Source organism: Myxococcus sp. CA051A, assembly GCF_013336705.1.
GTDB classification, from domain to species: Bacteria; Myxococcota; Myxococcia; order Myxococcales; family Myxococcaceae; genus Myxococcus; species Myxococcus llanfairpwllgwyngyllgogerychwyrndrobwllllantysiliogogogochensis.
Genome location: NZ_JABUMS010000021.1, coordinates 115,344 through 158,817 on the forward strand (window position 1 = coordinate 115,344; position 43,474 = coordinate 158,817).

The 43,474-nt window shown below is 69.0% G+C and carries 44 protein-coding genes (1 of these 44 running past the window's edge); 26 read left to right on the top strand and 18 right to left on the bottom strand.

What is annotated here, in order from left to right:
- Both HUA74_RS39160 and exoP read left to right on the top strand, forming a co-directional pair.
- A protein-coding gene (locus HUA74_RS39160; RefSeq protein ID WP_174458656.1) for a glycosyltransferase family 4 protein crosses the window boundary here: on the top strand, positions 1 to 402 show its 3' portion. The gene continues 660 nt to the left of window position 1, outside the view; only the last 402 of its 1,062 coding nucleotides appear in the window; its start codon lies off the left edge, out of view; it ends in the stop codon at positions 400 to 402.
- 63 nt (positions 403 to 465) lie between these two features.
- Positions 466 to 1,668 (top strand): spore coat polysaccharide biosynthesis glycosyltransferase ExoP, encoded by a 1,203-nt coding sequence (gene exoP, locus HUA74_RS39165; RefSeq protein ID WP_174458657.1) that lies wholly within the window; start codon positions 466 to 468, stop codon positions 1,666 to 1,668.
- Between the two features lie 72 nt (positions 1,669 to 1,740).
- Here the strand turns inward: exoP and HUA74_RS39170 are convergent, their stop codons facing one another.
- The 6 genes from HUA74_RS39170 to thiS all read right to left on the bottom strand — a co-directional run bounded on the left by HUA74_RS39170 (position 1,741) and on the right by thiS (position 6,589).
- On the bottom strand, positions 1,741 to 2,925 hold the full coding sequence (locus HUA74_RS39170; protein ID WP_174458658.1) for a DUF4350 domain-containing protein: 1,185 nt from the start codon (positions 2,923 to 2,925) through the stop codon (positions 1,741 to 1,743).
- 61 nt (positions 2,926 to 2,986) lie between these two features.
- The gene (locus HUA74_RS39175) at positions 2,987 to 3,883 is read right to left on the bottom strand and encodes a DUF4129 domain-containing protein (RefSeq protein WP_174458659.1); all 897 of its coding nucleotides are present in this window, start codon (positions 3,881 to 3,883) and stop codon (positions 2,987 to 2,989) included.
- A 24-nt stretch (positions 3,884 to 3,907) separates the two neighbouring features.
- Complete coding sequence (locus HUA74_RS39180) at positions 3,908 to 4,936, bottom strand: hypothetical protein (protein WP_141643290.1); 1,029 nt, start codon at positions 4,934 to 4,936, stop codon at positions 3,908 to 3,910.
- The gene (locus HUA74_RS39185) at positions 4,933 to 5,580 is read right to left on the bottom strand and encodes a thiamine phosphate synthase (RefSeq protein WP_174458660.1); all 648 of its coding nucleotides are present in this window, start codon (positions 5,578 to 5,580) and stop codon (positions 4,933 to 4,935) included. Before HUA74_RS39185 ends, HUA74_RS39180 begins: the two co-directional genes overlap by 4 nt.
- Positions 5,581 to 5,592: 12 nt before the next feature.
- Positions 5,593 to 6,381 (bottom strand): thiazole synthase, encoded by a 789-nt coding sequence (locus HUA74_RS39190; RefSeq protein WP_371745779.1) that lies wholly within the window; start codon positions 6,379 to 6,381, stop codon positions 5,593 to 5,595.
- Between the two features lie 7 nt (positions 6,382 to 6,388).
- Positions 6,389 to 6,589, bottom strand: coding sequence for a sulfur carrier protein ThiS (thiS, locus tag HUA74_RS46165; protein ID WP_141643287.1), 201 nt, complete (start codon positions 6,587 to 6,589; stop codon positions 6,389 to 6,391).
- Positions 6,590 to 6,709: 120 nt separating this feature from the next.
- On the opposite strand from thiS, the gene HUA74_RS39200 reads away from it, so the two are divergent.
- From HUA74_RS39200 to HUA74_RS39240, 9 genes are all read left to right on the top strand, one after another.
- A complete protein-coding gene (locus tag HUA74_RS39200) occupies positions 6,710 to 7,099 on the top strand; it encodes a hypothetical protein (RefSeq protein ID WP_254625455.1) in 390 nt (129 codons plus the stop codon).
- An 11-nt stretch (positions 7,100 to 7,110) separates the two neighbouring features.
- On the top strand, positions 7,111 to 7,644 hold the full coding sequence (locus tag HUA74_RS39205; protein WP_174458663.1) for a hypothetical protein: 534 nt from the start codon (positions 7,111 to 7,113) through the stop codon (positions 7,642 to 7,644).
- A gap of 69 nt (positions 7,645 to 7,713) precedes the next feature.
- The gene (locus HUA74_RS39210) at positions 7,714 to 8,304 is read left to right on the top strand and encodes a hypothetical protein (RefSeq protein WP_174458664.1); all 591 of its coding nucleotides are present in this window, start codon (positions 7,714 to 7,716) and stop codon (positions 8,302 to 8,304) included.
- A gap of 261 nt (positions 8,305 to 8,565) precedes the next feature.
- A complete protein-coding gene (locus tag HUA74_RS39215; RefSeq protein ID WP_141643283.1) occupies positions 8,566 to 9,159 on the top strand; it encodes a hypothetical protein in 594 nt (197 codons plus the stop codon).
- 205 nt (positions 9,160 to 9,364) lie between these two features.
- Entirely contained in the window at positions 9,365 to 10,498 is a 1,134-nt protein-coding gene (locus HUA74_RS39220) for a serine/threonine-protein kinase (RefSeq protein ID WP_174458665.1), read from the top strand.
- 84 nt (positions 10,499 to 10,582) lie between these two features.
- On the top strand, positions 10,583 to 11,587 hold the full coding sequence (locus HUA74_RS39225) for a dipeptidase (protein ID WP_141643281.1): 1,005 nt from the start codon (positions 10,583 to 10,585) through the stop codon (positions 11,585 to 11,587).
- A gap of 37 nt (positions 11,588 to 11,624) precedes the next feature.
- Positions 11,625 to 12,008 (top strand): hypothetical protein, encoded by a 384-nt coding sequence (locus HUA74_RS39230; RefSeq protein ID WP_174458666.1) that lies wholly within the window; start codon positions 11,625 to 11,627, stop codon positions 12,006 to 12,008.
- 173 nt (positions 12,009 to 12,181) lie between these two features.
- Entirely contained in the window at positions 12,182 to 13,684 is a 1,503-nt protein-coding gene (locus HUA74_RS39235) for a hypothetical protein (protein ID WP_254625456.1), read from the top strand.
- Entirely contained in the window at positions 13,681 to 14,856 is a 1,176-nt protein-coding gene (locus HUA74_RS39240) for a hypothetical protein (RefSeq protein ID WP_174458667.1), read from the top strand. Before HUA74_RS39235 ends, HUA74_RS39240 begins: the two co-directional genes overlap by 4 nt.
- Positions 14,857 to 14,863: 7 nt before the next feature.
- On the opposite strand, the gene HUA74_RS39245 is transcribed toward HUA74_RS39240, so the two are convergent.
- Both HUA74_RS39245 and corA read right to left on the bottom strand, forming a co-directional pair.
- Positions 14,864 to 15,646 carry an alpha/beta fold hydrolase gene (locus HUA74_RS39245; RefSeq protein ID WP_174458668.1) on the bottom strand — a complete coding sequence of 261 codons (783 nt, stop codon included), beginning with the start codon at positions 15,644 to 15,646 and terminating at the stop codon, positions 14,864 to 14,866.
- A gap of 18 nt (positions 15,647 to 15,664) precedes the next feature.
- Entirely contained in the window at positions 15,665 to 16,606 is a 942-nt protein-coding gene (corA, locus tag HUA74_RS39250; RefSeq protein WP_174458669.1) for a magnesium/cobalt transporter CorA, read from the bottom strand.
- Between the two features lie 80 nt (positions 16,607 to 16,686).
- Here corA and HUA74_RS39255 point away from each other — a divergent pair, with 80 nt between their 5' ends.
- Genes HUA74_RS39255 through HUA74_RS39265 form a run of 3 tightly spaced genes read left to right on the top strand, consistent with a single transcriptional unit; the run spans position 16,687 to position 19,878 of the window.
- Positions 16,687 to 17,856 carry a hypothetical protein gene (locus HUA74_RS39255; RefSeq protein ID WP_141643276.1) on the top strand — a complete coding sequence of 390 codons (1,170 nt, stop codon included), beginning with the start codon at positions 16,687 to 16,689 and terminating at the stop codon, positions 17,854 to 17,856.
- Complete coding sequence (locus HUA74_RS39260) at positions 17,856 to 18,677, top strand: HAD-IIB family hydrolase (protein ID WP_174458670.1); 822 nt, start codon at positions 17,856 to 17,858, stop codon at positions 18,675 to 18,677. The genes HUA74_RS39255 and HUA74_RS39260 overlap by 1 nt, the downstream gene beginning before the upstream one ends.
- 4 nt (positions 18,678 to 18,681) lie before the next feature.
- Positions 18,682 to 19,878 (top strand): class I SAM-dependent rRNA methyltransferase, encoded by a 1,197-nt coding sequence (locus HUA74_RS39265; protein ID WP_141643274.1) that lies wholly within the window; start codon positions 18,682 to 18,684, stop codon positions 19,876 to 19,878.
- Between the two features lie 58 nt (positions 19,879 to 19,936).
- Here the strand turns inward: HUA74_RS39265 and HUA74_RS39270 are convergent, their stop codons facing one another.
- From HUA74_RS39270 to HUA74_RS39280, 3 genes are all read right to left on the bottom strand, one after another.
- Entirely contained in the window at positions 19,937 to 20,359 is a 423-nt protein-coding gene (locus tag HUA74_RS39270) for a hypothetical protein (protein ID WP_174458684.1), read from the bottom strand.
- 85 nt (positions 20,360 to 20,444) lie between these two features.
- Positions 20,445 to 20,876, bottom strand: a complete 432-nt coding sequence (locus HUA74_RS39275) for a hypothetical protein (RefSeq protein ID WP_174458671.1) — start codon at positions 20,874 to 20,876, stop codon at positions 20,445 to 20,447.
- A 33-nt stretch (positions 20,877 to 20,909) separates the two neighbouring features.
- Positions 20,910 to 21,851: a hypothetical protein gene (locus HUA74_RS39280; protein ID WP_141643272.1), complete on the bottom strand. Its 942-nt coding sequence runs from the start codon at positions 21,849 to 21,851 to the stop codon at positions 20,910 to 20,912.
- 283 nt (positions 21,852 to 22,134) lie between these two features.
- On the opposite strand from HUA74_RS39280, the gene HUA74_RS46510 reads away from it, so the two are divergent.
- From HUA74_RS46510 to HUA74_RS39295, 3 genes are all read left to right on the top strand, one after another.
- Positions 22,135 to 22,767, top strand: a complete 633-nt coding sequence (locus tag HUA74_RS46510) for a serine aminopeptidase domain-containing protein (RefSeq protein WP_174458672.1) — start codon at positions 22,135 to 22,137, stop codon at positions 22,765 to 22,767.
- 161 nt (positions 22,768 to 22,928) lie between these two features.
- Positions 22,929 to 24,734, top strand: a complete 1,806-nt coding sequence (locus tag HUA74_RS39290) for a S8 family serine peptidase (RefSeq protein WP_174458673.1) — start codon at positions 22,929 to 22,931, stop codon at positions 24,732 to 24,734.
- Positions 24,731 to 24,946 carry a DUF5818 domain-containing protein gene (locus HUA74_RS39295; protein ID WP_141643979.1) on the top strand — a complete coding sequence of 72 codons (216 nt, stop codon included), beginning with the start codon at positions 24,731 to 24,733 and terminating at the stop codon, positions 24,944 to 24,946. Before HUA74_RS39290 ends, HUA74_RS39295 begins: the two co-directional genes overlap by 4 nt.
- A gap of 33 nt (positions 24,947 to 24,979) precedes the next feature.
- Here the strand turns inward: HUA74_RS39295 and HUA74_RS39300 are convergent, their stop codons facing one another.
- Positions 24,980 to 26,176 (bottom strand): type II CAAX endopeptidase family protein, encoded by a 1,197-nt coding sequence (locus HUA74_RS39300; RefSeq protein WP_254614551.1) that lies wholly within the window; start codon positions 26,174 to 26,176, stop codon positions 24,980 to 24,982.
- A 192-nt stretch (positions 26,177 to 26,368) separates the two neighbouring features.
- Here HUA74_RS39300 and HUA74_RS39305 point away from each other — a divergent pair, with 192 nt between their 5' ends.
- Genes HUA74_RS39305 through HUA74_RS39315 form a run of 3 tightly spaced genes read left to right on the top strand, consistent with a single transcriptional unit; the run spans position 26,369 to position 29,340 of the window.
- Positions 26,369 to 27,688 (top strand): hypothetical protein, encoded by a 1,320-nt coding sequence (locus tag HUA74_RS39305; RefSeq protein WP_371817380.1) that lies wholly within the window; start codon positions 26,369 to 26,371, stop codon positions 27,686 to 27,688.
- Complete coding sequence (locus tag HUA74_RS39310) at positions 27,689 to 28,876, top strand: cytochrome c3 family protein (RefSeq protein ID WP_174458674.1); 1,188 nt, start codon at positions 27,689 to 27,691, stop codon at positions 28,874 to 28,876.
- Positions 28,876 to 29,340, top strand: a complete 465-nt coding sequence (locus HUA74_RS39315) for an Ig-like domain-containing protein (protein WP_141644021.1) — start codon at positions 28,876 to 28,878, stop codon at positions 29,338 to 29,340. The genes HUA74_RS39310 and HUA74_RS39315 overlap by 1 nt, the downstream gene beginning before the upstream one ends.
- Before the next feature lie 15 nt (positions 29,341 to 29,355).
- On the opposite strand, the gene HUA74_RS39320 is transcribed toward HUA74_RS39315, so the two are convergent.
- The 6 genes from HUA74_RS39320 to HUA74_RS39345 form a co-directional block, all read right to left on the bottom strand.
- On the bottom strand, positions 29,356 to 29,853 hold the full coding sequence (locus tag HUA74_RS39320) for a DUF6265 family protein (RefSeq protein WP_174458675.1): 498 nt from the start codon (positions 29,851 to 29,853) through the stop codon (positions 29,356 to 29,358).
- Between the two features lie 72 nt (positions 29,854 to 29,925).
- A complete protein-coding gene (locus HUA74_RS39325) occupies positions 29,926 to 32,478 on the bottom strand; it encodes a 1-acyl-sn-glycerol-3-phosphate acyltransferase (RefSeq protein WP_174458676.1) in 2,553 nt (850 codons plus the stop codon).
- Between the two features lie 14 nt (positions 32,479 to 32,492).
- Complete coding sequence (gene argS / locus HUA74_RS39330) at positions 32,493 to 34,214, bottom strand: arginine--tRNA ligase (protein WP_174458677.1); 1,722 nt, start codon at positions 34,212 to 34,214, stop codon at positions 32,493 to 32,495.
- 76 nt (positions 34,215 to 34,290) lie between these two features.
- On the bottom strand, positions 34,291 to 35,982 hold the full coding sequence (locus HUA74_RS39335) for a hybrid sensor histidine kinase/response regulator (protein ID WP_174458678.1): 1,692 nt from the start codon (positions 35,980 to 35,982) through the stop codon (positions 34,291 to 34,293).
- Between the two features lie 99 nt (positions 35,983 to 36,081).
- Positions 36,082 to 36,813, bottom strand: a complete 732-nt coding sequence (locus HUA74_RS39340; protein WP_141643985.1) for a HEAT repeat domain-containing protein — start codon at positions 36,811 to 36,813, stop codon at positions 36,082 to 36,084.
- A 98-nt stretch (positions 36,814 to 36,911) separates the two neighbouring features.
- Entirely contained in the window at positions 36,912 to 37,925 is a 1,014-nt protein-coding gene (locus tag HUA74_RS39345; RefSeq protein WP_141643986.1) for a DnaJ C-terminal domain-containing protein, read from the bottom strand.
- 112 nt (positions 37,926 to 38,037) lie between these two features.
- On the opposite strand from HUA74_RS39345, the gene HUA74_RS39350 reads away from it, so the two are divergent.
- From HUA74_RS39350 to HUA74_RS39375, 6 genes are all read left to right on the top strand, one after another.
- Positions 38,038 to 38,739: a hypothetical protein gene (locus tag HUA74_RS39350; RefSeq protein ID WP_174458679.1), complete on the top strand. Its 702-nt coding sequence runs from the start codon at positions 38,038 to 38,040 to the stop codon at positions 38,737 to 38,739.
- Complete coding sequence (gene rimI / locus HUA74_RS39355; RefSeq protein ID WP_141643988.1) at positions 38,736 to 39,221, top strand: ribosomal protein S18-alanine N-acetyltransferase; 486 nt, start codon at positions 38,736 to 38,738, stop codon at positions 39,219 to 39,221. The genes HUA74_RS39350 and rimI overlap by 4 nt, the downstream gene beginning before the upstream one ends.
- A 212-nt stretch (positions 39,222 to 39,433) precedes the next feature.
- Positions 39,434 to 39,805 carry a 30S ribosomal protein S12 gene (gene rpsL, locus HUA74_RS39360; RefSeq protein ID WP_043408969.1) on the top strand — a complete coding sequence of 124 codons (372 nt, stop codon included), beginning with the start codon at positions 39,434 to 39,436 and terminating at the stop codon, positions 39,803 to 39,805.
- A 147-nt stretch (positions 39,806 to 39,952) separates the two neighbouring features.
- A complete protein-coding gene (gene rpsG / locus HUA74_RS39365) occupies positions 39,953 to 40,423 on the top strand; it encodes a 30S ribosomal protein S7 (protein WP_011553340.1) in 471 nt (156 codons plus the stop codon).
- A 147-nt stretch (positions 40,424 to 40,570) separates the two neighbouring features.
- Positions 40,571 to 42,649 carry an elongation factor G gene (gene fusA / locus HUA74_RS39370; RefSeq protein ID WP_141643989.1) on the top strand — a complete coding sequence of 693 codons (2,079 nt, stop codon included), beginning with the start codon at positions 40,571 to 40,573 and terminating at the stop codon, positions 42,647 to 42,649.
- A gap of 143 nt (positions 42,650 to 42,792) precedes the next feature.
- Positions 42,793 to 43,474, top strand: a 682-nt coding sequence (locus HUA74_RS39375; protein WP_174458680.1) for a GTP-binding protein, incomplete at its 3' end; no start/stop codon positions are given.

The window sequence follows — 43,474 nt, forward strand, 5'->3', positions numbered from 1 at the left end:
CCTGGCACCGACTCCGAGGACTTCCTCCGCGACGCGCGCGAGCTGGGCGTGGCGGGGCCGCTGGAGCCGTTGGGGGAGCTGGAGCATCCGGCGGCGCTGGGGCTCATCGCCCGGAGCGACGTCTTCCTGCGACCCACCACGCATGACGGTGACTCCATCTCCGTGCGAGAGGCGCTGGCGCTGGGCGTGCCCTGCGTGGCCAGCGACGTGTGTGAGCGGCCCGAAGGGACGCGGCTGTTCCGCGCGGGGGACGCGACGTCGCTCGCCGCGACTGTCCGCGAGGCGGTGGCGGCGGGCCCCCTGCGCGTGGCCTCTCCCGACGTGGGGCCGGTGTTGCTCGACATGTATGAGGCGTTGTCACCCCGGCCCGCGCCGGTCAGACCGGTGCCCGTGACGTGGTGAGCGTCATTCCATTTTCCACTCGCGGGGAGACCGCGAGGATGTTCGACACAGGAGAGAAGAGAGATGCGGCGCAGTGATGACTTGGATATGTCGCGCCGGGCCCTCCGGGGGCGCGATCTGGTGGTGTTCTCCAACGACTGGGATGGGGACCCGCTGTCGAAGGTCCACATCATGCGGATCCTTTCTCGGGACAACCGCATCCTCTGGGTGAACAGCATTGGCAACCGCGCGCCGAGGGCGAACGCGCACGACGTGAAGCGCATCTTCGGCAAGCTGGAGCGCTTCACGCAGGGCCTGCGTGAGGTGGAGCCCAACCTCCACGTCCTGTCGCCGCTGGCGATTCCGTTCTACGGCAATGAGCTGGTGCGGGGTGCCAATCGCGAGCTGCTGCGGCTGCAGGTGCGCCGGGCGATGAAGCAGCTGGGCTTCCAGCGGCCCATCTCCTGGAGCTTCCTGCCCGCGTCCGCGCCCGTGTCGGGCACGCTGGGCGAGGAGTTCGTCGTCTACCACTGTGTGGACGAGTTCTCCGCCTTCAGCGACACCAACGGCCGTCACATCGCGGAGCTCGAGGACCGGCTGCTGCGCCGCGCGGATATCTGCATCACCTCCGCGGAGCGGCTCCGGGACAACAAGTCCCGCGTCAACCCGCGCACGGTGCTGGTGCGGCACGGCACGGACTTCCGTCACTTCGTGAAGGCGTGCGACGCCACCACGCGCATCCCCGAGGACATCGCGCGCCTGCCCAAGCCCATCATCGGCTTCTTCGGGCTGGTGGCGGACTGGGTGGACCAGGAAGCCATCATCGCGACGGCGCGGGCGCACCCGAAGGGCTCGGTGGTCATCATCGGCAAGACGACGCCGGACTGCGACGACTCGAAGCTGCGGGCCGAGCCCAACATCCACATGCTCGGCCGCAAGTCGTACGCGGACCTGCCGGGCTACAGCCGGGCCTTCGACGTGGCGCTGATGCCGTTCAAGATCAGCGAGCTCACGCTGAACGCCAACCCGCTCAAGGTGCGCGAGTACCTGGCCTCCGGCCTGCCGGTGGTGTCCACGGACCTGCCGGAGGTCCGCAAGGTGGGGTTGTGCAAGATCGCCACCTCGACGGAGGACTTCGTGAAGAAGGTGGGCGAGTGCCTCGCGGAAGGCCCCGGGCCCAATCGCGAGCGCGCCGAGAAGATCTTCAACGAGAGCTGGGATGCGCGCGTGGAGGAGATTCGCCACCACGTGGGCTCCGCGATGGTGGCGGCCGGCAAGACACTCTGAATCGCGGCACCACGTCCATGCGGCGGTGAGGGGCTCTTCGGGTCCGTCACCGCCGCGCGTGTGTGAGGTGGCTCACGCGCGGATGAGGGACTGTCGTCCCGTCACGGTGCGCTCCAGGTGCGCATAGAGACGGGCCACGCGCGCGTAGTCCGAGGGCCGGATGGTGGGCTCCGAGAGCAGACGGGTGAGCTCCGCCTTCGCCTCCAGGTAGTGCGAGGCGGGGATGCCACCATTCTCCTCGAGCAGTCGCGCGGCTTCCGCGTCCTCCAGGGCAGGGGAGATGCCCAGGCGTTCCTGCAACCGCTGGCGGAGCGCCTTGTCGAGTTCTGGAAGCAGGTCCTTCTCCACCTTCGAGCGGCGCATGAGCCAGCCCATGCTGCGCACGTACTCCAGGGCGGAGCGGTGTTTCTCCACGAGCACGGGCCTGGGGGCGCCAAAGCGCGTGCCACGGGAAAGAACGTACACACCTCCCACGGCCAGCACCTGCGCGACGAAGACCCAGATGCCACGCGACAGGGGCGGAGGGGGCGCGAGCTGGTGGTGGTACTCGTCGATGACGAGCGGACCGCGCGCGGCGAGCGCATTCCACAGGCGCGCGTTGTCCAGCAGCTCCAGGCGACGATTCTCCAGCACGTCCGCGCCAGCGAGGACGTAGACCTCACCCTTGCCGAGCGCGCGTCGCCACACGGCCACCGCGCCACCGAGTCCGGCGAGGGGCACCGCGTCCGGGTGGTCCATGCGCAGCCCCCGGTCCTGTGACATGCGAAGGGCCGTCAGCCCCCGGAACGGGCCCGCGCCCAGCCACACGTCCACCGTGGTGCCGCCCGCATCCGCGAGGTCCGTGGACAGGCCGCGCTCACTCGCGGGCAGGAGCGGCCCCTCGTCGAGCCGCAGCCACGTCTCCAGCGCGGCCTGGTGCATGCCGAGCTCGCGCGTCGACAGGTACACCAGCGTGCCGCCTTCCTGGACGAAGCGCTCCACGGCGCGCACTTCCTCCTCGGACACGGGGCGGCCCGTGGGCGCCGCCAGCACCAGGGTGCGAGTCCCGGCGGCGAGCGACTCCAGCGAGGTGAGCTGGGTGCTCACGGCGCGTCCCTCCTCGCGCAGGAACAGGTAGAGCGCGCGTGCGCCTTGAGGGCCCGGGTTCTCCACGGAAGCAATGGGTGAGTCGGGGGCCTCCCGGCTCGTGGAGAGGCCCATCGCCAGCGCGAGCGCGATGAGCAGGCCGAAGACCGCCACGGTCCGCGCGTTCTTCATGAGGCACGCTCCCGTGTCCCGGTAGGTCGGTCCTTTTTACCGGGAGGACTCGCGAGGAGGCTCATGCCGCGACCTCCGTGCCCAGCGTCCCGTGCAATCGCTCCACCGACTCGACGAACCGCGTGGCCTCTGCTTCTGGCACGGGTGTCAGCGAGTAGAAGGCCGCGTCGTACCAGGTCACCAGTCGTTCGACCTCCCGGGTGATGGAGGCGGGGGCTCCTCGAGCGGGAAGCTCCGCCGCCAGTTCGCGATTGGTCTTCACCCGGTCCGGACGGGCCAGCCGTCGCTCTTCCAACGAGGACAGCATGGCGAGCAAGGCCTCGCGAATCGCCTCGCGCGAGTCCTCGGCCAACGCCGAGCGGGCCCGCTTCAGGTGCTCCGGTGGCGCGTCCAGCACCAGCGGCGCGCCGGGCTCGGCGGCTCCCGGGCGCACGACGTTCCGGCGCAGGCGCAGCGAGCGCAACTTCAGTGCGCCCCACAACACCATCGCTATCGCGAAGCCCAGCATCACCGCGCGCGTCGCCACCGCGAAGCCCTGGGCCTCGCGTGATTCGAACAGGCCCTCCAGCCACGCCTCCAGCTTGCGCAGCAGTTGCTTCACGACGTCGCCGTGGCGCTGTCGGGCCCGGGAGAACTCGGGTCGGTCGAGCACGGCCTTGAGTCGCTCGCGCTCCTCTCCAGAGAGGTCCGTGAGGGCCTCCTCCGACGTGGCTGCGTGCTTCTCCAGCGCACAGGCCTGCTCCAGGAAGTCCGCCACCTGTCGGGCCCGCTCGGGCGCGGTGGCGTCCTCGTCCGCGGGGGGCAGGGGCATGCCACCCATGCGCCGTCCCAGCTCCTCCACGGCCGAGGAGACCTCCGCGGGGCGGGACCTGGCGGTCTCTTCGAGGGCGCGCGCGGTGGCCTCGCGGTCGTCACACGGCAGCGAGGCCAGCAGCAGCAGGAGGGGCAGGCTTGGCACGAAGGAACTCGCGGGCGGGTGGCGTCAGGCGGCGAGGGGCGGTGACGGCTCGGTGCCCAGTCGCTGCTCCAGGTCCAGGGCTTCCCGGCGCACGCGCAGGTCCAGGTAGAAGAACGAGCAGACGACGAAGTTGACGGGGGAGAAGAAGGACTGCGCCGCCACCTGGAGGATCTCCACCGGCACCAGGAGGAGCTGCGGCGTGCGCGCCATGGTCTCCGCCGAGAAGGGGTTCCCATAGGGCAGCATCACCAGCCACGCGGGGATGCCGAAGAGCAGGTGCACCGAGAAGAGGATGAGGCTCACCACGGTGAAGAGAATCATCCCGCGCACCATCACCCGTCCCAGGAAGCCCGGCTCCACGCGTCCGGACAGCATCGCTCCCGAGCGCGTGAAGGCGCCCCAGGCCCCCAGGTCTTCCATGGCGAGCACGGGAGGCAGCAGCAGGAAGCGCAGGAAGTACCAGAGGATTGCGCCGAGCATGCCCAGGGCCAGCAGCAGTCCGCCCGCCACCAGCAGCACGATGCCCAGCACCTGGGAGTCCATCGCCGTGGCGATACCACCGGCCACCATCAGCACGGTTCCGGGGATGCTCGCGACCAGCGTCACCAGGGTCGACCACCCCACCGACAACAGGAAGGCGCCCGTCACCGCGCCCACCTTGGACAGGCCCCGGCGAAGGCCGTCCGCGGGGCTCACGGGCGTGCCCAACTGCGCGGACAGCACGTAGCGGGCGGTCGCCACCGTGGTCAGCCAGTAGCTCCAGATGAGGAACATGAACAGGCCAGACCAGAGCACCAGCGACAGACTCGCCTGCCCCAGCATCTCGAAGGGCGCCTCCTTGGTGACGGCGTCCTTGTCCGTCACATAGAGCATGGGCGTCAGCCAGCGCGTCAGCTGGAGCGTGGCCTTGGTCGCGATGAAGCCGACCAGCGAGTAGCCGAGGTTCAACACGAAGAGGGGCTTGAGGTGGCCGCGCCAGAAGGTCACGGCACGGTCAATCAACTCCCCCAGGGCCAGGGGGCGCAGCTCGGAGACGGAGGAAGGCGAAGTCACGGGACGCGCAGCATAGCCCGGGGCGCGCACGCGGCCAGCAGTGCTCGCGCCGCCTGGGCCGGGTCCTCGGCTTCCAGCACGGAGGAGATGACGGCGAAGCCCGCCGCGCCGGTGAGCCTGCTCGCCCTCTCCGCGGTGATTCCTCCGAGCGCCAACGCGGGACAGGGAAGGCCCGCCGTGAGCGCGAGGAAGCCCTCGGGGCCGAGCGTCGTCCGGGTGTCCCCGGGCTTGGAGCCGGGGGAGAACACGGGGCTCACCAGGGCCAGGTCCGCGCCGCGCGCCGCGCGAGCCTCGCGCTCGTCATGGACGGCCAGGCTGATGAGCCGGCCTGGGGGCAGGTGAGGGCGGACGTCCCCGGGTGTGGGGCCGTCCGAGGGCAGATGCAGGTGCGCGCCCACGAGCAGGGCCACGTCCAGCCGGCCATTGACGAACAGGGGATTGCCTCGTGTCCGGCAGAGCGCGGCGAGGACCCGGGCGTCCTCGAGGAAGCGGCGACCGGAGGACTCGGGATGGCGGTGCTGGACCGCGACGTCAGGGCCCGCCTCGAGCGCGCGGCTCAGCGCGCCCAGGAGCCGCTCACGCGGCAGACGCCAGTCGGTGATGACGACGAGCCGGGGGAGGGAGGGCGCCACCGGGAGCGTCATGGGTGGGCGCGCCTACTGGACGATTCCGTCGAGCGGGCTGGACGCGGAGCCGTAGGCCTTCCGGGGGATGCGGCCGGCGAGGTACGCGTCCCGACCCGCTTCCACGGCCTTCTTCATGGCGACGGCCATGCGCACCGGGTCCTGGGCGCCGGCGATGGCGGTGTTCATCAGCACGGCGTCCACGCCCAGCTCCATGGCGATGGCCGCGTCGGACGCGGTGCCGACGCCAGCGTCGACGATGACGGGCACCTTCACCGTCTCCAGGATGAGGCGCAGGTTGTGCGGGTTGCGGATGCCCAGTCCGCTGCCGATGGGGGCGCCCAGCGGCATCACCGCCGCGCAGCCCGCGTCCTCCAGCTTGCGCGCGGTGATGGGGTCGTCGCTGGTGTAGGGCAGCACGGTGAAGCCCTCCTTCACCAGGATGCGGGCCGCCTTCACCGTCTCCTCGACGTCCGGGTAGAGCGTCTTCTCGTCGCCGAGGACCTCCAGCTTGACCCACTTGCTCATGCCCAGCTCCTCGGCGAGCCGGCAGGTTCGCACCGCGTCCTCGGCCGTGTAGCAGAGGGCCGTGTTGGGCAGGAGGCGCAGCCGCTCGCGGTCGATCCACCGCATGAGCGAGGCCTCGCCCGTGGCCTTCAGGTCCAGCCGGCGCACGGCGACGGTGACCATCTCCGTGCCGGAGGACTCGTGGCAACGCTTCATCACGTCGTGGCTGGGGTACTTCCCCGTTCCGAGGATGAGGCGGGAGGCGAACGTCACTCCCGCGATGGTGAAGGGCTTGTCCTGGATGCTCATGGCCATCTCCTCGCTACCCGCCGCCGACAAAGGTGACGATCTCCACGCGGTCCCCGGGCTGGAGGTGGTGCTCGGGGTGGCGGGCGCGGCGCACCACCTCGGCGTTCACCTCCACGGCCACACCCGGACCGCCGACTCGCAGCGATTCCAGCAGCGCCGAGAGGGTGGTGGCCTCCGGCACCTCGCGTGTTTCTCCGTTGACCCAGACCTGCACGGCGTCACGGCTCCTTGCGATGGGGACCCGGGGACGCACTACAGGGGGGCATACCGTGCTGTCAACGCACACTCCGGCAGTACGTTCGCCACCGTCACCGGTATACTCGACGTCATGCTCATGGCTCCCAGCAGGCTTCTCTCCATCGCGCTCGTCGTCGCGCTCGGGCTGCCCCTCACCGCGCTCGCGGACGAGCCCGTTGCCACGCTGGACGCCCCGGTGCGCGCGCCCACGCCGGTGCTCCACGGCCACCGGTATGCCTTCGTCGCCGGAGGCGTGCTCGCGCTGGGGGGATTGGGGCTGGGCTTCTTCGCGCAGGGCGAGGCGAAGCGCGCGCAGGGGCTCACGTCGGCCCGGGATGCACGGGAGACGATGGACCGGGCCCGCTCGGCCTCCACCGCGGCGAACGTGATGTACGCCGCCGCGGGCGCCGCGGTGCTGTACGGTCTGGTGCTGGAGCTGCTGCCCGACGAGGCCGCCGACACGGCGAGCCTCACCTACCACTTCTGAACGAGCCCCCCGTGGCCCTCCGCTCTCCTGTCCCCCTCCTGGCCTGCGGCGCCGTGCTCGCCGTCGTGGCCTGCTCTCTCAACGTCGACGACCTCGCCGGCAAGGCCTGCACGGACAACTCCGAGTGCCCCACGGCCTATGCCTGTACGGCCCTGGGCGCCGACGGCCAGCGCACGTGCGAGGTCATCTACCCGCCGCATTACACGGAGGCCGACGGTGGCGCGGACGCGGGGCCGGTGCCCACGTACTGCGAGGACGTCGAGCCCATCCTCGCCGCCACCTGCGTCAGCACCTGCCATGGCGCGGACACCAGCGGAAGCAGTCAGACGTCGTTCCGGCTGGACTACTACGAGCCGACTGGCAACGGCGTGCCCGGTGCGAGGGCCAAGGCGCTGCGCATCCGGGTGCGCGCGTCGGACCTGAAGGACATGCCTCCCACGGGCAGCCCGCAACCCACCACGGAAGAGCGCGCGCTGATTGCGCGCTGGGTCGCGGGGGGCGCGCCTCTCTGCGACAGCACGGGCACCAACGACGCCGGGCCCTGAAGTCCCCGCCGTACCTCCTCGCTTTCAGGTTCCAGGTTTCAGGTTTCAGGTTCCATGACGAGCCCCATCATGAAGAAACTCCTCGCGAGCGTGGCCGTCATGGTCGCGTTCACCGTGGCCTGCACCATCGACGTGGCGGACTTCACCGGCAAGACGTGCGAGACGGCCAGCGACTGTCCCGACACGCACGTCTGCGTCGCGGTGCGACAGGGACAGGGCCGCACGTGTGAAGTGCTCGGCCTGCCTGGTATTCCCGACGCGGGGGAGATCGACGCGGGGCCGGTGCCCACGTACTGCGACGACGTGCAGCCCATCCTCGCCGCCAGCTGCGTGAGCACGTGCCACGGCGCGGACACCAGCGGAAGCAACCAGACCTCGTTCCGGCTGGACTACTACGAGCCTCCGGATGGCGGTGGCGCGGACGGCGGAGGACTTCCGGGGGCTTTCGCGAAGGCCGCGCGAATTCGCGCCCGCACGTCCGTGTTCCAGGACATGCCGCCTTCGCCCACCACCGTCACGCTGCCCACCGCCGAGCAGCGGGCCATCGTCGCCCGGTGGGTGGAGGGTGGAGCGCCCTTCTGCGACGCGGGCACGGGTGAGCCGGATGGCGGAGCCGCCGACGGTGGCCGCGCGGATGGCGGAGTCGACGCGGGGCCGTGAGCGGTGTGAGCCCGCGCATTCTCGCGTGTGAGGGAATGAAGTGTGCCTGCCTGGGCACCTTCGTTCCTCGCGCGCGGTCGTGACAGGGATTGTTCCCACGGAGAGCGGCCGGGCGACCGGGGCCTCCGTGCGCGGATCGACGCCCCTGTGTCTTCCAAACGCGACGCGCAACCCCTGTGCAAGTGCGAGAGGAGCGCTCACTTTCTGCCCAACACCGGGAGACATGCTCTCCCGACAGCCTACCGAAAGGGGCAGGACGATATGCGCAAGCTCATGATGGCGGTCGGTGCGATTGCGGCTCTGGCGATGGTTTCCGGTTGCAGCAAGCGGGACAACGTCGCTGAACAGCGCCAGGACGTCGCGGAGGCGCAGACGGAGGCTCGCCAGGAGACGGCGGAGATCCGTCAGGACGAACAGAAGGACATCGCGGACACGCAGCGCAACGCGCAGGAAGACATCGCGGAGACGCAGCGCGAGGCGAACCAGGACATCGCCAGCGCGCAGAACGACGTCCGCGACGAGCAGGGTGACCTGGCCGAGGCGCAGCGGGACTTGAATGAGGACGTGGCCACGGGCGGCTCCGGCGCCGCGGGGGCCACCATGGCCGCGACCAGCGTCCAGGGCCGCGTGCTCTCCACGAGCGGTGACTCGCTCACCGTGGTGGACACCACCAACAACCGGCAGCTCAAGCTGAAGACGAACGACCAGAGCCGCATCCTCCAGAACAACCGCGCCGTGAAGGTGAAGGACATCAAGGAGGGTGACCAGGTCCGCGCCTCGTACGTGCTGGATGGCAAGGACATGGTGGTCCGCGAGCTGAGCGTCACCCAGGCCGTGACGCCGACGAACCAGTAACGCAGCACAAGCGGGCGGTCCGCCTCCTCGCGGATGGCCCCGGGACGGCTCCCACTCCGGTGGGGGCCGTTCCCTTTTTTCCCTGAATCCATTCCGAGGGGTTGGAAGGGTGTGTCGGACCTGGGTGGTAGGAGGGACGCGTGGGGTTTCCTCACGCCTTCCCAACCCTGGGGAGGACCTTCATACCCGGGAGCAGTCATTCGAAATGGGCACCCACCACCCTGCACAACCCCCTGCCAGACCCTTCATCCTCTTCACCGCCGGGGCCACGGCCTACGAACTCATCCGGTACCTGGGCGCGCGCGGCTCGGGAGAGCTGCTCATCGCGCGCAGGCACTACCTGGACACGCCGGGAGACCTGGTGCTCATCAAACGCTTGCAGGACGCGGGAGACGAGCTGGGGCGCGCGCGGCTTCGCGAGGAGGTCAAACTGCTGATGCGCTTGTCCCATCCGGCCATCGCCCAGGTGTTCCTGGTGCGGGTGCATGACGGGCTGCCCCACCTCGTCATGGAGTACGTGGAGGGGCACAGCCTGGAGACACTGGTCAGCTTCGCGGCGCTGCGGCGCCGGCCGCTCTCGGAAGCCTTCGCCGCCTACGTGGGCGCGGAGATCGCGGACGCGCTCCACCACGCGCACACGCTGGAGGATGATCGCGGCCGGCCGCTGGGGCTCGTCCACCGCGACGTCAGTCCCCGGACGCTGCGCCTGGACGTGCGGGGCCACGTGAAGCTGGCGGACTTCGCCCTGGCGTGGGCCCGGCTGCCGGGGCGCGTGGCCACCGAGGCCCACCTCGTCCGGGGAGACCTGGCCTATGCGTCGCCGGAGGCACTGCTGCGCCGGCCGCTGGACGGGCGCTCCGACCTGTTCTCCCTGGGCGTGGTGCTGCTGGAACTGCTCACCGGGTTGCACCTGCTGGACCTGGAGGCCGTGGAGCGCGCGGCGCTTGCGTCCGGCCCGCTTCCGGACGCGGAGCTGCTCCAGGCGGAGAACCCCAGCTGGCTTTCCGCGCCCATGATGGCGGCCCGCATGGCGTGCTTCGCGCCGGAGCACGTCGAACACGCCACGCGCACCCTGTCCTCGCCGCTGCGAGCCATCCTCGCGCGGCTCTTGCGCCGCGAGCCGGAGGAGCGCTTCCAGACGGCACTGGAGCTGCGGGACTCGCTGCGCGCGGTGCTGGGCGGACGGGGCTACGCGTATGGGCCCTCGGAGGCCGCGCGCGAGGCGACCCAGGTCCGTCAGGATGCCCGTTCCCGGAGGCGCACGGCGGATGTGTTGTCCTCGGATGAGGCGCTGCCCACGGCGTCGGGGCGCGGCGGCGCCTCCATGGCCGGGACGTGAGCGGGGCGGGCGCGGTGTTCAGGGGATGCACGCGGTGGGATGGGTGCTTGTCTGGCGCGCGCGGACAGGCAGACTGATGCGCCTATGGGCGACGTGAACGAACTCCACCAGCGCTGGTGCATCGCGGACGGACACGCGGACTCCCTCATGTGGAACCGGGACTTGTGCACGCGCTCGGACGAGGGGCACGTGGACTTTCCCCGGCTGCGGGAGGCGGGGGTGAAGCTCCAGTGCTTCACCATCGTCACCCGGGGCTTTCCCTTCATCGGGGGCTTCCCGGTGTTCGCCGCGTGGCGCGGCTGGCCCCGGGAAGCACGCGCGAGCGAGTGGACGCGGGCCTTGTGGCAGATAGAGCGCATGGAGGAGTTCTGCCGTCGCTCCGAGGACGCGGCGCGAATCACCACCACGCCCGCGATTCTGGAGGACAACCTCGCCCGGGGGCGGCTGTCCGCGGTGCTGGGGGTGGAGGGTGGGCATGCGATTGAAGGCAAGGTGGAGCGGCTGGCGGAGCTGCACCGCCGGGGCGTGCGCTTCATGGGGCTCACCCACCTGTCCAACAATGACCTGGGGGGCTCTTCCTTCCCGATGATGGGCAACCGGGGGCTCACCTCCCTGGGGCAGGAGGTGATGGAGGAGATGGCGCGGCTGGGGCTGAGCGTGGACGTGGCTCACGCCTCGGAGCGCACGCTGGAGAACCTCTTCACCCACCCTTCGGTCCGGTTCTTCTGCTCACACACGGGCGTGCGGGCGGCGGGGGGAGGGTGGCGCAACCTGAGTGACGCCTCCTTGCGCTTCATCGCGGACCGGGGGGGCGTGGTGGGAATCATCTTCGCCCCCGTCTATCTGGGAGGCGACGCGGTGGATGACGTGGTCCGCCATATCGAACACGCGGTGGACGTCATGGGCGAGGAAGGCGTGGGCCTGGGTTCGGATTACGACGGAATGGTGCCGCTTCCACGGGGGATGAAGGACGTCACCGACTTGCACCTGCTCACCACGGCACTGCTGCGCCGACATCCGGAGTCCTGGGTGGAACGAGTGATGGGAGGAAATTTCCGGCGTTTCTTCCAGACGACACTGGGTGGTTGACCGGCGGCGGTACGCTCGAAATATTGGTCGCAAGCTCATGAACCGCTCTCTCTTCGTCCTAGTGTCCGTCGTTGGTTCCCTCCTCCTTGCCGGCTGCGGTGGCGCCAGCGCGGGAGATGATTGTGACGAGGCGGGCAGCTTCGTCTGTCAGGAGAACGTCCTGGCGCTGGAATGCCGCACCGGGACGTGGCGGGAAGTTCCCTGCCGGGGTCCGCTCGGCTGCCGCGAGTCCGACGAGGCCGTGCGGTGCGACACCTCTGGCAACGTCGCGGGGGACGCGTGCTCCTCCAGCTCCGAGGGCCGGGGGCTGTGCCGACGGGATGGCAAGGCCGTGCTGGAGTGCCGCCAGGGAGTGTTGGTGGAGACGGCGACGTGCGCCACCTGTGAGGTGGACAACTCCGAGGTGACTTGCCAGCCGTGAGCCGTTGAAGGCGAGCGTCAGGAGTCTTCACTGAGGGACGTGTGGTAGCTTCGGAGCGCCGCTCGCGGGACTCCGATGCGACTTCCGATTCAAGCCTTTGGAGCCTGACACGCTGGTCGTTTCACTTCTCCCCGAGCGGCGCTCCTCTCTCCCATCTGGAGGCAGTGCGCGCGATGGCCCTGGCCGCCGAAGTCCGCATCGAACAGGTCGCTCGCGAGGACCTGGTGATGTTCGTCAACGCGTGTTTCTCCTGCACGGGCCAGCGGGAGTTCTACGGTGACGCGCGCGGGCATTCGGTCTCCATCGAGTTCCTGCACCAGTACATCCTCGGCAACTACCGGCGCCTCTATCGGCGCACGCTCGCCGCGGGCATCAACCACTTCAATCAGGCGCAGATCATCCTCAACCTGCTCGCCGTCGGCAGTCCGGCGGACGCGGCGGAGCGGCGGGAGGAGGGCGCGCTCATCGCCGCCGCCCTGCGGAGCCTGCCGTCGCAGCGGGCCTACCGGGTGCTGGAGTCCCTGCGCTCGCGGCACATCAACAACCGCAGGACGCGCGCCATCGTCCGTGAGTACCTGTCGGGGCGCTCCAGCCTGCCGTTCGACGCGGTGAAGTACCGCGCCAAGCTGCGCGCGGCGGTGGTGCATGGCCACCTGAAGTTGGACGGCGAGCTGGGGCCGTTCCTCTTCCATGGATGGAAGAAGCGCGTCTACACCCAGCCGTTGCTGGAGACGTTCCGCAAGGCCCACTTCGCCCAGGAGGCGCTCTATGAGCTGCCCTACACGGTGGCGGAGGGCCTGGCCCAGAAGCACGGTGTCCCCCGCGACGTGTTCCTCCAGCGAATCGAGCCCCGGCTCACCCAGGCGGAGCGGCTGCGCCTCCAGGAGTCCGCCGCGCGCGAAGGGGGCGGGGAGCCGCCGGTGGACCTGTCTCGCGCGCCGCTGACGAAGCTTGCGCTCTATGCCCTGTCGATGACGGACGCGGTCCGCGAGGCGCGCCGGGACGAGCTGCACACGGCGCTGGAGCGCGCCTCCGCGCGGGTGCTGGCGCGGGCACCGGCCTCCCTGGGCCGGGTGGCGGCGGTGCTGGACAACAGCTACTCCTCGTCGGGTTCCTTGCAGAAGCGTCGGCGTCCGCTGGGGGTGGCCCTGGCGGCGCACTACCTGCTGTCCGCCTCCGCGCGCGAGTACCGGGCCTTCTGGACCTGTCCCGTGGAGGAGCCGTTGCGCGTCACCGCACGCGGGCAGACGGACCTCGCCACGCCGCTGTTGGATGCACTGGCCTGGGGCGCGGAGCTGGTGGTCATCGTCTCCGACGGCTACGACAATGACCCGCCCAAGGCCGTGGCCGAGCTGACGCGGGTGTTCCGGGAGCGGTTGGACCCGGGGCGGCGCACGGCCCTGGTCCACGTCAATCCCGTCTTCGACGCGGAGGAGTATTCGCCGCGCTCGTTCGGTGGAGCCGTCGCCACGGTGGGCGTGCGGGACGCGGAGGACGTGCCCACGGTGCTGGGCTTCGCGCGCTTCGCGGAGGGCACCGCGTCGCTGGCGGAGCTGGAGCGTTATCTCTCCGCGCGGGTGGCGTCCTGGCTGGAGCGGGATGCTCGCCGGAACGCGAGCGTGGAGGTGGGCGTGGCACCGGGCGCGCCCGTGAGCGTGGAGGAGGGCGAGGCATGAGCGACGCGCGACTCATTCAGCGGCTGGAGCCCAAGGGCCTGAGGCTGGCGCCGTCGCAAGTCTTCGGACGCATCCGGCTGGTGCCGGTGCTGCGGGACGAGGTGAGGGGAGACCTGCGCTTCGCGCGCAGGGACTACTCGGACGCGGTCTCCGTGGTGTCGCTGGAGGGCCCGCTGACGGGGCGCGGGCTCAAGTACGTTTCCTACATTCCCCACGGCATGGTGGTGAGCTGGACGCACCGGCAGACGGACGCCGTCTTCGGCACGCGCCTGCAGTCGCCCGAGGGCAAGCGCGTGAAGGTGGGTCCGGTCCCCGTGCGGCTGCTGCATCGGATGGTGCACCGGGAAGACCGCAACCAGTTGCGCATGCTGCCCCTGCACCTGGCGATGGAGGGCTTCCTGGCCCTGCACTTCGGCGGGCCGGATATCGCCTGGGCGGAGTACTCGCGAGCGGCCCTGTCCCACGGGTTGAGTCCGCGAGTAGAGGGCGTAGTGCCCGGGTGGGCGAGCACCGCGCTGGATGGCGCGCTGCGCACGTTCGAGGTCCACGAGAATCAGGTGGGCATGCTGCTGTTCAACGCGGATGAGCTGCTCTCCGCGTTCATCGTCGCGCACCCGGATGACTACCGCCTCCTGCACCGGACGTTGCTCGAGGACTTCTACGGGGACCTGCTGCTGCAGTACGGCTATCTCATGGAAGCTCCGGAGCTGGGGCTGTCCCTGGACGCGAAGCGGGTGTCCAGCGTGGAGGACCTGCGCGCGGAGGTGGCGCGCATGCGCGCGGACTGGGCGGCCTTCCATGGCTTCATGGCCGGCGGGCTGTTCGGCGTGGAGGTGACGTCCCGGAAGGTCTACGAGGCCGGGCCGTTCCTGCTCCAGCACTTCCACACGAGCCTGCTTCCCTCGGAGGAGAACCACCTGGGCGAGGCGATTGTGAGCCCCGACGGAACGCTGGAGTACCTCAAGACCTACCGGCTCTCGGCGGCGCAGACGCGGCGGGCGTACCTGCTGCAACGGCTCGCCACCTCGGGATGGAATCTGGACGACGCCGCGGAGGAGTTCGGCTCCACCCGACAGGACCTGGTCCTCCGGCTCCACAACGCGGGCTTCGGTTATCTGCTCAAGGACCACGTCCTGGAGGAAGCCCGGCGCTCGAAGGCGCGGGGCTCCTGAGGCTCGCTCAGAGCGCCCCGAGAAACGCGTCGAGCGCCGCGTTGACCTTCTCCGGCTGCTCCTGGTTGGACAGGTGCGCGGCGCCGGGGATGACCTCCAGCTTCGCCCCGGAGATGAGGTCCACCATCTGCTTCGCCTTCTCCAGCGGGGTGATGGCGTCATGCTCGCCCACCACCACCAGCGCGGGCCCGGCGTAGCGCGCCAGGATGTCCTTGGAGTCCGGACGCAGCGCCATGCCCCGCTGGGCGGCGGCGATGCCCTCGCGCGAGGCGGTGCGAATCTGCGCCTCCACCACGCGCCCCACCGGCGAATCCGGGGGCGAGGAGATGAGCTTGGGCATCAGGGCCTGGATGACGGGGTCGGCGCCCTTCTCCAGGGCCTCCTTCGCGGAGGCCTCCCGGCGGGCCTTGCCCGCGTCGTCGTCGGCGGTGCACTGCGTGTCCATCAGCACGAGCCCGGCCACCCGGCCCGCGTCCTCGCGCAAGAGGGCCATGGTCGCGTAGCCGCCCATGGACACTCCGCCCACCACGGCCCGGTCGATGTTCAGCGCGTCCAGCAATCCCAGCGCGTCACTGGCGATGCGTGACATCTCGGTGGGGCCTTCACCCGGCATGCTCTGCCCGAAGCCTCGGATGTCCGGGATGATGAAGCGGTAGCGCCCGGACAGGGCCTTCACCTGTGCGTCGAAGGCGTCCCCGTTGAGGGGAAAGGCGTGCAGCAGCAGGACGGGGAGGCCCTGGCCCACGTCGCGGTAGTGCAGGGAGAGTCCATCCACGGTGACGGTCAGCATGCGTCCTCCGAACAGGGCTCAGAGCCACTGCTTGTGCTTGAACCAGAAGAAGAGGCCCACGGGCAGTCCGATGATCATCACCCACATGCTGATGTAGAAGCCCCGCCCTGACAGCACGTCGAAGTTCTGTCCGAAGAATCCGACGATGAACGACAGCGGCAGGAAGATGGTGGCGAAGATGGTGAGCTGCTTGGTGATGTCGTTCGTCTTGTTGGCCACCATGGACAGGTAGCCGTCCATGACGTTGCCCAGGATGTCGCGCCCGGCATCAATCTGCTCGTACAGGCGCACCAGATGGTCATACACGTCGCGGAAGTAGAGCGTGGAGCGCTCGTCGACGTGGGGGATGCCCCGCCGCGCCATCAGCCCCACCACGTCCCGCTGCGGGGACAGCACCCGGCGCAGCTGCACCAGCATCCGCTTCATCTCGAAGATGCGCTGCAGCTGGGACTTCTCCGCCCGCTCGAAGATGGACACCTCCAGGTCCTCCAACTCGTCACCGAAGGTGTCGAGGATGGGGAACTGCGCATCCACCAGCCCATCCGCCAGCAGGTAGAGGATGAAGTCCGTGCCCCGTCCCAGCGTCGCGTTCGGATCCGAGCGGACGCGCTGCTGGATGTTGTCCAGCCCCGAGAAGGGCAGCTCGTGCACGCTGATGATCCACTCCTTGGCGAGGAAGAAGTGGTGCTCATGCAGCGTCAGCTCGCACACGTCCTTCCCGGTGGTGAACCCCTGGAGGACGATGAAGACGTGGTTCGGGTACTCCTCCAGCTTGGGCCGCTGGTCCAGGTGGAGGCAGTCCTCGACGGCCAGTCTGTGGAGTCCGAAGCGCTCGGCCAGCCGGGCCATCACCGCTTCGTCGGGGTGGAGGACGTCAATCCACTTCCGTCCCTCCTCGGCGAGCAGTTCCTCACCCCCGGTGAAGAGGGTTCCGTCCTTCATCAGACAGACCTGAATCATCCCGTAGCGCTCCCGGGCCTTGCGGCGCGGCCCCGATCCGAGTGCTAGAACTCCCCCGCGCGGAAGTCGAGCGCTAGAGTGTGCCCCCCGTGTCCGCTGACGCTGAAAACCCGCAGGCCTCCCTGACCCCGAGGCTCGAAGAAATCCTCCAGTCCCACCCCGACCGCGCCTTCGCGGGCCGGCTGCGCAAGGTGTACGCCGCCGCCGCCCAGGCCATTGGCCGGCTGAGTGACATGGACCTGGTGAAGTACGAGACGCCGGTGGTGGACTCCAGCCCGGACCTGTCGCTCTGGGAGGAGATGGCGCCCGTCATCCGAGACACGGTGATGGACGTCAACGCCCTCTTGAACGTCATCCGCGAGCAGTTCCCCGCACAGCCTTCCGCGGGCCTCGCGGACATCCTGCGCGAGGTGGGCGGGGCCCGCTTCCAGGACCCGGCCACGTTGCTCCAGGACGCCATGACGCAGCTCGCGCAGGGGATTACCCAACTGGGCGAGGCGATGCGCAATCCGTCCGTGGTGAGCGACCGGTGGACGCTGCTGGCTGAAATCCAGAGCTTCCGGGCGCGCTTCCGCGAGCAGGTCAGCAACCTCGTCTTCGAGACGGCGAGCACCTTTGGCGAGGTGACGCGGGCGCAGGTGGTGCCCGGGCACGAGGCGGAGGTGAAGGCGGCGGTGACGGTGCGCGCCATCACCGCGGACCTGGGGCGCATCCTCACGGCGCGGCACAACAAGGTGCGCGAGGCGGAGCCCGAGGACGTGCAGTGGAACGCGCAGCAGCTCCAGACGGAGATGGACGCCTTTGGCCGCACGGCCGCGTACCGGAACCTGCGCGCGCAGGACAAGCGGCACATCGTGGAGATGCGCGCGGAGGTGGGGCGCCTGGCGATTCTCCCCAACCCCTCCCGCCAGGACCTGCTCAAGGTGGTGAGCGAGCTGGACGCGTTCGTCCGGGGCCTGTCCGCGGTGAACCAGCGCCAGGTGCTCATCATCCATGACCGCGAGGTGTGGGCCTCTTGCGGCGTGAAGCTGGAGCGGGCCCTGATGCTGTCGGACTCGGACGCGCCGGCCTCGGCCCGACTCCTGGCCGAGGCGGCTGTCAGCGCCCAGTCCCTCTACGGGCGGGCCTCCGACATGGACGCGTTCCTGCGCAAGGCGCGAAAGCAGCCCCTGGCCCAGCTCGTGGGACCGGAGCTGCGCGCCACCATCGAAGTGTTCCAGGGACTGTTGGCCCAACTGGACGTGATGTGATGGCGGCTGCCAGCAAGGCGGTACCGCGCCCGTTGCGCGAGGCGGACCTGTCCCGTGTCGAGGGTGTCTTCACGGACGTGGATGGCACGCTGACCACCGGCCACCGGCTGCGCGCGGACACCGTGCGGGCGCTGGAGCGGCTGTCCGCTTCGGGCCTGCGCGTGGTGTTGGTGAGTGGCAGGCCGGCGGGGTGGGGTGAGGCGTGGGCGCGGCAGCTCCCGGTGGACGGCGTCATCGTGGAGAACGGCGGCCTGTTCTTCCTGCGAGGCAAGCGGGGGCTCCGCAAGGTGTACCTGGAGGCACCGGCCGAGCGCGTGGCGAACCGGCGTCGGCTCGAGAAGGAGGTCGGGCGCGTGCTGAAGCAGGTGCCCGGGGCGCGGCTGTCGGTGGACAGCGCGTACACGGAAGTGGACCTGGCCGTGGACTACAACGAGGAAGCCCGGCTGGGTGAGGCGGGGGCGTCGCGCATCGAAGCGCTGCTGCAGGCGCGCGGGGTGACGGCGGTGCGCTCGTCCGTGCATGTGAACTGCTGGCTCGGTCGCTTCGACAAGCTGAGTGCGACGCGGCGCTTCGCGCGGGTGGCGTGGGGCGAGCGTTTGGAGCCTCGGGACGGCCGTTACGTGTATGTAGGGGATTCTTTCAATGACGCCCCGATGTTCCAGGCTTTCGAGCTGGGCGTGGGCGTAGCCAACGTGCGCGCGGTGTTGGACCGCATCGACGCGCCGCCGGCTTTCATTACCCGGGCAGCCGAGGGGAAGGGGTTCGAGGAGCTGGCTCGGGCCCTCCTCGCTCGGCGGGGCCGCGGGGCTCGTGAGGAGTGACACCGTGAATGTCGTGAAGTTGGAGCTGGCGCGGGGACTGGGGCGCCACCTGCGCGCGGGACACCCGTGGGTGTTTCGCAAGGCGCTGGAGCATGTGCCGAGGATTCCCGCCGGCAGCGTGGTGGACCTGACGGAGAACGGGAAGTTCGTCGCGCGGGGGTATTACGATCCGCACTCGGCCATCGCGGTGCGGGTGCTGACGCGCGACTCGCGGGACACGGTGGACGCGGGCTTCATCACCCGCCGGGTGCGGCGCTCGCTGGCGGAGCGCCAGTCGCTCCTCGACCTGACCGACACGGACAGCTACCGCCTGATTCACGGCGAGGGGGACGGGCTGCCGGGCGTGGTGGTGGACCTCTACGCCGGCTGGGCGGTGATGAAGCTGTATTCGGCGGGCCTGACGCCGTATCGCCCGCTCATCGTCGAGGCTCTCAAGGCTGGCATCCCGGGCCTCAAGGGCATCGTCGGTCGCGATGAAGTGGCGCGGGACGACGTGGAGGAGGACGAGGGTCGGGGCTCGGGGCGCATGTTGTACGGGCAGGACGCGCCGGAGCAGATCGCCATCCGCGAGCGAGGCGTCACCTTCATGGTGGACGTGTGGCGCGGGCAGAAGACGGGGTTCTTCCTGGACCAGCGGGAGAACCGTCACCTCATCCGGCGACTGGCCAAGGGCCGGGACGTGCTCAACTGCTTCAGCTTCAGCGGCGGCTTCTCCGTCAACGCGGCGCTGGGCGGGGCGAACACCGTGTTCTCGGTGGACATCGACCCGGAAGCCATCGCCCTGGCGCGCGAGAACTTCACGCGCAACGGGCTGCCCGCGGAGAAGCATGACTTCCTCGCGGCGGACGTGTTCACGGTCATCCAGTCCTTCAAGGACGAGGGCCGCACCTTCGACATGATCATCCTGGACCCGCCGGCCTTCGCGAAGAGCCAGCGCGCGGTGCAGGCGGCCCTGGACGGGTATGCGTCCCTGAATCGGCAGGCGCTGAGCCTGTTGCGGCCGGGCGGCCTGCTGGCCACGGCGTCGTGCTCGGCGCGCGTGAGCCCGGACGACTTCATGAGCGCGGTGCGCGAAGCGGGCTTCAAGGCTGGCGTCGACCTGGCGCTCGTGGAGGAGCGCTACCAGCCGCCGGACCACCCGGTGCGGTTGCAGTTCCCCGAGGGCAAGTACCTCAAGTTCTACGTGCTCCAGGCGGTGTAGCTCCGCCGCTCAGCGGGCCCGGGATATCGCCCGGGCCCGTGCGGGGAGCGGGAGCCCGTCAGGTGCCGAAGACGTTTCTCGCCACGCGGTCCAGCACGGTGGTGCCCCAGGCGAGGCTGGCCTTCATCAGCCGCTCCATGTCCTTCGTGAACGCGGCGCCCGCGGGCATCTGCGCGTACGTCCGGCTCAGGAAGAGGCTCTTGTTCTCCTCCTCGAAGTCCACCGAGCCGCCGCCAGCGTCCGTGCCGTCCTGGGCTTGCTTGCGGAAGCCGTCGATGACACCCGGCTTGGGGTCTTCCCGGAAGCGGTAGACGAGCGCGCTGCACTCCAGCACCTGCGTGTCCGCGTGGTGTTCGAAGTAGAGCTGCGCGCTGCCCACCATGGTGCCGCCCAGCCCGTTCTCGTTGAGCCCCTCGCTCATCCCGGCGCCCTGCGTCTGCAGGTACCAGCGGACGAGCGCGCGCGCGGCCTCGCGAGTCATGGGTCCGCCCGGAGGGGGCGGGGGTTTGGCGAGGCCCATCGTGGCCAGCAGCCACTGGATGTGACGGGAGAACGCGAGGGCCATGTCAGCGGGACTGCGCGGGGATGACCTTCGCGGCGACGCGCTCGAACACGTCCACGCCCCAGACGAGGCTCGCCGCCATCAGCTTGCTCAGCTCGGAGGCGAACACCAGGTCGATGGGGCGCGTCGTGTACGTGCGACTGAGGAAGAGGCTCTTGCTCTCCGACTCGAAGTCCACCGTGCCGCCGCCCGCGTCCGTGCCGGCCTTCTGCTCGTCGCGGAAGCCGTCGAGGACGCCGGGGCGGGGCGCGTCGCGGAAGCGGTAGATGAGGGCGCTGCACTTCAGCTCGCCCGTGTCGGCCGAGTGCTCGAAGTACAGCTGCGCCTCGCCGACAGCGGCTCCGCCGAGCCCCTTCTGATTGAGACCGGGGCTCAGGGGAACGCCCTGAGCCGCCAGGTACGCCTGCACCAGTTGAGTCGCCTCGTCTCGCGTCATGGCTGCTTATCTACCACGACTGACGGGCAGCTCTCAGAACTCGCCGGCGCGGGCCTGCTCGAAGGGCACGCGGTGGTTGAGGTACGTGTCGACCAGCGAGTGCGCGCCCGAGAACACGGTGTCCTCGGAGAAGTAGTGCACCTTTGCGTCCTTGCCCGCGTGGCGCAGCATGTCCGCGGGGCTCCAGCCCTTGCCGCCCAGGCCGAAGAGGGTGGGGACCGCGTCGCGGTTGTTGATGTAGTGCACGTAGTTGGGGCCGTCCGGGTAGGTGCAGGCGGCGGCCGCGAACGTCTCCACGTTCAGCTTGCTCATCGTCTGCTGGACCTGCTCCGGCGACATCCCGTCTTCGATGCGCAGCCGGCGCGCCACGTCCGACAGCGCGCGCGAGGTGATGAGACCACCCTGGCTGTAGCCGACGAGGTGCACGTCCCGGCCCGCCTTCAGCTCGCCGTAGACGGCGTCGGCCAGCGTGTCGACGGCGGGGTTGGTGCCCTTGCCCAGCTTGTCCTTCACGGCCTGGAGCAGGTCGCCGACGGTGCCCTCGGTGGAGTTGTGCACGCCGATGGTGCGCATGCCCGTCTCGTCCGCGAGCGCCTGCAGCTCACGCGCCTGCTTGTCCTTCTCCGTGCGCATGCCGTTCGTGTAGATGAGCGTGGCCGTCGCGTTCGGGTTGTTCTTGGGCGTGAAGGCGGGGATGTCGCTCAGCGGCGTGCCGGGCTCGAACGTCTGGCCGCCCGCGCCCACCAGCTTGCCGTCATAGACCTTGTCCTTCGAGCCGGCCGGAGCGGTGAACACCTGCGCGGCGGCCACGGTGTTCGTCGTCTTCGCGCTGTCGAAGCCATCCACCACCGCGCCGGTGCGCTGCGCGGTCGGCTGCACCGCGGGCGTCGCCACCGTGTTCGCTTCAGACGTGCGCGCAACGGACGTCCGAGGGGTGGTGCCGACGAGGGTGCGGCCGCGCTCGATGGTGCTCATGGTGGGGGGCTCCAGCGGATAAAAAGGGGGATGGAAGAAAGAGTCCTTGCCCCATTGTCCCAGGACGCCGTCTGAAGTTGCGCACAAACGCGGTAATTCGCTCCAAACGCTGAATTCCGACGCACCGCGTCGCGGACATCGGGCGAAGACCTGGTGCGTCATGTTCCGAGGGAATCGCGGATCCCACGCCGGACCTGGGGCCCGCGCCCAGAGGTGGGGCGCGCCAGAATGGAGCATGCGCTGGGAGTATCGGCTCGGCGCGAGCCCTCCTAAGGTGGGTGGCATGGTCCAGAAAGGTCAGTTCCTGGAGCGCTCCACCCTGATTCCGGTGGGGGCGGTGGTGATGGAGGGCACGGCGCACCGCGGCAAGCGCGCGCCCCCGTTGTTGATCCTCCCGCCGAGGCCCGAAGAGGGTGGGGGGATGGATCACGTCATCGCCGCGGAGCTCGCCTGGGCGGCGGCCAGCGCGGGCTTCCCCACGCTGCGCTTCAACCACCGGGGTGTGGGCGCGAGCCAGGGGACGCGGGGCAGGGACCTGGCGCTGCTCGAGGACGCCGAGGCGGCCATGCGGGTGTTGCTGGAGAACGCGGGGACGAGCGCGCTGGCGGTGGCGGCGCTCCACGGGGGGGCCCAGGTGGCCCTGGCGCTCCAGGCGCGGTTCCCGTCGGTGGGAGGGCTGTGCCTCGTCGCGCCGGCGGATGTGGACGCCTCGGTGCTGGCCCGGGTGACGTGCCCGCTGCTGGTGGTCCAGGGGGAGGCGGACGGGCGGATGCCCCGGGCGGCGGTGGCGGCCGCGGTGGCGCGGGCCGGGGGGGATTTCGAGGTCATCGATGACGCGGGGGCGACGTTCCAGCGCAACCTGCCGCAGGTGGGACGGGCCGTGTCCACCTGGCTCCAGCGGCTCTCCGGCGGATGACCGATGCGCTGCAACCCACCGGACTCCTTCACATTTCTTCAGCCTCCCGCACTTGCACGCCGGGAGAGCGGACGTACAGACTGTCTGTGCAGACCCAATCGTTTCGCCGTTCGTTCGTAGGGTCTTCCGGAAGCGTGCCTCGTTCCTCAAGGAGTAGCCCGATGCGGATGGTGCGATGGACCCTGGGTGGCGCCGCGCTGGCCCTGGCCGTGACGGTAGCCCCTGCGTGCAAGTCCGCGGAGAGCGACGCCGAGCGTGCGCCCGCGCCTCCCGCCTCGCTCGAGAACCTGGCGGACGACGTGGATGTCGTCCCGCACGCCATCCTCGTGGACTTCAAGGACGGCACCACGCAGGCCCAGTTTGACGCCTGGGAGGCCGACTGGGGCGTGGACCTGGAGCTCAACTCCGTGGAGAGCGCCGACGAGGCCCTCACCCTGGCGGTGGGCGTGGACGACGTGCAGGGCGTGCTGGAGCGCATCCGCCAGCATCCCAGCGTCGAGGCCGCCGAGCCGCTGATGGAGGTCCGCGCCAGCTTCACTCCGAATGATCCGGAGTACGCGCAGCAGTGGAACCTCAAGATGATCGACATGCCCAAGGCGTGGGAGCGCAGCCGGGGCAAGGGCGTGGTGGTGGCGGTGCTCGACACCGGCATCGCGTACGAGGACCACGACGACTTCAAGCAGGTGCCGGACCTGAAGGGCGTGAAGTTCGTTCCGGGCTACGACTTCGTGAACGACGACGAGCACGCCAACGATGACCACGGGCACGGCACGCACGTGGCGGGCACCATCGCCCAGGCCACCAACAACGGCGAGGGCGTGGCGGGTGTGGCCTTCGAGGCGACGCTGATGCCGGTGAAGGTGCTCAACCACTTCGGTGGCGGCACCACGGCGGACATCGCGGACGCCATCCGCTTCGCGGCGGACAAGGGCGCCAACGTCATCAACATGTCGCTGGGCGGTGGCGGCTACTCGCAGGTGATGGCCAACGCGGTGGAGTACGCGCGCAAGAAGGGCGTCACCGTGGTGGCGGCGGCCGGCAACGGCGGGCGCGCGCGCGTGGAGTTCCCCGCGGCCTATCCCGGCGCGGTGGCGGTGTCGGCGGTGGGGCCCGAGGGCTCGCTCGCACCGTACTCGTCCTACGGCAAGGAGCTGGATATCGCGGCGCCCGGTGGTGACAAGCGCAAGGGCGACCAGGGCGGCATCCTCCAGAACACCATCGACCCGAGAGACCCCTCGCGCTCCGTCTACGCGTCGTACCAGGGCACCAGCATGGCCACCCCGCACGTGGCCGCGGTGGCCGCGATGCTGTACGCGGCTGGCGCGAAGACTCCGGACGCGGTGGAGAAGGCGCTGTACGCCGGCGCGGCGAAGGTCGCGGACCAGGCGTGGACCGAGCAGTACGGCCACGGTCTGCTCAACGCGGAGGCGTCGCTCGCGTCGCTGGGTGGCGGGATGTCGCGCTGGCCGCCGCTGTACTGGGCGCTGGGCCTGCTGGCCTTCGTGCTGCTGACCCTGCGGGGCCGCGAGCGTCCGGGCTACCTCAACGCACTCCTGCGTCCGGCCTTCCTGGTGCCGCTGCTGCTGTCCACGGTGGGCGTGTACTTCGTGCGCACGTGGTTCGTGAGCTCCGCGGACGTGACGGGGAGCGTGGTGGAGATGGCGTCGCTGCCCATCCCCGACTGGGAGCGCATCATCTTCGGCCGTCGCACGGTGAGCCCGCTGTTCTACAGCGCGCTCATTCCCGTCCTGCTGTCGCTGCCGGCCATCGGCTGGAAGGGGCTGCGTCCGGCGGTGGGCGGACTCGCGCTGGGCTTCGCGGGCTTCCTGGCGTACTCGGCGTGGGCCGGCGCTCCCGCGCTGTCGTGGATGCCCTTCACGTTCCTGGCGAAGCCGTGGCTGGGCTTCAACACCGTCCTCTGCATCGTCGTCGCCCGGGCCATGCTCAAGAAGGAGGACGTGCCTTGAAGCTGTCCGGGCGCGTGGTCTTCCGGGACGTCGAGACGGGCGTCTGGGTGCTGGAAGGCGACGACGGCACCACCTACCAACTGGCGGGTGGCGACCGGAAGATCAAGAAGGACGGCCAGCGCATCGAGGCCGAGGGCGACGTGGACCGTGACGTGCTCACCAGCGCCATGGTGGGCCCCGTGTTCCACGTCAGCTCGTATCGCTTCGTCTGAGGTGTGAGGGGCCGTGGCTGCCCCTCGCGCCTGTCAGGGCTGCTTGGGGCCGCCCGCGCTCTTGTGGGCGCGGGCCTGACGCAGCCGCTCCTCGTGGTACGCCTCCATGGGGGCCGCGCCTCGACGAGCGGCGGCCCGCAGCTCCTCCAACGCCTCTCGCTCCGCCTGCAGCCCGGGCTCCGCGTCCTTCTTGAGCGGTGTCAGGGGATTGGCCACGTCGAAGAGGTTGAGGGAGATGCCTCGCCTGTCCACGACGCCCAGCAGGACGAGGGACACCGTCGCGGCCGTCACCCAGGGAAACAGCAGCGTCGGCAGGGACGGCACCGGCCGCGTCTCCCGGGCGCTCTCGTCGCTGTGTGGCGCGCCCACGCCCCAGACCGACGCGTGGTGGCGCGCGAAGGTCATCAGCCCCAGCAGCCCCACCCAGCCCAGTCCCGCCAGGGAGAGCACGGCCAGCGGCGAGGTGTCCGTGTCCGTCGCCCCCTGGTCCATCGCCTTGGCCGCGAGGAACAGCACGGAGGACACCAGGTTGTTGGCCGCGTGCGCGCCGATGCCCGGCCACAGCGAGCCGGTGCGCAGATAGAGCCAGCCGAACAGCAGGCCCAGCTCCACGCGCGCCACGAAGCCCACCGGGTCCAGATGGAACGCGCTGAACACCACGGCGGAAATCACCAGGGCCTTCACCGGTGATGCCGGAGGCCGAGGCGTGATGCCCCGCTGGAAGACGCCCCGGAAGAACAGCTCCTCGCAGAAGGGAGCGGCGACCGTCACGCCCGCGAGGATGACGGCCAGCTCCACGGGCGTCTGCTGATCGAAGAGGCGCGAGCCGTCGAACATCTCCGTCAGCCACTCGGGCGCGAGCTTCTGGGCAACGAACTGGATGGGCACCACCAGCGCGAAGAAGTTGGCCACGCCCAGCAGGAAGCCGAAGAGGGTGGGCAGCGCGGGCAGCGGCGTCAGCCCGGTGTACAGCGCGGGCTTCCATCCGCCCATCCGCGGCAGCAACCAGCCCAGGCCCAGGAAGATGAACACCTCGGTGAACCAGATTCCGAAGGCCGCGTTGAGGAACTGGACCGAACCTCCCACCGCGATGAACAGCACCAACGCCAGCGCCGCCCCCGCCAGCGCGAGCCTCCGTGGGCTCCCTGGCTCAGGGCGCTCCGGGGGTGGCGGCTCGGAGGGACCCGTCGGCTCATGAGGCCGGGCGTCGCTGGGAGCGGAATCTTCCAATTTGGCGTCTCCTTGGAGCGAAAAGCTGAACTGTCCGCACTTCGACTTCTCTATACTGTGCGCACCTTGACGTCCTTCATCCTGGCTCGAACGGCGCAGCGGACGTGTTGGAAGCTCTCACAATCCCTGGGTGTGTGGTGTGCCCTGGGCGTGGGGCTGGGAGCGGCGACGTCGCACGCGTCGGCGTTCTTGGTGGAAGCGCGAACCGAGGCGCAGGCGTACCAGATTCGTGCGTGGCGTGGCAGCACACCGGATGACCCGGTGCTGCTTCCTCGGCGGCGAATCGTCCAGTACCTGGGCCTCAGCGCCTTCGAAATCGCCACCGGGCAGGACCTGGGCTTCGAGTCCAACCTGCGCATCTGGGCGGACTTCGGATTGCCCAAGGGCGAGGCCGAGCGCGTCGACGGCCTGAAGTCCGAAGACGCAGAGCTGTTGCATGCGTACGTGCGCTACGCGAAGGGCGGCTTCGAGGGGCGCCTGGGCCGACAGCTCTACACGGACGTTTCGGACATCCTCGCGTTCGACGGCTTGCGCGTGCGGTACATGAGCCGCCTGGGATTGGGCGCGGAGGTGTACGGCGGGCTGTGGGTGAAGGGCACGAGCTTCCTGGGCTCCTCCGTGTACCAGTTGGAGGGGACGCGGGAGAGCGACGCGCGGCGCCTGGACGCGGGCGTGACGGGCGCGGACTCGACGCTCGATGCGATGGAGCCCCTCATCGGCGCGAAGCTGCTGATGGAGGACGTGAAGGGCTTCCACGCGTCGGTCGGCTATCGCAAGGCGCTGGTGGAGGGGAAGACGAACCTGGAGCGCGCCACGGTGGAGGCGCGCTACGGCCGCGGGCTGGGGCTCAACGCGCTGGCGGGCGTGGACTACGACGTGCTGATGGGCAAGGTGGCGCAGGTGCGCACGCAGCTGCGCTGGGATGCCACGCGCTTCGCGGCCACTGCGGAGGTGATGCGGCTGTCGCCCGTGCTGGCCGCGGACTCCATCTGGTACTACTTCGCGTGGGCGCCCCGTGACGAGGCGCGGCTGCGCGTGGACCTGTTCACCCCTGGCGCGCTGCGCTTCTACGTGCAGGGCCTGGGCAGCAAGTACAACGAGAACGTCAACCCAGACCTCGCCATCGCCGCCCAGGTGGACGCCGAGGGTGCTCCCGAGTCCACCAGCGTCGGTGGCTCCGCGGGCGCGGCGTGGCGCTCGGGGTCCTTCCGGTCGGCGTTGGATGTGACGTACCGCACGGGCTACGGCGGCGACCAGCTCTGGGGGGACCTCACCGGCGGCTACACGTTCGACCGGGAGCGCTTCACCCTGGACGCGCGGGTGTCCTTCGCGCGCATCTTCGACAGCTTCAACGCGCGCCTGGGTGGCAACTTCTACGGCGCCCAGGTGTGGGCCAGTCGAGCGCTGACGCGGGCGACGCGGCTCTCCCTGGTGGTGGAGCAGAACTTCAATCCGTTCACCGACTCGGACACGAAGGGCTTCCTGCTCTTCGACCTGAAGGCGAGCTTGTAGATGCTGCCGCACCGCCAGAACCGAAACGCGCTGCTCGCCCTGGCCGCGCTCGCCACCATGGTGGGCGCCGGCGTCGCCTGGGCCGCCACGGCTCGCGAGCGCAGCCTCGCCGTGTATCCCGCGCAGCATGTGCCCCTGCGCTTCGACCATGCGCAGCACCTGGAGGCCGGGGCTGAGTGCGCCACGTGCCACGACGCGGCCCGCGCCAGTCAGTCCCCCAAGGACGTCAACCTCCCGGGGCACGAGGAATGCGAGACGTGCCACGACATCGAGGCGGGGCGGAAGGGCAAGCCCACGGACCCGAAGTCGAGCTGCAACACGTGTCACCCGGGTTTCGACGCCACGGTGCGCAAGGAGCCCGCGAAGCTGTCCATGCCCACCGCCAACCTCATCTTCAGCCACCAGCAGCACGTGGACAAGAAGGTGGAGTGCTCGGTGTGCCACGGCGAGATGACGGACGTGAAGCTCGCCACGCGCAACCAGCTGCCGAAGATGGCCACGTGCTTCAAGTGCCATGACGGCAACGTGGCCTCCAACACCTGCGCCACGTGCCATCCGACGGAGCCCTCCGGGCGACTGAAGCTCGTCTTTGATTCAGGCCTGCTGCGTCCCATGCAGGGCAACCCGCTGGGCCTGGACCACGGGCCGCGCTACGAGTTCAACCACGGGGCGCGCGCGTCGACGGACCGGATGACGTGCATGCAGTGCCACAGCGAGAGCTATTGCCAGACGTGCCACGACGGCATGCAGAAGCCGCTGTCCATCCACCCGAACGACTACATCACGCTGCACCCGGTGCAGGCGCGAGCGGGCTCGCCCCGGTGCGAGAGCTGCCACCGTGCGCAGTCCTTCTGCGCCGCGTGTCACGAGCGGGTGGGCGTGGGCATGGACGCGGACAAGTCGCTGCGTCCGCGCAACCAGAAGGTGCATCCGGACTACAGGGCCTGGGTGGAGCTGCCTGGCCCGCAGCACCACGGCATCGCCGCGTCGCGGGATTTGACGAGCTGCATCTCCTGCCACCGTGAGGAGTCCTGCATGAGCTGCCACTCCGAGTTGTCGTCGCGGCGGCAGATCAACCCGCACCCGGCGGGCTTCGCGCAGACGTGCAAGAAGCTGGCGTCCGCGAATGACCGGGCCTGCCTCAAGTGCCACTCGGCGGAGAGCCTGGCGCAGAAGGGGTGCCGGTGATGCGCGCGCGCCAGTCTTTCGTGAGGGGCACGCTGCTGGTGGCCTTGTCGGTGACGTCGCTCTCGGGGTGCCTGGAGCCAGGGGACGCCATCTACGACCGGCGCGACACGGTGCCGCCCAGGGTCATCTCCACCGACCCGGGGGGCGGCGGGGTGCTGGCGACGGATGGCACGCTGCGCATCACCTTCTCGGAGGCGATGGACGTGCGCAGCCTGCGTCCCGGCATCGCCGTGTTCGCCGCGCGCGATGAAGTCCCGCTCACCGTCCTCGCGCCGGAAGTTCCGGAGCTGGAGCAGGACGTGGAGCGGGGCGACGTGGAGTACACCGTGGAGGCCAGGGTCGCCGAGGGCTCCACGCTGTCGCCCAACACGCAGTACACGCTGGTGCTGCGCGACGTCCTCACGGACTACGAGGGCAACCCGTTGGCCACCGAGGTGCGGGTGGTGTTCCGCACCGCGCCGTGAGCCGAGCGGGCCCGGCTACATCCGCGTGAAGTCGAAGTCCTGGGCCACGGCCTTGCCGTTCTCGTCGCCTTCGATTCGCGCGGTGAGGCGGCCCGCCGAGGGGCGCTGGTAGAAGATGCGCTTGGGGTGGTCGTTCTGGGGGTTCTCGAAGAGCGCGCCGTTGCTGTTGCAGCGCACCAGCTTGAAGTCCGTGCCCGGGCGGCCCATGGGCTGGGCGACGTAGTAGAGGCCGTCGGCGCGGGCTTCGATGCGCATGTACTCGAAGAACACCGTCTTGTTGCGGACGATGGCGCGGCTCACCCCGAAGAGCGTGCCGGCGTCCGCGTGCGTCCAGTGCTCCTCCACCGTGCTGCCTGCCTTGTCCTGACGCCAGCTCCCCGACATCCAGGCGAGGTCATGGATGGAGTCCCCGCAGGTGCGGGAGGGCGTCTCGCGCTCGGGTGGCGTCGACTTGCAGCCGAGGAGGGGGGCACCACAGAGCGCGAGGGCGAGGAGGGCAGGGCGGACGAGCATGTCCGCATCCTCACATGCCTCGCTGACGGGCCGCACCGCCGATGGCGACAGTGCGGCCCGCGTGAGTGAGGGTCAGCGCTTGAGGTACTCGCGGATGGCGTCGGCGAGCTGCCGGCGTGCCTCCGCGTCCGTGGCCTGCGGCCCCAGCTTGAGCTTCTTGTCCTCTTCGACGAGGAGCTTCTGGTCCTGCAGGTACGTGACTGCGTTCTCCAGCGTCACCTTGGCCAGGGATTCGGCGGCGGTGATGCGGCCGGCGTGGTACTCCGCGCGGCCCGTCTCCAGAGCCAGGCGGATGAAGGCCTTGCGGTCCTCGGCGACGCCGTTGGCCACGTCGTTGAGTGTCATGGCCGCCAGGAGGTAGGCCTCCAGGTAGTCGCGCAGCAGGTCGGCCAGGAACTCCAGCTCCGGCTGGGCGTGGGGCTCGGGGGCCACGCGCAGGGACTCGCCCTCGTTGATGACCAGGCCCATGCGGACCAGCCGCTCCACCGTCTCCGCGAAGATGGTGTCGAACGTCGTGTTCACCCGGTAGATGAACTCGACCTTGAACAGGCGCGAGAGGAACAGGGCGCGGGCCTTCACCGCGTCGTAGGGCGCGGGCGAACCGGCGGCCAGCATGGCGTTGGCCACGAGGCTGCGCGCCGAGACGAGGTTCATCAGCGTGTTCTTGTAGAAGGACATCTCCGGGCGGCGGTTGTCCTCCACCTGGTAGATGACGTCGCCCTTCGCCTCCTGCGTGCGCACCATCTCGTCGTCGATGAAGGTGCGCATCGCGTCCTGGATGGGGCCCATCGTCTCCGGGTTGCTGGGGGCGTTGCCCAGCTCGCGAGACTGGGGCGCGCCGTCTTCCTGGGCGATGCGGCGCAGGATGCTGATGCGGTCCGCCAGCTCCCGCTGCGTCAGGCCGCGGCGGCGGTGCGCCAGGAGGGACGTGCTCACCAGGGCATGGGGCGTCACGGTGGACACCTTGCTGATGCCGTACATGACGCGGTTGCCGAGCGCGCGGACCAGGCCCTTCTTCTGCTCGTCCGTCACGGGCTCGTCGGGGTTGAGGCCGCGCTCCTTCATGAACTCCAGGAGGGAGATGGGCTCATCGAAGCCCAGGTGGATGCGGCCGTAGCGCGCCGCGAGCACCTTGGGCGTGCTCAACAGGGCCTTGAGGTCCTCGGGCTTCTTCTCTCCGCCCGCCAGCTCCTTCGAGTAGCTGCCCGACTCGACGACCTTCTCGTAGTCGATGGCCACCGGCACGAAGAGCAGGTCATTGCGCGCGCCCTCGAGCACGGACTCCACCTGCCAGGTGAACATGCCCAGCTTGGGCGCCAGCAGCTTGCCCGTGCGCGAGCGGCCGCCCTCGGGGAAGAACTCCTGGTGGATGCCGTCGTGCACCAGCTTGCGCACGTACGCCTTGAAGGACGCGGCGTAGACCTTGTCGCCCTTGAACGAGCGCCGCAGGAAGAAGGCGCCGCAGCGGCGGAAGATGCTGCCCAGGGGCCAGAAGGACAGGTTGGCGCCCGCGGCGACCAGGGGCACCGCGTAGCCCCGGTTCCAGAGCACCCAGCTCATCACCAGGTAGTCCACGTGGCTCTTGTGGCTGGGGCACAGGACGATGGGGGCGCGCGTCGCGGCCTTGAGCGCGCGGTGCAGGCCCGCCTCGTCCACGTGCATGCCGTCGTAGATGCGGTTGAACACCCACTCCAGCACGGGCGCGACGAAGGCCAGCGTCGTGGGGCTGGGCTTCGCGGCGATGGCCTCCAGATTGCGGCGAGCCTCGCGCAGCACGCTCTCCGGCTTGCGGTTGGACTCGACGGCCTGCTCGTCCACCACCTTGCGCAGCTGCCTGTCACGCAGCGTCTCGTCGATGACGCGCTCGTGGGGCTTGGCCGGAGGGCCGAACACCGCGCGAGTCTCCCGCGACAGGTGCACGTGCAGCGTGCTGCGCACCTTGCGCGCGAGCACCTCCACCGAGTCCTTCGGGTTCTCCTCGGCGAAGGCCCGCAGGTCGATGGGCTCTCCCACGCGGAACTGGGCGCGCTTGTAGTTGCGGAAGAAGGCCAGCATCGAGTGCAGGAAGCCCGGTGCCTCCGGGCTTCCGAACACCACGTCCACCCAGTTGGGCTTGAGCCGGGCGCTGCTCTTCTCCCAGACGAACAGCTCCGGCACCAGGTACACGGGCCGGTCCGACTTGCGCGCCAGCTCCACCAGCGCGGGGAAGGGGTCCTCGTGGGTCTCCTTCCCCGACGCGTGCATGAGCGCGGTGCGGCGCAGGAAGACCAGACCGCTGCCCCCGTTCTGCTGCGCGTACTCGAAGCGCTCCTGGAAGGCGCCGGACTGCTTCGTCTGGCGCCAGGGCTTGGTGAACCACGGGCGCAGGTTGGACACCGCGCGGATGGGCGGCAGCGTCCTGCGCACCATGGCCCAGGTCAGATAGAGGAAGTTCACCCAGGCCGTGGAGCGCATGACATGCACCACGAAACCCTTGGCGTGCAGGTTGCGCAGCTCATCCTCGGCCTCGGGCGGGAAGTGGACGCTCTCCAGATAGCGAGCACCCAATGCCCGGCCCATCGGGCCGAACTCGGCCTTCAGCAAGGACTCTCCCTGATTCGCAGACGGCGACAGCGCGGTTTCCAAGGCAGCCCCCGGGGCTACATGTTCTCGGGCGTTGGAATGCCCAGAAGTGTCAGACCCGCCGCGAGAGTAACCCGGGCCGCGTCCGTGAGGGCGAGTCGTGCGAAACGCAGCGCGTCATCGTTCTCGACGAGGATGCGCTTGTCCCGCTCCTGATTGCCCAGCGTGTAGTAGCGACTGAGGGCGGCGGCCACGTCCAGCAGCAGGCGCGCCACGAGGCTCGGCTCGTACTGCTCGGCCGCGTCCTTGACGACCTCGGGCAGCCGCATGATTTCGCGCACCAGGGCCTGCTCCTCGGGGAGCGTCAGCAGGCTCGCGTCGTAGCTCGCGGGCACGCCTCCACCCTTGCGCAGCACGTTGACGACGCGTGCGTGGGCGTACTGGAGGTACGGGCCCGTGTGGCCCTCGAAGCTGAGGACCTCGTCCCAGTCGAAGGTGTAGTCGCTGGCGCGCTTGTGCTTGAGGTCGCCGAAGGCGATGGCGCCCAGGCCGATCTGCTCGGCCAGCAGGTCCGGGTCATTCGACTGGAGCCGACCGGCCTCCTGGTTCTCCTTCACCTTGACGGAGGCGCGCTCCTTGGCCTCGTCCAGCACGTCGTTGAGCTGCACCACCAGGCCCTTGCGCGTGCTCATGCCGTGAATGCGGCCGAAGGCCACGTGAACGCAGCGGTCCGCCCACGGCTGGCCCATCGCGCTCAGCGTGCGGAACACCTGGCGGAAGTGCAGCGCCTGGTCCTGCGCGACGACGTAGAGCGCCTTGTCGTAGTGGAACCGCTCGTACCGGTCCTCGGCGGCGGCCAGGTCTCGTGTGGCGTAGAGCGTGGTGCCGTCGTTCTTCTTGAGGAGGATGGGCGGCTCGTTCTCCGCGTAGGGCAGGTCGACGATGAGCGCGCCCTGCGACTCCTTCACGCCGGGCTTCTTGGCGATCTGCTCGATGACCGCGTCCATCTTCCCCTGGTAGCGGCTCTCTCCTTCGATGTGCTCGAACTCGATGCCCATCCGCGCGTAGATGGTCTTGAAGCCGCGGATGCTCGTCTCGCGGAACTGGTTCCACACCTTGAGGGCCTCGGCGTCACCGGCCTCCATGCGGCGGAAGAAGTCGCGGGCCTTCGCGTCGAACTCGGGCTCTTTTTCGGCGCGCGTGTTCGCCTTGACGTAGACCTCCACCAGGTGGCCCATGTCGTCGATGCGAGCGGGGTCTCCGTACTCCTGGAAGCCCACGGCCACGAGGCCGAACTGCTTGCCCCAGTCGCCCAGGTAGTTGATGCCCTCCACCCGCCAGCCGAGCGCCCGGTAGATGTTGGCGATGCAGTGGCCCAGGAACGTGGTGCGGATGTGGTGGAACGCGATGGGCTTGGCGATGTTCGGCGACGAGTAGTCGACGGTCACCGTCTTGCCGCGTCCCGCGTCCGCGTCACCGCCGTAGGCCAGGCCCGCCGAGCGAGCGGCGTCGAGGACCTCCGCCGTGAAGGGCATGAGGGCGAAGCGGGCATTCACGTAGGGGCCCACCGCCTTGATTTCGAGCCCCGGCACGCTGAGCGTCTGGGCGAGTCCGGCGGCGATGGCGGGAGGCGCCTTCTTCTGGGCCTTGGCGAGAGGGAAGGTGGCGAAGCTCAAGTCACCGTGCGCGGCTTCCGCGGGCTTGACCTGGGGTTCGATGTCTGCGGCCGGCACGCCCAGGGCGCTGGCAAGGGCCTGGGCGAATGCGGCGCGGTGGCGGGAATAGACGGAAGAGCTCATGGGACGGCGCGGATACTAGCCAAGCAGAGGCGGCTTACGGCCACCTCTTGTTCGTTCCGCGGTCCATTCCTCCCCGTTAGGGGACAGCCGGAGCCCGGCGGCTGGGCCGCACCACCGCCGCCACGGTGTCCAGCAGCTTGGGCAACTGGAGTGGCTTCTCGAAGAAGCCGTCGATGCGCTCCAGGCCCTGTCCGGACGTGAGCGAGGCCACCTCGCTGGCACCCGAGATGATGTACACGACGATGTCCGACAGCGACTCGTTGCCTCGGATGAAGCGGAGCACCGACTGCCCGTCCTCTTCGCTCAGCCTCAGGTCCAGCAGCACCATGGCCGGCCGGATGTGCGAGAGGATGGAGCGGGCCTCGGAGGCTCCCGAGGTGGCCATCACCCGGTAGCCCTCCTGCTCCAGGACCTGCTGAAGGACCTCCCGGCAGTCCGCGTCGTCCTCCACGAGCAGGATGCCGCCCGCCTTGGGGGCCGCCTGGTTCAGGTCCGGCGAACTCACCGCCCCGGCGAACATGGGCAGCACCATCTCGAAGGTGCTCCCATCGCCCAGCACGCTCTTCGCCTCCACACGCCCACCGTGCAGCGCGACGATTTTCCCCACCAGGGGGATTCCCAGTCCCGCGCCTGGAGGCCGAGGCACGCCCGGCTGCGCCCGGTAGAAGGCATCGAACACGTGCTCCAGCGCCTCGGCGGACATGCCAGGGCCGCTGTCCTTCACCCTGAGTGTGGCGAGCCCATCCTCGGCGGAGACGCTGACCTCGACGGTGTCATCCGCCTCGCTGTGGTGGATGCCGTTCTCGACGAGGTTGTGGATGGCCTCGGCGATGCGCTCGCGGTCTCCGCGGACGAAGACCTCGGGGCAGGGGGGAATCGAGACGCTGACCTTGCCGTGCTCGGCGAGGACGCCCAGGGAGCGGACCACTTCCTCGGCCACGGCCTTGAGGCCGAAGGGGCGCTGGTTGAGCTGCATCTTCCCGGACTGGAGCCGGGACATGAGCAGCAGGTCATTCACCATGCGCAGCATGCGGTCGGAGTTCCGGTCGCAGATCTGCACCGCGCGGCGCTGGGAGTCGGTGAGGGCTCCCAGCTTCTCGCGCCCCATCATCGCCAGATACGACTTGATGGTGGTGAGCGGGTTCTTCAAGTCATGGGAGACGTTGCCGAGCAGCTCCTCGCGGTTCTGCTCCAGGCTCTTGAGGCCCGCGATGGCCGTCTGGAGGTCCTTGTTCCGGCGGGCGCTGTCGTCGCGGAGGCGAGCCACCTCGTACGCGGCGGCGAGCTGCGCGGCCAGTGACTGGAGCACCGTGTCGGAGACGGTGCGGCGCGCGCCGAGGACGACGAGGACACCCGTGACGCCGTGGGGGCTCTCGAGCGGCACGGCGAGCGTGTCCGCCTCGTGCAGCAGCTTCTTCTCGGCGAAGGCGCGTCCCACCACGCCCTCGCCCGGGACGGCGGCGACGACGCGGCTGTCGTAGCGACCGCGCACGTGCTCGACGTGGAGCTGCTCCCGGGAGGGGAAGTAGCGGGCCACGTAGCAGACCTTGGGTTTGAGCAGTGCGTGGAGCGTCTGGAGATGGGAGCGCAGCGCCTCGGTGGGGCCGGCGTTGTCGGTGAGGTGACGCGCCATCTCCAGGAGGGCGCGCGCGGTGGCGTCGGAGTCCGCCGGAGGAGGCGGTTTCACGGCGCGACGGGTGGACTTCTTCGAGGTGTTGGGGCGCAGCGGCACGACCTCTGCCAGGGCCCCTTTCTTCTTCGAGCGCACGGGAGAATCCTGCTTCAAGTTCCGAGCGCCTGGGAACGGCCCTGATGTGCAGGGCCATCCGGAGGACAGTGGCCGTGTCGGCTGCCCGACAGCCCGGCCTCAGGCGCGGCGCTGGATGCGGCCGTCCTTGTCCAGGACGAACGGTTCCACCAGGAGCGACTCCACCTTCGCCCGATGGCTCGCCACGCTGAAGCCCGAGTCCGCCAGGGCGGCAATCGCGGAGGTCTGCACCCGGCGGGCCGTCTCGTCGGCCGTCAGCAGCTTGAGCATGGGCTCGAGCGCCGGCTCGTACTTGAAGGAGGCGAGCGCCTTGAGGGCGGCGATCTTCACGTCGTCCGACATGTCCTCGAGGAAGGGGAGCACGGCGGGCGGCACGCGCGCGTCCTCGCGACCGGTGACGTGGTGGAGGAGGACGACCTTCTTCTCCGGGTTCTTCGTATAGGTGGCGGAAAGGTGCTGGAGCGCGTTCACGCAAGCGCCCGTGGCTTCTTCCTCGGTGACCAGCTCTCCCAGGAGCCGGAGGGCCCAGGACGTGGCCTGCTCCGTCTTGCTGAGGAACTCGACGATGGGCGGGACGGCGGCGTCCTTGCCGAAGGCCTTCACCAGCTCGAACGTGTGCTCCTTCTCGTCCGCGTCCGTGGTGAGCGGGTCCACGGTGATGGTGAAGCGGGCGAGCAGCACGGAGACGGCTTCGGGATACTTCATCTCCCCCAGCTGCTGGATGGCCTTCTGCCGTGTCGCCGGGTCGCCGTACTTCTGGGTGACCTTGGGCTTGAGCTTGAGGGCTTTCTCGGGCCCCGAGCCGCCCGTGAAGATGTCGAAGAGGCCCATGTGCGCGTGTGCTCCGTTTCCTGCGGCGACGTGTAAGGAGGAAGAAGGTAGAGGGGCCGTCTATGACGGGGCGGCGCCCAGGACAAGAGACAAGACGGTCAGAGCGTCAGCTCGCGACGGACATCATCGCGGTAGGCCTTGGACAGGGTCTCCGCGGCGGCCCGCGTCTCCGGAGTGTCGGTATCCGGCACCTTGACCTGGAGGTGAAGGTACAGGTCGCCCGGTGTTCCGCCCTTGAGGGATGGCACTCCGCGCCCCTTGAGCCGCATCTGCCGACCGGACTGGGAGGCTGACGGAACCTTGACGGTGACCTCGCCCTGGAAGGTGGGGACGCGCACCTCCGCGCCGAACATCGCCTCGGACACCGTCACGGGGAGGTCTACGTGCAGGTCATCGCCCTCGCGGCGGACGAGGGGGTGCTCCAGCACCTCCGTTTCGATGAAGAGGTCCCCTGGTGGGCCGCCGCGCAGGCCGGGAGCGCCCTGGCCCGCGAGCCGCACCTTGGAGCCCGTCTGGACGCCGGCGGGAATCTTCACCGTCAGGCGGCTGGGCTCATCCGGGCCGGTCCCTCCCCGTCCTGGCCGGGTGACGGACAGTGACCGCTCCGCGCCGTTGACGGCTTCCCCCAGTGTGACGCGAACCTGGGTGGACAAATCGTTGCCCCGCTCGGGGCCCATGGGGGGGCGGCGCCTGCCTCGGTTGAACACCTCTCCGGGGTCGAAGCCTCCGGGGCTGGAGCCTCCGGCGCCTCTGCGTCCCCCGAAGAGGTCGTTGAAGAGGTCGCCCAGGTCGAAGTCCTCACCCTCGTAGGGGATTCCGCCCGCCCCGCCACGAGAGGCGGCGGCCCGGTACTGGCGATAGGCCTCCGCCTTCTTCTCGTCGAAGCCGATCTTCTCCGCGTCCTCGCCGAACTCGTCGTAGAGCTTGCGCTTCTTCGGGTCCGACAGCACCTCGAAGGCGTTGCCGAGTTGCTTGAATTTCTCCTCGGCGCCCTTGTTGTTGGGGTTGACGTCGGGGTGGTACTTCCGAGCCAGCTTCCGGTACGACTTCTTGATGGCCTCCTCCGAGGCCGTCCGATCAACGCCGAGGATCTGGTAGTAGTCGTCCGCCATTTGTTCCCGCCGGGCTGTACGTGAATGAAAGTAACCAGTCGGTGGGAGTGCGCCAGCAAGGACTGTTCGGCTGGTCTCGGATGTATAAAGTCGCCGAAAGATGAGGGAGGCCATGGCAGCGCCGCGCCGAGCAGGAGCGGGGACCTTGTGGTTGGCGGGCTGGCTCCTGGTGCTGCCCGTCTCCGAGGCTCGGGCCCAGGGTGCCTCCAAGGAGGCGCAGGGCAGGGTGGTGGACCGGGTCGTCGCCATCATCGAGGGTCGGGTCCTGTCGTTGAGCGAGCTGGAGTTCGAGGCCCGGGTAGCCCTCGTCCAGCGAGGCGGCGTCCAGGCTCTCGATGCCCCTCTTGACGAGGAGACCCTTCGAGGCGCCCTGGAGCTGGTCATCAACCAGCGGGTCCAGGTGCTCAACGCCGACCGGCTCCAGGCGTTCCCCGCCGAGCCCGCCGAGGTGGAGGCGCGGTTGGAGTCCTTCCGCGCACGCATCGGTGGCCCCGCGGCGCTGGCGCGGTTCCTGGCGCGCGGTGACGTGGACCTGGAGGGGCTCAAGGCGGTCCTGGCTCGGGGGCTGCGGGCCGAGCGCGTCCTGGACAGCCGCATCCGGCTGAGGGCCCAGGTGGGTGAGACGGAGATTCGCCGCTACTACGAGCAACACTCGGCGGACTACCCCGCGGACTACGAGACGGTGCGAGACGTCATCCGGGAGAAGCTCTTCCGCGAGCGGTATGCCGCCCTGGCGGTGGAGGAACTCGCTCAGGTCCGGGCCTCGGCGCAGGTGCGTCGGGTGGCGCCCTTCACGCGGGAGGTGAAGCGATGAGGCGGCTGCGGGAGGATGGCGCGCCCCATGGCTTCCTGATCCGTCAGATGACGGTGGACGACCTGGCCGCGGTGATGGCGCTGGAGCAGGCGGCCTTCAAGAATCCGTGGTCGCAGGAGTTGCTCAAGCGCGAGCTCCAGCACGAGTGGTCCACCATCCTCCTGGTCGAAGAGGCCCAGGAGTCCGGGCCACCGCTGCTCCTGGGCCTGGCCATCTTCTGGATCGTCCACGACGAGGTTCACGTGCTCAACGTCGCCACCGCGCCCCAGCATCGGCGGCGGGGCGTGGCGAGGGCGGTGATGGAAGAGGTGCTCGAGCGGGGCAAGGGGCGGCGCTGTTGCCTCGCCACGCTGGAGGTCCGCAAGAGCAACGAGGCGGCCATCCAGCTCTACCGCGCGTTCGGTTTCCGGCCGGTGGGCATCCGTCCGAACTACTACGCGGACGAGGGCGAGGACGCGGTGGTGATGGTCCTCGACTTCTGAGCGCACGCGGAGTAGAGGAGCGGCCTGTTGTACCCTGGGTTGTCGAGTCACTGGGAATGACCTCGCTGGCGCTGACCTGTTCGGGTCTGCGTCATGCCGTGCTTGACACGGTGGGGTCGGTCCCTATACTCGCGGCCCTTTTCAGTAGTCTGTAGGTAGATATGCGCCGCCCCGTGTCGTTGGGGGGAGGCCAACCCGAGGAAGAGGTATCAGTGCCGACCATTAGCCAGCTGGTCCGCAAGGGCCGCGAGAAGCTGAACATCAAGGGCAAGAGCCCCGCGCTCAAGGAGTGCCCCCAGAAGCGCGGCGTTTGCACCCGCGTGTACACCACGACTCCGAAGAAGCCGAACTCGGCCCTCCGCAAGGTGGCGCGTGTTCGTCTGACCAACGGAATCGAAGTGACGTCCTACATCCCCGGCGTGGGCCATAACCTCCAGGAGCACTCGGTGGTGATGATCCGTGGCGGTCGTGTGAAGGACCTCCCGGGTGTGCGCTACCACATCGTTCGTGGAACGCTCGACTCCGTGGGCGTGGCGGGCCGCAAGCAGAGCCGCTCCAAGTACGGCGCCAAGCGCCCGAGCTGAGAGCAGCAGACCACCTTCGTTGTTTCAGAGTTTGGACGTTGAGCCCCGCACCCTGGGGAGCGTCCTGGTTGTTTCCTTCAGCAGATCAAGAAGCCCCGGTTGCAGCGACTCTCCAAGGAGAGTGGGGCGTAAGGGAAGAGAGAAGAGATGCCTCGTCGTCGCGTAGTCGCCAAGCGCAAGATTCTTCCGGATCCGAAGTTCCAGGACCGGCTCGTCACCAAGTTCGTCAACGACCTGATGCGGAAGGGCAAGAAGTCCATCGCGGAAGGCGTCTGCTACGGAGCCTTTGCCCTCATCGAAGAGCGCGCGAAGGAAGACCCCCTCAAGACGTTCAAGAAGGCCCTCGACAACGTCAAGCCGGTGCTTGAGGTCAAGAGCCGCCGCGTCGGTGGCGCCACCTACCAGGTGCCCGTCGAGGTCCGTCAGGACCGTCGTGTTGCCCTCGGGATGCGTTGGATCATCACGTACTCCAAGGCGCGTGGCGAGAAGACCATGCAGGAGAAGTTGGCCGGCGAGATCATGGACGCCGCCAACAACCGCGGTAACGCGGTGAAGAAGCGTGAAGACACGCACAAGATGGCGGAAGCCAACAAGGCCTTCGCGCACTACCGCTGGTAGGTCTTTCGGCCTCGCGGTATCCCGCCCGGATGCAGAGGTTGCATCCGGGCGGTTTCTTTAGGTGAAGCAGGTTCTCTGAAATCGTCCGGGTGGGTACGTGAGACGGGGCCCTGTGCCCTCCCGCCCTCATGGAGAGGTACCGACGCAATGGCTCGCGAGCATCCCCTGGAGCGCTACCGCAACATCGGCATCATGGCGCACATCGATGCCGGCAAGACGACCACCACCGAGCGGATCCTCTTCTACACCGGCGCCATCCACAGGATGGGCGAGGTGCACGAGGGGAACACCACCACGGACTGGATGGTCCAGGAGCGCGAGCGCGGCATCACGATTACGTCGGCCGCCATCACCGCCTTCTGGAGTCGCGGTGAGCATCGCTACCGCGTCAACATCATCGACACCCCGGGGCACGTCGACTTCACCATCGAGGTGGAGCGTTCGCTGCGCGTGCTGGACGGCGCCATCACCGTGTTCGACGCGGTGAACGGCGTGGAGCCGCAGTCGGAGACCGTCTGGCGTCAGGCGGATAAGTACAAGGTCCCCCGCATCTGCTTCATCAACAAGATGGACCGGGTGGGCGCGGACTTCGAGATGTCCGTGAGCACCATCCGCGAGAAGCTGGGCGCGCGAGCGGTGCGGATGCAGCTGCCGCTGGGGGCCGAGGACAAGCACCGCGGCGTCATCGACCTGCTGACGATGAAGGCGCTGGTGTTCGTCGACTCGGAGCAGGGCAGTCGCTACGACGTGGCGGAGATTCCGGAAGACTACCGCGAGCAGGCGGAGGCGGCGCGCGCGGAGCTGCTCGAGGCGGCGGCGGAGCAGGACGACGCGCTGACGGAGAAGTTCCTGGAGGGCCTGGAGCTGACCGAGCAGGAGGTCCGCGCGGCCATCCGCAAGGGCTGTGTGGCGCTGAAGCTGTTCCCAGTGTTCTGCGGCTCGGCGTTCCGCCACAAGGGCGTGCAGCCGCTGCTGGACGCGGTCATCGACTATCTGCCGAGCCCGCTGGATATCCCCCCGGTGCATGGCAAGACGCCCAAGGGCGAGGATGCCATCCGCGAGACGCGGGACGATGCGCCCTTCAGCGCGCTCGCGTTCAAGATCATGAACGACCCGGCGTTCCAGTCCCAGACGCTGACGTTCCTTCGCGTGTACTCCGGGAAGCTGGAGGCGGGGACGGCGGTGTGGAACTCGGTGAAGGGCAAGCGCGAGCGCGTCAGCCGCCTGGTGCAGATGCGCGCGGACAAGAAGGACGAGCTCACCGAGTGCTACGCCGGTGACATCTGCGCGGTGGTGGGGCTGAAGCTGGCCAGCACCGGCGACACGCTCTGCGACGACAAGCAGCCCATCATCCTGGAGCGGATGGAGTTCCCCGAGCCGGTCATCGACATCGCGATTGAGCCGAAGTCCACGGCGGACCAGGACAAGATCATCCAGTCGCTCCAGCGCCTGGCGATGGAGGACCCGTCGTTCCGCGTGAAGACGAACGAGGAGACGGGGCAGACCATCATCGCCGGCATGGGTGAGCTGCACCTGGAGATCATCGTCGACAGACTGCTGCGCGAGTTCAAAGTCGACGCGAACATCGGCAAGCCGCAGGTGGCGTATCGCGAGACCATCACCACCCAGACGGAGTCCGAGGGGAAGTTCATCCGTCAGACGGGCGGCCGGGGCCAGTACGGCCACATCTGGCTTCGGGTGATGCCCAACGAGCCCGGCAAGGGCTTCGCCTTCGAGAACAAGGTGACGGGCGGCGCGGTGACCAAGGAGTTCGTGGACGCGGTCCGCGACGGCGTCGCCGAGGCCCTGCAGAACGGCCCGGTGGCGGGCTACCCCATGGTCGACGTGAAGGTGGAGGCCTACGACGGCTCCATGCACGACGTGGACTCCAGCGAGATGGCGTTCAAGATCGCCGGCTCCCTGGCCTTCAAGGACGCGGTGCGCGCGGCCTCCCCGGTGTTGCTCGAGCCCATCATGAGCTGTGAAATCGTCACGCCTGACGACTTCATGGGCGACGTGATTGGCGACCTCAACGGCCGCCGCGGCAAGGTGATGGGCATGGCGCCCCGGCCCGGCCGGTTGCAGGCCATCCAGGCGCAGGTCCCTCTGGCCGCCATGTTCGGGTACTCGACAGACCTGCGCAGCCGCAGCCAGGGAAGGGCGACGTACACGATGCAGTTCAGTCACTACGCGCCGGCGCCCAAGACGGCGCTGAACCGGTACTGACGACCACGGCAGGTGGCCCTGCGGGCGATTTCAGTTGACGTTGTGGCGGGTTTGGAGCAGGACGCAGCACCTTCGCAGTGAGTTTTGCGGGATTCGAGACGCGCCGGGTGGTTGACCGGCTCAGCCCCGGTTGAGGAGTTGTCATGGCCAAGGAAAAGTTCGAGCGTAACAAGCCCCACGTGAACATCGGCACGATCGGACACGTGGACCACGGCAAGACGTCGCTGACGGCGGCCATCACGAAGGTGCTGGCGAAGACCGGCGGCGCCACGTTCCTGGCGTACGACCAGATCGACAAGGCGCCGGAAGAGCGTGAGCGCGGCATCACCATCTCCACGGCGCACGTGGAGTATCAGACGAAGAACCGGCACTACGCGCACGTGGATTGCCCGGGTCACGCCGACTACGTGAAGAACATGATCACGGGCGCGGCGCAGATGGACGGCGCGATTCTCGTGGTGTCGGCCGCGGACGGCCCGATGCCCCAGACGCGTGAGCACATCCTGCTGGCGCGCCAGGTCGGTGTCCCGTATATCGTGGTCTTCCTGAACAAGGTGGACCTGCTGGACGACCCCGAGCTGCGCGAGCTCGTGGAGATGGAAGTCCGGGACCTGCTGAAGAAGTACGACTTCCCCGGCGACTCGATTCCCATCGTCCCTGGCTCCGCCATGAAGGCGCTCGAGGGTGATACGAGCGAGGTCGGCGAGGGCGCCATCCTGAAGCTGATGGAGGCGGTGGACAGCTACATCCCGACGCCGCAGCGCGCGACGGACAAGCCCTTCCTGATGCCGGTGGAAGACGTGTTCTCCATCGCCGGCCGTGGAA

Bases quoted from the DNA above. Each gene is read 5' to 3' on its own strand.
- HUA74_RS39270 (WP_174458684.1), bottom strand. From the start codon at position 20,359: ATGACTCGCGAGGCCGCGCGCGCGCTCGTCCGCTGGTACCTGCAGACG.
- HUA74_RS39315 (WP_141644021.1), top strand. From the start codon at position 28,876: ATGCGCGCGCGCCAGTCTTTCGTGAGGGGCACGCTGCTGGTGGCCTTG.
- HUA74_RS39340 (WP_141643985.1), bottom strand. From the start codon at position 36,813: ATGGGCCTCTTCGACATCTTCACGGGCGGCTCGGGGCCCGAGAAAGCC.
- HUA74_RS39225 (WP_141643281.1), top strand. From the start codon at position 10,583: ATGGGCGACGTGAACGAACTCCACCAGCGCTGGTGCATCGCGGACGGA.
- HUA74_RS39280 (WP_141643272.1), bottom strand. From the start codon at position 21,851: ATGAGCACCATCGAGCGCGGCCGCACCCTCGTCGGCACCACCCCTCGG.
- HUA74_RS39215 (WP_141643283.1), top strand. From the start codon at position 8,566: ATGCGCAAGCTCATGATGGCGGTCGGTGCGATTGCGGCTCTGGCGATG.
- corA (WP_174458669.1), bottom strand. From the start codon at position 16,606: ATGATTCAGGTCTGTCTGATGAAGGACGGAACCCTCTTCACCGGGGGT.
- HUA74_RS39220 (WP_174458665.1), top strand. From the start codon at position 9,365: ATGGGCACCCACCACCCTGCACAACCCCCTGCCAGACCCTTCATCCTC.
- HUA74_RS39320 (WP_174458675.1), bottom strand. From the start codon at position 29,853: ATGCTCGTCCGCCCTGCCCTCCTCGCCCTCGCGCTCTGTGGTGCCCCC.
- rpsG (WP_011553340.1), top strand. From the start codon at position 39,953: ATGCCTCGTCGTCGCGTAGTCGCCAAGCGCAAGATTCTTCCGGATCCG.
- fusA (WP_141643989.1), top strand. From the start codon at position 40,571: ATGGCTCGCGAGCATCCCCTGGAGCGCTACCGCAACATCGGCATCATG.
- HUA74_RS39240 (WP_174458667.1), top strand. From the start codon at position 13,681: ATGAGCGACGCGCGACTCATTCAGCGGCTGGAGCCCAAGGGCCTGAGG.
- HUA74_RS39185 (WP_174458660.1), bottom strand. From the start codon at position 5,580: ATGACGCTCCCGGTGGCGCCCTCCCTCCCCCGGCTCGTCGTCATCACC.
- HUA74_RS39210 (WP_174458664.1), top strand. From the start codon at position 7,714: ATGAAGAAACTCCTCGCGAGCGTGGCCGTCATGGTCGCGTTCACCGTG.
- HUA74_RS39245 (WP_174458668.1), bottom strand. From the start codon at position 15,646: ATGCTGACCGTCACCGTGGATGGACTCTCCCTGCACTACCGCGACGTG.
- HUA74_RS39310 (WP_174458674.1), top strand. From the start codon at position 27,689: ATGCTGCCGCACCGCCAGAACCGAAACGCGCTGCTCGCCCTGGCCGCG.
- HUA74_RS39190 (WP_371745779.1), bottom strand. From the start codon at position 6,381: ATGGCCATGAGCATCCAGGACAAGCCCTTCACCATCGCGGGAGTGACG.
- HUA74_RS39200 (WP_254625455.1), top strand. From the start codon at position 6,710: ATGGCTCCCAGCAGGCTTCTCTCCATCGCGCTCGTCGTCGCGCTCGGG.
- HUA74_RS39345 (WP_141643986.1), bottom strand. From the start codon at position 37,925: ATGGCGGACGACTACTACCAGATCCTCGGCGTTGATCGGACGGCCTCG.
- HUA74_RS39260 (WP_174458670.1), top strand. From the start codon at position 17,856: ATGGCGGCTGCCAGCAAGGCGGTACCGCGCCCGTTGCGCGAGGCGGAC.
- rimI (WP_141643988.1), top strand. From the start codon at position 38,736: ATGAGGCGGCTGCGGGAGGATGGCGCGCCCCATGGCTTCCTGATCCGT.
- exoP (WP_174458657.1), top strand. From the start codon at position 466: ATGCGGCGCAGTGATGACTTGGATATGTCGCGCCGGGCCCTCCGGGGG.
- HUA74_RS39290 (WP_174458673.1), top strand. From the start codon at position 22,929: ATGCGGATGGTGCGATGGACCCTGGGTGGCGCCGCGCTGGCCCTGGCC.
- HUA74_RS46510 (WP_174458672.1), top strand. From the start codon at position 22,135: ATGGTCCAGAAAGGTCAGTTCCTGGAGCGCTCCACCCTGATTCCGGTG.
- HUA74_RS39350 (WP_174458679.1), top strand. From the start codon at position 38,038: ATGGCAGCGCCGCGCCGAGCAGGAGCGGGGACCTTGTGGTTGGCGGGC.
- HUA74_RS39170 (WP_174458658.1), bottom strand. From the start codon at position 2,925: ATGAAGAACGCGCGGACCGTGGCGGTCTTCGGCCTGCTCATCGCGCTC.
- argS (WP_174458677.1), bottom strand. From the start codon at position 34,214: ATGAGCTCTTCCGTCTATTCCCGCCACCGCGCCGCATTCGCCCAGGCC.
- HUA74_RS39230 (WP_174458666.1), top strand. From the start codon at position 11,625: ATGAACCGCTCTCTCTTCGTCCTAGTGTCCGTCGTTGGTTCCCTCCTC.
- HUA74_RS39275 (WP_174458671.1), bottom strand. From the start codon at position 20,876: ATGACGCGAGACGAGGCGACTCAACTGGTGCAGGCGTACCTGGCGGCT.
- HUA74_RS39235 (WP_254625456.1), top strand. From the start codon at position 12,182: ATGGCCCTGGCCGCCGAAGTCCGCATCGAACAGGTCGCTCGCGAGGAC.